This window comes from Bacillus haimaensis (genome assembly GCF_048270625.1).
Classification (GTDB): Bacteria; Bacillota; Bacilli; order Bacillales; family Bacillaceae_I; genus Sutcliffiella_A; species Sutcliffiella_A haimaensis.
In genome coordinates, this window is record NZ_CP158164.1 from 2,072,686 (window position 1) to 2,130,356 (window position 57,671).

Sequence of the window (57,671 nt, forward strand, 5' to 3'; positions counted from 1 at the left end):
GCCGATCCTGATCGGTCCTGACCCAAGCACCACAATGCTTTCCTTTTCTGTTACAATCGATTCGTTTTCCTCTTCATACGTTCCGTAATAGTATGGCGTACCTGATTCAAACTCAGCGGCGCAAGTATCGACCATTTTATAGACCGGTGCGATATCTTCCTGCAGGCGAAGCTCGTAGATGTCCCTCTCGCTTGTGGCCCACAACTTTGCAATAGTCTCATCACTGAAGCCCATTTCCTTTGCTTCAATCAGTGTGGAAAGGCATCCTTTATTACTTGTGATGAACTCTTCCATCGCCAGGATCTTATGCAATTTCTGCAGGAAAAACAGATCGATTTCGCACCATTCATGGATGGTCTGGATGGAAACCCCGCGGCGTATTGCTTCTGCGATATAGAATAATCTTTCATCCCCTGCTTTTCTGATGCGTTTTTCCACTAGGTCGTCAGAGAACCCTTCGCTTGCTTCCAGCTCAAGATAGCTGATATTGGACTCAAGAGATCGGACCGCTTTTAATATCGATTCTTCAAATGTACGTCCGATGGCCATCACTTCGCCTGTAGCCTTCATCTGGGTACCCAGCCTGCGATTGGCAGATTCAAATTTATCAAAAGGGAACCTTGGAATCTTCGTTACAATATAATCCAATGCCGGCTCGAAGCAAGCATAGGTTTTTCCTGTTACCGGGTTCATCATTTCATCAAGCGTCAGACCCACCGCAATTTTTGCAGCCAGTTTCGCAATCGGGTAACCCGTCGCCTTGGAAGCTAATGCTGATGAGCGGCTTACCCTTGGATTTACTTCAATGATGTAGTAGTTGAAGCTATGAGGGTCTAGTGCCAGCTGAACGTTGCAGCCACCTTCAATTTCCAAGGCACGGATTATTTTCAAGGACACATTGCGCAAGAGCTGATATTCTCTGTCACTTAAAGTCTGACTCGGTGCCACTACGATCGAATCGCCTGTGTGCACGCCAACCGGATCAATGTTTTCCATGTTGCAGACGACAATTGCGTTGTCATTACTGTCGCGCATCACTTCGTACTCGATTTCCTTGAATCCGGCGATGCTTTTCTCTAGAAGGCATTGTGTCACCGGGCTGTTTTTCAGGCCGCTTGTCACAATTTCATCCAATTCTTCCTTGTCGTTACAGATCCCCCGCCTGTTCCCCCGAGCGTATAAGCAGGTCTTACAATGACTGGATAACCAACCCTATCCACGAATTGGTAGGCTTCATCGAGGTTTGTGATAATGTCACTTTCCGGAACAGGCTCGCCCAGTTCATTCATCAGTGTGCGGAAAAGGTCGCGGTCTTCCGCTTTTTGGATGGCGGATAGCTTTGTTCCTAGGATCTGGACGTTACACTCCTCCAATACACCCGCTTCTGCAAGTTCCACTGCCAAGTTAAGTCCTGTTTGTCCGCCTAGCGTAGGAAGAAGGGCATCAGGACGTTCCTTGCGGATAATCCGGCTGACAAATTCCACAGTCAATGGCTCCATGTACACTTTATCCGCCATTTCCTGGTCCGTCATGATGGTGGCAGGATTGGAGTTTACGAGAATAACACGGTAGCCTTCTTCTCTTAGTGCGATACATGCTTGTGTACCTGCATAGTCAAATTCTGCTGCTTGACCGATTACGATTGGTCCAGAGCCGATTACTAGGATGGTTTGAATGTCTAAACGTTTTGGCATGCTAGTTCCCCCTTCTTCGCTTCTTTGATGAGTTCCATGAATTGATCGAACAGATAATTGGCATCCTCAGGACCAGGGCTTGCCTCCGGATGATACTGCACAGTGAATACTGGATAGTCCTTATGCTTCACACCTTCAACGGTGCCATCGTTTAATGCTCTATGTGTCACTTCGAGTCGAGTATTGGCAATCGATTCTTCAGTTACAGTGTAACCGTGGTTCTGGGAAGTGAGTGCAACCTTGCCTGTACGAAGATCCTTGACAGGATGGTTCGATCCTCTATGTCCGAACTTCATTTTTTCTGTGTCTGCACCGCTTGCCAAAGCAAACAACTGGTGGCCGAGGCATATCCCAAAAATTGGAACCCTGCCGAGCAAACCTTGAATCATGGTAATTGCTTCCGGGACATCCTTTGGATCCCCAGGACCGTTTGACAGCATGACGCCATCAGGGCTCAGCTGCATGATTTCTTCGGCTGTTATGTTGTATGGGACCACTACTACATCACAGCCCCTTTTGTTCAGTTCGCGGAGTATTCCATGCTTCATACCGAAGTCTACGAGTACAACCCTGTACCCACGTCCTGGACTTGGGTATGCTGTTTTGGTGGAAACCTGCTCCACCTGATTGGTTGCCAGAGTCGTCGCTCTGAGTTTGTTGATCACCTCGTCGCGGTCCACGTCGAGTCCGCATAGCGCCCCCTTAAGTGTTCCGTATTGGCGGATGATACGAGTCAATTTTCTTGTATCAATCCCTGCGATACCCGGTATATCCTTCGCTTTGAAAAATTCGTCCAATGTCCACTGATTACGGAAGTTGGATGGGTAATCGCTCACCTCTTTTACAATGAAGCCATGGATGGCAGGGTGGATGGATTCAAAATCATCACGATTGATTCCGTAGTTGCCCACCAATGGATAAGTTAAAGTCACAAGTTGTCCGCAATAGGATGGATCAGATAAGATTTCCTGATATCCTGTCATGCCTGTATTAAAAACCACTTCGCCAATAGAGTCCTTTTCGCTGCCAAAGGCCTTTCCTATAAAGAAAGTGCCATCTTCTAAGATTAGTTGTCGATTCATACTTGAACACTACCTTTCTGCCAAACTAGTTTTCCATCTACTATTGTCATTACTGGCCATCCTTTACACTCCCACCCGGCAAAAGGAGTGTTTTTTCCTTTTGAAAGGAAGCTGTCCGGATCAATCGCTGCTGACCTATCCAATTCGATGATGGTCAGGTCAGCAGGTGAACCTGCCTCCAATTTTCCGAATGGAAGCTGGAATACTTCTGCAGGCTTTACTGTCAACCAATCAAGAAGCTGCTTTAGTGTGAACGTTCCTTTTTCTACAAAATTTGTGTACAGCAAAGGAAAAGCTGTTTCCAGTCCGACTATGCCAAATGGTGCTTTTTCCATTCCCTCGGCCTTTTCTTCTGCAGTATGCGGTGCATGGTCTGTTGCAATGAAATCGATGGTCCCATCCAGCAGACCTTCAATCAGTGCCTCCTGATCCTGTTTTCCTCTTAATGGAGGATTCATTTTGAAGTTGGAATCAGGGCCTGGTATATCCTCTTCGGAAAGAAGCAGATGATGCGGGCTTACCTCGGCTGTCACCTTAATTCCTTCTTTTTTGGCATCACGGACTACTCGTACCGATTCTTTTGTGCTGATATGGCATACATGATAGTGGCAGCCTGCCGCTTCGGCAAGGAGAATGTCCCTTGCGATATGAACGGATTCACATACGGAAGGAATGCCGTTCAGTCCATGTTCCTTTGAGAATTTCCCTTCATGTACCGCACCCTTGTTGATCAGTGTGTTTTCTTCACAGTGCGCCACAATGGCCATGTTCAACGATGCTGCTTTTTTCATCGCTGCAAGCATTTTGGATGCATCCTGTACTCCCACTCCGTCGTCTGTAAAAGCAAATGCACCAGATCTCTTCAACTCTTCAAAGTTGGTAAGCTCTTCCCCAAGCTGTCTTGTCGTGATGCAAGCGTATGGAAGCACCCGTACATTTGCAGTTTCTGCGATTCTATTGTTCAGCCATTCCAGCTGCTCTTTCGTATCTGGTGTTGGTCTTGTATTTGGCATTGCGCAGATTGTTGTAAAACCGCCCTTAGCCGCTGCCATTGTTCCGGTTTCAATCGTTTCCTTCTTTTCGCCGCCCGGTTCTCTCAGGTGGACATGTACATCAATGAATCCTGCCGAAACCAAGTTTCCATCAAGCTCTATCACTTGTTCTGTCCCAGTTGCTTCAATATAGGAGGAGATGTTCGCTATTTTACCGTTTTGAATCAGGACATCCACCTTTTCCATTTCTCCTTTGGAATTAAGCCATTTCCCATTCTTTAGTAATGTTGTCATGTTTATTTCCTCCTTCAATTTTTGTCAGGGCTCTCTTTAAAACTGCCATTCTCATATACAGGCCATTTTCCATCTGCTTGAAGATTCTTGAACGCTCACATTCTACCAGTTCTGTGGCGATTTCCACTCCGCGGTTTATTGGAGCCGGATGCATGATGATGCTTGTCGATTTCATTCTCTTTTCTCGCTCTAATGTCAATCCGTATTGCTGGTGATACTCATCCACTACGTTTTCTTTCGCGTGGTGCCTTTCATGCTGAATTCTGAGCAGCATGACGACATCACTTGTTTCAATTGCTTCTTCCATTGTGATGTAGGCATCATCAGGAAAGTTTTTATCTTTCCATTCCGGAGGTGCGACAAACTTTACTTCCGTGCCCAGTCTTTCCAGCACCTCCGCATTGGAGCGGGCTACCCGGCTATGGCGGATATCTCCGATGATGGTTACTTTCATTCCATGGAAGGTTCCGAATTCCTGATAGATTGTCATCAGATCAAGCAAGGATTGTGTCGGATGGTGCCCACAGCCATCACCACCGTTTATGATTACGGCATCAATGGTATGTAATTGTTCAAAATACGCCTCGGATGGATGTCGGATGACAAGTGCATTCACCCCAAGGGACTGCAGGGTCTTGGCGGTATCATACAAGCTTTCCCCTTGTTGACACTTGATGTGCCCACTTCAAAAGGTAGTACTTGTAATCCAAGTTTTCTTTCAGCCACTTCAAAGCTGCATTTTGTCCTTGTACTGGATTCATAGAACAGGTTGGCCACAAATGTCTGTTTTTCAGGTGTCCATTCTTTTCCCTGTTGGAATGAGATCGCTTCTTCTATAAGCTCAAAAATCTCTTCATTTTTTAAATCACCCATGGTCCGTAAATGTCTCATCTTTTAACCTCCCATTGATAAAAAAACACCCTGTCCTGAGTCGGAAGGGTGTTTTTTGGCATGCGCAAGTCTACAAGTCATGGATGCAGTTATACATCCCCTTGTGCCTTTGCTTTAGCCATTCACCCTTCTCAGCCTCTCTGGACTTCTTTTAAAAGGTTAAGCTACTTTATTTTGCTTTTCATTTGCTTCTTTTCCTGCTTTTTGTTCAGGCAGGATCAAGTTCAATACCACACCGATGATGGCCGCTAATGCCATGCCTGCAATCTGGAAGTCTTCGATTTTCACAAACGCTCCCCCGACACCGATGACCGTGATGACGGATGAGATGATCAGGTTTCTATTGATGCTGAAATCCACTTTATTATCAATCAACATACGCAGTCCGCTTGATGCGATGATCCCGAAGAGAAGGATGGACACGCCTCCCATTACCGCGCTTGGGACCGTACTGATCAATGCCGAAATTTTACCGATAAATCCGAAGATGATGGCGATGATTGCCGCGCCTCCGATGACGAAGACACTGAACACTCTCGTGATTGCAAGTACTCCTATGTTCTCTCCGTAAGTCGTGTTTGGTGGTCCACCGATCAATGAAGCAATCATGGTGGCAACCCCGTCTCCAAGGATTGACCTGTGCAGGCCTGGTTTCTCTACAAAAGGCCTACCCACTACTTTGCTTAATACCATCTGGTGTCCGATATGTTCAGACAGGGTCACAATCGCAACCGGTACCATGATGAACAGGATGGAAAGATTGAAATTTGGTGTATAGCTGACAAAAGGTATCAAGAAGTTTGGTGCTTCAATCCAATCCGCTTCTTTCACAACACTCAGATTAACCAGTCCTGCAAAGTAAGCGGTGATATATCCCCCGATGATCCCGATCAGAATCGGGATCAGACTGAAGATCCCTCTTAGAAAAATGGTACAGCCTATTGTAATGGCCAAGGTTGTCAGTGCAACCATCAGATGCTTCACACTATAGATCAATTCCGCTTCAGGTGCCCCTGGATTTTCGTACATTGCCATGTCGACCGCCACTCCTGCCAGACCCAATCCGATCACGATGATGATGGGTCCCACCACAACCGGTGGCAACAGCTTCAATATCCATTGATGTCCGAGCTTTTTAATCATAAGGGCAACTACTCCATATGCAAGCCCAGCCATGAAACTCCCGATCATCGCTGCCCCCGGGCCATGTAATTGCGATACAAGAATGATCGGTGCGATAAAGGCGAATGATGACCCCAGATATGCCGGGATTTGCCCTTTTGTAATCAATAGATAGGCAAGGGTTCCAAGTCCGCTTGACATCAAGGCCACAGCAGGGCTCAACCCTACTAGCATCGGTACTAAAATCGTTGCACCGAACATCGCGAACAGGTGCTGCAGGCTCAGTATCAGCCACTTTGGTTTACTTGGTACTTCATGTATGTCTAAAACAGGTTTTTCTCTCATAGGGTAGGACCTCCAATTTTTTTCATAAAAAAACTCTTTGTGCTTTTTGAGGCACAAAGAGGTAGAGAGGTCCCTAAAACGCTTGCGTACAAGCGGGTCTAGAGCCAATTTACCCCTTTGCGGCCTCACGGGACTGCTTTTAAAAGGGTCTGTTATTTATCATGTATACTTACTTGATCGTTATTGTCTATTTCAGATAATTCGACGACAATCTTTTCCGAGCTAGCTGTTGGAATGTTCTTTCCAACAAAGTCCGCTCTGATCGGCAGCTCCCGATGACCTCTGTCAACAAGAACAGCAAGCTGAATTTGAGACGGTCTTCCAAAATCCATCAGGGCATCCATCCCTGCACGAACCGTCCTGCCAGTGAAAAGCACGTCATCCACCAGAATCACTTTCTTATTGGTGATGGAAACCGGAATGTCCGATCCCTTTACCAAAGGCTCATTATCCTGTGTCTTTGTGGTAAGGTCATCACGATATAATGTGATATCCAGTTCACCAACCGGAATCTCTTTATCCTCTATTTCATTGATTCTCGAAGCCAATCGTTTGGCGAGGTGAATTCCCCTTGTTTTTATTCCAACCAGGACGGAATCTTCTACACCTTTGTTACGTTCAATGATTTCGTGTGCAATGCGGGTCAAGGCTCTTCGAATGGCTTGTTCATCTAAAATTATCGCTTTTTCCGACATTCTAAGCCCTCCTCTTTTATCAGTGTTTTCGTAACGACTCATACAAAAAACCTCTCACCGTATGATGAGAGGTTTTTGTACACGAAAATAGAGGGACAGTATAGAACTCATCCAATTTTCGTATATCCGTTACCTTCTCAGCCTCACGGGACTGTCGTTTAAAGGTCTTATTCAACTGTTATGATTATCTCAAAATAACTTTAGGCTGTCAACGATTTTTTAAAACTTTGAGAATATGCTCGAAATCTGCAGGAATCGGCGCCTGAAATTCGATGTATGCTCCCGTACGGGGATGATCGAAACCTAAAACGCCAGCATGCAGGGCCTGGCCCTCAATATCCAATGTCTTTTTCGGTCCATATTTCGGATCACCTGCTAATGGATAGCCGATATATTTCATATGAACACGGATTTGATGCGTCCTGCCCGTTTCAAGCTGGCATTCTACATGGGTAAAATCCTTGAACCGTTCCAGAACTCTGAAATGAGTAACGGCATTTCTGCTGTTTTCATCCGTTACTGTCATCGCTTGACGATCTTTTTTGTCACGTCCGATAGGTGCGTCAATTGTTCCGACATCATGTGAGATCACACCATGGACAATCGCTTCGTATTTTCTGGTCACGGATTTGGCTACAAGCTGATTCACCAATTTTTCATGTGCAAAATCATTCTTTGCCACCATCAAAAGGCCACTTGTATCCTTATCGATTCGATGCACGATTCCAGGGCGCAAAACTCCGTTAATGCCGGAAAGATCCTTGCAATGAGCCATAAGCCCGTTAACAAGCGTTCCTGACGCATGGCCAACAGCCGGATGTACCACCATGCCTCTTGGCTTGTTTACGACAATTACATCGGAGTCCTCAAAATAGATATCCAGATCCATTTCTTCAGGAACAACATCCAGTGCTTCTGGTTCTGGAATAAGTACAGTAATCGTGTCTCCCACGCTGCATTTATAATTCGGTTTCGTTTTTTCGCCATTTACTAGAACATGTCCCTCTTTGATCCATTGCTGAACCTGTGACCTTGACCATTCATCGTGCTGACTGGAAATCGCCTTGTCGATCCGATCATTCTTCTGTGTTTCATCGATGTGTATCTGTACTGTTTCTTCCATTAATTTGTATTCTCCTTCTCTTTCTTACCTTCTAGTAAGGTTAACACTAAAATTATTCCAACACCAATCACCAATGCAGAATCCGCTACATTAAAGATCGGGAAATCGTACGAGAAAATAAAGGTGTTGATAAAATCGATCACTTCCTGATGAAGCAGGCGATCGATAAAGTTTCCGACAGCGCCTCCAAGCATGAGACTTAATGCAAGTTTCATCCATTTCTGATCATTCGGCAGCTTCTGCAGATAGATGATCAATCCAATCACAACCCCCATGGTGATGATGTAAAAGAAATACATCTGTCCTTGCAGGATTCCCCAAGCAGCACCCTGATTGCGATGGGAGGATAAATAAAGGAAGTTTTCGATTATTGGGATATTCTCCCCTAGTTCCATGTATTGTACAACCAGATATTTTGTTACTTGATCCACTATTATGATAAAAAGTGCAATTAAATAATATATCACCAATGGTACCCCCAGCCCTATTATATGTACCTTTGAATTATAGCAAATAAGGGATGGTAAATAAAGCTGGTTGTTGATGGGTTGGGGATGTTGGAGGAGTTGTTTCGGCGAATCTGGCTTACTGCGGGTATTTGTCACATTAATTATGGGGTATTACTGGTAAGAGGTGGTGCTGTCTTCACGTAACTGGGGTAATTCTTCGCTCCGTCCTTTTCTCACGCAACTCCATCTTATCCTCACGTAACTCGCAATAATCCTCACACAACAATAAATAAAAAAAAACCGCCAGGCAAAGCCCAGGCGGGGTCAAACAAATCAAGCAGTATAATTGTCCTTCACAACTGATGCACAACGTTTGCATAGGGACGGGTGATCGAAATCCTGCCCTACCTCTGGTGTGACAACCCAGCAACGATCACATGTTTCGCCTTCTGCTGGTGCTACAACAATGGCAACATTATCAAAGCTTTGAGCTTCTGCTGGTGCCTGTTCCTTGGAATCGGAAATTTCAAGCCCTGAAACGATGAACAATTGCTGTACATTTTCCTCGATTGATTCAAGCAAAGCTTTTGTTTCAGCGTTAGGGTATAACGTGATTTTTGCTGCCAAGGACTTCCCGATTACTTTTTCGTTACGGGCAATCTCAAGCGCCTTAAGCACATCATCACGTAATGTCATGAAGTTATCCCACTTCTCTTCGATTGCATCAGCATTGTCCACTGACAATACATCCGGCATATCAACCAGCTGTACGCTTTCCTCTTTCACGAACTCAATATGTGACCAAACCTCATCTGCAGTGTGCGGAAGAATAGGTGTAACCAGCTTGGTAAGTGCAAGCAGTGTCTCATAAAGAACTGTTTGGATCGCACGGCGGTCATGCTGGTCTTTTCCTTCTATATAAAGGATATCCTTGGCAAAGTCAAGATAGAATGAGCTTAGTTCAATCGTGCAGAAGTTATGGACTGCATGATAGATTCCGGCAAATTCATAGTCTTCATAGGACTTTTTCACTTTGGTGATCAGATTGTTTAGCTTTACGACCATGTAACGATCCACTTCACGAAGATCCTTCACATCAACTGCATCAGCCGTTGGATCAAAGTCAGCCAGGTTTCCAAGCAGGAATCGGAATGTATTGCGGATCTTGCGGTACACTTCTGCAACCTGTTTTAAAATGTTATCTGAAACGCGAACATCAGATTGATAGTCAACAGATGCGACCCAAAGACGAAGAATATCCGCTCCTAATTGGTTCATTACCTTGGAAGGCAATACAACGTTCCCAAGGGATTTACTCATTTTGCGTCCGTCTCCATCAAGAGCAAACCCGTGACTCAGAATTCCTTTGTAAGGCGCTTTTCCAGTAACTGCCACACCTGTTGTCAAGGAAGAGTTGAACCAGCCGCGGTACTGGTCAGAGCCTTCAAGATAAAGGTCTGCCGGGCGCTGCAAGTCATCTCTTTCCTCAAGAACTGATTGATGGGATGATCCAGAGTCAAACCAGACATCCATGATATCCATTTCTTTCGAGAAGGTTCCATTTGGGCTGCCTTCATGTGTGAAGCCCTCCGGTAAAAGATCTTTCGCTTCTCTTTCAAACCAGATGTTGGAGCCGTGCTCTCTGAATAGTGCAGATACATGATCAATCGTTTCATCCGTGATGATTTCCTGGCCATTCTCCGCATAAAATACCGGAATCGGAACCCCCCATGCACGCTGGCGAGAAATACACCAGTCTCCACGGTCGCGAACCATGTTATACAGGCGGGTTTCTCCCCAAGCAGGTACCCACTTCGTTTCCGCTACCGCTTGTAGAAGTTGATCTCTGATTTTATCGATCGATGCAAACCACTGAGCTGTGGCACGGAAGATGGTTGGCTTCTTCGTGCGCCAGTCATGCGGATAAGAGTGAGTGATGAAGTTCAGCTTCAGCAATGCTCCGGCTTCCTGAAGTTTTTCTGTGATCGGCTTGTTTGCCTCATCATAGAACAGACCTTCGAAACCTGGCGCTTCTTCCGTCATATTCCCTCTTGAATCAACAGGACATAGTACATCCAAGCCGTATTTTTTACCGATGACAAAATCATCTTCTCCATGTCCTGGTGCAGTATGAACACATCCTGTACCGGCATCAGTAGTAACATGATCGCCCAGCATAACAAGTGATTCGCGGTCATACAATGGGTGTTTTGCTACGATATGCTCAAGCTCGGCACCTTTCACTGTTTTGACAACATGAGCTGTTTCCCACTCCATTGTCTTGGAAACGGACTCTACAAGCTCAGATGCGATTACATATCTGCTTCCTTCCACTTCCACAACGCTATATTCCAATTCGGGATGTACGGCAATCCCTAGGTTTGCAGGAATCGTCCATGGAGTAGTGGTCCAGATGATAAACTGCTCGTTATCCTCCAACACGCCTTTTCCATCTGCAACTTTGAATGCAACATAGATGGATGGAGAACGCTTATCCTGGTATTCGATTTCGGCTTCAGCGAGTGCAGACTCACTGGAAGGAGACCAATAGACAGGCTTTAATCCTTTGTAGATCAGGCCGTTTTTCGCCATATCTCCAAAAACCTTGATCTGCTGTGCTTCATATTCAGGCTTAAGCGTGATATAAGGGTTGAACCAGTCACCACGTACACCAAGTCGCATAAACTGTTCACGTTGACGGTCAACCTGTTCATACGCATATTCTTCACAAAGCTTACGGAAGTCTGCCACAGACATTTCCTTGCGTTTCACTTTTTTGTTTTTTGTCAAAGCCGTTTCAATAGGAAGACCATGAGTATCCCAGCCTGGTACATAAGGTGCATGATAGCCGCTCATTGACTTGTAGCGGACGATTATATCCTTTAATACTTTATTCAGGGCATGACCCATGTGGATATCGCCATTCGCATATGGAGGTCCATCATGAAGGACATACATCGGGCGGCCCTTTGTGCGCTCCTGCACTTTTTCATAGATCTTCATTTCATCCCAGTTCTGCTGAATCTGTGGTTCGCGGTTAGGTAAATTCCCTCTCATCGGGAAATCGGTTTTTGGCATCAATAACGTATCTTTATACTCCATTGTCTTTCCTCCAACAATCCATTTTATAAAAAAATAAAAAAGTCCCCTCATCCCTAAAAGGGACGAGAGAACTCCCGTGGTACCACCCTAAATTGACTTAGCAAAAAATAAGTCCGCTTTAGTATCCTTAACGTGGATAAACCGATCGAACTTACAGGCAGGCTGCGTTCAGTCCGATACTCCAGGGTGATCTTCGCTCCTTCGCTTTTCACGGGCTTCCACCATCCCCGAGTCGCTTGTAAAAGTGTATGAAGAAACTACTATCCCTTTCAACGTTTTGTTTTATAAGTATGATAAGTTCACATATATAAATAGCTTATGGTAAAAACATTAATTTGTTTCGTTATTATACTGAATATAGCCTTAATTAGTCAAGGTTATACTCTATTTTCTTCTAATTCTTTCTCTTTTTCCTCATATTCCATCAGATGATCCCAATCGTCGTTATCAATCAGTTCCAACTGTGCTTCAACCAGCATTTTGAAACGATTGCGGAAAATTTTGGATTGCTTCTTCAATTCGTCAATTTCAACTTGAAGCTTTCTGGATTTTAATAGGGATTCATTAATGATGCGATCCGCGTTTTTTTCTGCTTCTTTAATGATAAGCTTTGCTTCCTTTTGAGCATTTCGTCTGACATCTTCTGCAGATTCCTGCGCGATAAGGATGGATTTATTCAGAGTTTCCTCAATTGTGTTGAAGTGGGTCAAGCGACTGTTGAGTTCTTTGACCTTCTCTTCGAAATCCTTCTTTTCACGGATGACCAATTCATAATCTTTGATTACCTGATCCAGAAACTCGTTTACTTCATCTTCATCATAGCCTCTGAAAGCCTTGTTAAACTCTTTATTATGAATATCAAGCGGTGTTAAGGGCATAGCTGCCACCTCCATTAAAATCTCTATTATTTATAAACATAATTCGACAGCAGTACTGAAATTCCTTCTGGAAGTTGAATTATTTTTGTTTTCCTACAATAATTCTCCATTTTTCCTTTTTCGTCTTTCCATCAATTGTCAGCAATTTACTTCGTCCGAAGCCTCTCACAGAAAGGATGTCACCTTCCCTGCATTCGAAGGACGACTGCTCCACCACTTTCCAATTGACCTTGACTTTTTTTGCTCCAATCAGCAACTGGGCCTTTTGCCTGGAAAGGTTATAGATGGATGCTAGCATGACATCCAAGCGCAGCGAAGCGGCTGTAGTTGAGGCTTCTTCCCAGGCGGTTTGAGGGCTTACAACATCGGAGAGGGGAATGTTCTGCAAGGACACTTTCACCCTGCCCACTTCCTGAAGCTGCATTTCCACATACGAGCTGACCTCTTCGCCAATTATCAGCTGCACTTTTTTGTCGTGGAAATAGATATCCCCAAACTTGCTTCGCTTCAATCCGATTCCCATCAATGAACCAAGAATCTGTCGATGCTCGATTTGGACAAACTTTTCCGGATAAGAAATGTCGTATGCTTTAAGCTGGAAATCCTCCATTCCTGGAGAATAGTAAGAAGGATACAGAAATGCTCTTTTCCGTTCAGCACCCTCTGCACCACCAAAAAGCCTAATCTTGACTTCATCGTTTGCTCCAATAATGCTCTGGATGATCTCTTGCTCACGAGGATCAAGGAAATCTGTCAGTTTTGGAGCATATTGCTCATTAACCGTTTCCTTCCATTCAAGAACCTGATCAATAAATTCATGTTCTTCCGGTCGGAAATGCATATAAATACTCAATCTGATCACCATCACATAGGGTTCTATAAGCTCAACTTCACAAAATATAAGTAGGGAACCATGATGGATTCCCTACTTGACCATTAAACCAATCCTAACATTTGGAAAAGTTGCCCCAGACCTGCCGTTGCGAAACGCAACACTAAAATCGCGACAATCGGGGAAATATCAATCATTCCCAGCGGCGGAATAAATCTGCGGAACATTTCCAAATACGGCTCACAGATTCTAGCCAATATCCTTCCAATGGAAGATTCCCTAGCACCTGGGAACCAGGACATGAAAATGTAGATGACTAAAGCTATCATATAAAAGCCGACCAGCTGTTGAATTAAATTTAATACTAATCCCATAAACTCCTACCACCTTTTATCGCTAAAGTCGTCCTGCTCCTGGTGCATGATTTCCGAAATGGATCCGGAGACATCCACGTTATCAGGCGTACAAAGGAATATGTTTTGGCCTACACGCTGAATGTCGCCGCCCAAAGCATATACGGTTCCACTAAGAAAATCAACGATTCGCTTTGCCTGGTCGTGGTCAATCCGTTGGAGATTCACAATGATGGCGCGGCGCCCCTTCAGATGGTCTGCAATATCCTGGGCTTCCGAATAGGACCTAGGCTCAAAAAGAACCACTTTGGAAGAGGAGGATTTCTGGACACTTTGCAAGCTTACCACATTTTGTTTAGGCTGATGCGTTGCGGACCTGGTTTTCCTTGTTTCTTCCACCATTTCCTCTTCATATTCTTCTTGTTCTTTGTATTCATATTCATCATCTAGCGCAAAAAAGCTTTTGAATTTTGATTTAATTGTCATTCCTTACACCTCCAAATTATTGTTCGCTCCCGACAAGAGCACTGCCAATTCTAATGAAAGTAGCCCCTTCTTCAATGGCAATCATGTAATCATTGGACATTCCCATGCTAAGCTCCGTGCACGGTGCATAAGATAGATTCATGGCTTTGATTTTTTCCTGCAGGTCCTTCAGGTCACGAAAGCATGTTCTTAAAAGCTTTTCATCCTCGGTGTAAGGTGCCATCGTCATTAAGCCTACTAATTCAATATTTGTAAAAGGGGATAAATCCTTCACAAATTCCGCTACTTCTTCCGGCTCAAGTCCATGCTTGGATTCTTCACCGGATACATTTACTTGAATAAAACATTTTACAGGTTGGGTTGCTCGTTTATGTATTTCCTCAGCCAAAGAGATTCGGTCCAATGAGTGAATATAGGAGACCTTATCAATTATTTTCTTCACTTTCTTTGTTTGCAGTGAACCGATGAAATGCCAGACAGCCTTATCGGACATATGCTCCCACTTTTCCAATAGCCCTTCGTCCCGGTTCTCCCCAAAATGAACGATTCCACTTGAAAGGGCCTCTTCCGTTCTTTCGACGGATACGTATTTCGTTACTGCCACTACCTTGATTTCATCAGGATTTCTATTGGACTGAAGGCATGCCAGATGAATATTTTCCTTGATAGTAGTCAGATTCCGCTGAACAGAAATGCGCTCATCCATTGTTCTGTACCCCTTTCATCCCAATAAAACTCATCATTCTCCCAGTCTTTCCATTATCTCTCCTATGGGAGAAGAACAGCTTATCATGAGTGCTTGTACAATAGGAGCTACAGCTGATGTTCTCTCTCGGTACTCCCGCAAGCAAAAGCAATTCCAGATTAACCAGTTTAAGATCTAAGCTATATTGCCCTTGGGAAGTCTCTTTATAAACAGTCGGAAAGATTTCTTTTGGCAATATGCCTTTTACTTGGCCAAGAACGTAGTCATCCACAATATAAGCATTTGAGGAGATGGAGGGTCCAATTGCAGCTTGTATCTCATTTGGAGAAACTCCCTCCTCCATCCAACGTTGTACCATTTTGCCGCCAATGTCCTGAACGGTCCCCTTCCAGCCTGCATGTGCCAAGCCTATGAGAGAATGCTTGGGTGAATGGAAATACAACGGTACGCAATCTGCAAAGCACAAGGTTAGTAAAATATCTTCCTTATCTGTATAAATCCCATCTGTCTTAGGTACCGCTGTATCATAGCTTGTTACCCCTCTACCGATGGATGATTCATTTATCTTTTCAATCTGGGCATCATGCACCTGATCACATCCTACCCAGTTAGAAAGAGGGAAATGAATGGACCGGGCAAGAATTTCTTTGTTCTCTCGTACTGCCTCATCCTGATCGAACACATGCAATCCCATGTTGAAGGAAGTAAAAGGACCTTTGCTTACTCCACCTGTTTTCGTCGTAAAACCTGTCACAAGTTTGGAGTTGGCCACTTCCCAACCTGGTATCGACAAATATTGTTCTGATTGTTGAATAAAAGGCTCTCGCATGCTAGACACCTTCTTTGCTTGTTTACACATATATTACTTCACATTGTACCACATTTTTCTTCAAAAAAAGAATGAATAAGTCACTTTCGACACGAATTTTCGCCTTTTCCTATTCCTCATACTTCGTTTCCACAGAAGTCTGATACCTGACAAGGATGACATCTGCTCCAATTTTCACGATGTTCCTCCAAGGAATGACAAACTCTTCATCCTTCCCGAAGAAACCTAACATTCTTCCCCCGCCACTGATAATGATTGCCTCTATTTTCCCATTGGATAGATTAATATCAATATCCCCGATATTCCCAAGCTTCTTTCCGTCCGACACACTCACAACATCTTTCATCTGGAATTCAGAAATTTTCACCATATCCATACCTCCATTAAATTGCTTCATAGTTAAATATATGATTCTGCTACCCTTATTCATGAGGGTATTTCAAATTAATCAGCGAAATTTCCTGAGTCCACATAAAAAGCACCGGTCCTATCCTTGAAAGGAAGGATCCGGTGCTTGTTTTATTACGGCATTGTATCACTACATGCATTCAGCTCTGAATATTTTTATTCATCTGTTTGATCGCAGCCTTTTCAAGTCTTGACACTTGTGCTTGCGATATCCCGATTTCATCAGCAACTTCCATTTGCGTTTTCCCTTGAAAAAACCTTTTTCTTAAAATGAGCTTTTCCCTGTCATTGAGTCGTCTCATTCCTTCTTTTAGTGCTATTTCTTCTATCCATTGGATATCTTTGTTCTTTTCGTCACTGATCTGATCCAATACATATATCGGGTCTCCACCATCATTATAGATAGGCTCAAATAAGGACACGGGATCCTGAATAGCATCTAAAGCAAAAACAATCTCCTCATGCGGGACTTCAAGTACTTTTGAAATTTCTTCTGCGGTAGGCTCCCTCGATGTTTCACTCATCAGCCTTTCCCTGACCTGCAAGGCCTTGTAGGCAATATCACGCAATGAGCGAGAAACCCTGATCGGATTATTATCTCGCAGATAACGTCTTATCTCCCCGATTATCATTGGTACTGCATATGTAGAAAACTTAACATTCTGACCTAAGTCAAAATTATCAATCGACTTCATTAAACCGATGCAGCCTACTTGAAATAAGTCATCTACAAACTCACCACGGTTGTTAAACCGTTGAATAACACTTAGAACGAGCCTTAGGTTCCCATTCACAAGCTTTTCTCTTGCAGAAAGCTCTCCGCCTTGCATTTCACGAAATAACTTCCGCATTTCTTCATTCTTCAAAACAGGAAGCTTGGAGGTATCTACTCCGCAGATTTCTACTTTATTACGTGTCATTCTTTCCCCTCCTAACAGGAGTTGCTGTTTCAGAGTTAAGTATCTCCTCTGGAGGGAAAAATATGCACAAGCTATAATCTATCTATTCTGACAAATATATCCAACCCTTATGAAATCTGGAAAAAATCTCAATAATTTTTTTTACACCATTTTGTTAAATTCTTTTCGCAGCCTTTTAATGATTCTTTTTTCTAACCGGGAAATGTAGGACTGTGAAATACCAAGCATATCCGCTACATCCTTTTGTGTTTTTTCCTCTCCGCCAATTAGACCGAACCGAAGTTCCATAATCTGTTTTTCCCGGTCATTCAATTGCTCCAATGCTTTTAAAAGTAGCTTCCGGTCCACATTTGCCTCTAGATCTTTTGTAATGATATCCTCATCGGTTCCGAGAACATCTGAAAGCAGAAGTTCATTTCCATCCCAATCAATATTAAGCGGTTCGTCAAAGGATACCTCAGAACGAACTTTATTGTTTCGTCTAAGGTACATCAAAATCTCATTTTCAATGCATCTGGAGGCGTAGGTAGCAAGCTTGATTTTCTTATCGGGATTAAAAGTATTAACAGCTTTTATTAGGCCAATTGTTCCAATGCTGATCAGATCTTCAATGTTGATTCCGGTATTCTCGAATTTTCGGGCAATGTATACGACGAGTCTCAAGTTTCTTTCGATAAGGATGGAACGTGCTGCTTGATCTCCTACTGGAAGCTTAACTAATAAAAGAGCCTCCTCTTCTTTCGATAACGGCGGTGGCAACGCCTCGCTTCCACCTATGTAGTATATTTCATCCGTTTTTATCCCCAGCTTAATGAGTAGCTTATACCATAAATAGGTGATTTTTATTTTTAGCTTTCCCAACTGAATTCCTCCTTCTATTTATGAAGAAAATGCGTATTTATATATAGAAAAACTCACAGATAAGTAGACTCATTGTGTAAACAGCCTATGCTCAGGAGACTTGCTCTTCGTCAGTTTCGCCCTGCAGCATTTTCGGATGAAGGATACATGCGTAATCCCCTTCTGAGGAAAGTTCCGTTCGTGTCAGCCCTATGAGGAATTTGGTTGTTTCATATTGTTTATTGTCATGTAGAATAATTGCCTTATCCGGTTTAATTGCCAGCATCAAGGTGGTCTCTTTGCCTACTGCCCGATAAGGGATGATCCTAATTCTCTCCACCCATTTCGTCTCATCGGAAAATGTAGGCCAGCCTTGTGTATTTTCGATGGAACTCATGGCATGTACTATTTCTTCCGGTATGATTTCTTGAAGACGGGCCACTTCCACAATCATCACAGGGGTCTTAGTGATGGGGTCTTGGAGCTGATTTCCACTATCAACCAAACCTGATAATACAATCACATCCTTTTCAAGATTAATGGTAATAGTGGCCAATTGATCATAGCGGTATTTTCTGGTTTCAACGGTGCTGAACTGTTTCTTCGTGAGGTATAAGAGGATCGGAAATCCAACAAGCACAAACATCCAGGATACAGGGTCACCAAGACCTGTTGTCAAAGTAGAAATCGTATCATTTGCAAATTGATGATCGACCCTCAAAAAATAATGAGTGGCAAACATTCCCCCGCCAACCGCAAAAGTAGTGATGTAGAAGACCATCAGATTTTCTACAAAAGTACGGGCTCGATGGAAACCAAAGGTGACAAGAATCATACATACAGAAAAAATGAGTTTTACTGTCACATGGGTCACAATATATTGCAGTGGCGTAAACATTAATACAACAATCACAGATCCAATGAGTGCACCTATCACCATTCTCCAAGTAGCAACATGACGTTTTAAAATGAAGGCGGTCATTCTTAAAAGAAGAAAATCAAAACCAAAGTTTAGGAGCCAGATGGCATCTAAATAAACGGTCAAATTAGTCCCTCATTTATACCTTTTTGTATTTGAAACTAGTATATATTACTGCCTCCTGGAAAGTCTGTCAGTTTATGCCGATAGTAGAATACAATTTTTGAAGGATTTTTTGCTAATTTGTCGGTGGTGATAACAGGTTAGGTACAAAAAAAGCGCAAAACCCGTATTAGTACGGATTTTGCGCTTTTAAATTGGCTCCTAAAAAAAGCTCGGTTTCATTCATTATTATCTGCGACGGTTTCTGTTACGAAGGAACGTCGGGATGTCCAATGTTTCCTCTTGCTGTTGAGGCTGTGAAGGCTGTTGCTGACGAACAGGCTCCTGGTGTTGTTGCACTTGTTCCTCACGCTTCACTTCACGCTTTTGAACAGGTGATTTTTGTGCACCAAATACAGGGCGGGCACCTTGTTTCGTATGGTTGATTTCCGCTTCACTGAATCCGGTAGCGATAACTGTAACAACAATCTCATCTTTCAGATTCTCATTGATAACAGAACCGAAAATCATATTTACCTCTTGGTCAGAAGCAGAAGCAACAATATCAGCCGCCTCTTGGACTTCATAAAGACTAAGGTTTGTTCCACCTGTAATGTTCATCAGAACCCCTTGCGCTCCATCGATGGAAGTTTCAAGTAGTGGAGAGGATACTGCTTTTTTCGCAGCTTCAGCTGCACGGTTTTCACCTGTTGCTACACCAATACCCATTAATGCGGAACCTTTATTGGACATGATTGTTTTCACATCGGCAAAGTCAAGGTTAATCAGACCAGGAGTGGCAATAAGGTCAGAGATACCTTGAACACCCTGACGCAGTACATTATCCGCTTCACGGAATGCTTCAAGCATCGGAGTGTTTTTATCTACGATTTCAAGTAGACGATCATTAGGGATTACAATCAGCGTATCGACTGCTTCTTTCATGGAAGCAATACCGCCAGCTGCTTGAGTAGCACGCTTACGGCCTTCGAATGTGAATGGTCTTGTAACAACACCCACTGTCAATGCTCCTAGGTCACGTGCGATCTGAGCGATGACAGGTGCTGCACCTGTACCGGTACCTCCGCCCATTCCAGCTGTTACGAATACCATATCAGCACCTTTTAATACTTCTTCCAACTGCTCTTTGCTTTCTTCTGCAGCTTTTTTTCCAACTTCAGGATTGGCTCCTGCACCAAGTCCCCGGGTCAATTTACCGCCGATTTGCATTTTCACTTCTGCCTTGGATAGGTTTAGTGCTTGAGCGTCCGTGTTTACAGCAATGAATTCCACACCTTGTACACCATGCTCTATCATACGGTTTACCGCGTTATTACCGCCTCCACCGACTCCGATTACTTTAATGGTAGCTAATTGATCGATATTAGTATCAAAATCTAACATAACTGTTCCTCCTAATTCTAAGAAAGTACTAACAAACTCATCAAATGTTTATTCAAAGAAAAGACCGAAGAATTTCTTCACCTTTGTACCAACCTTTTCTTCTTCATTCACTTGCTTCATCTGTTTTCCTTTTTGTTGTGTTGGTTTACCACTGCGCTTTTCTACATGTTCTACAGATGCAGATGTAGACTCGATTTTTCTTCCTTGAAGCTTTGCATTTTTATATGCGAATTGTATCAGTCCCACTCCAGTTGTATACTGCGGCTCTCTTACACCGATATAATCCGGAACAGCTTTGCGTACATTGTTATTCAAGATCAACTGTGCCAGTTCCAACACACCAGGCATTGTTACAACACCACCTGTCAGCACGAAGCCACCAGGTACATCTCTTACACCCAATCTCTTAATCTCATGTTGAACCAGTTCGAAAATTTCTTCCATTCTAGCTTCAATAATATCAGAGATTTCAAGTTGGCTGAATTGTTGGTGCTGATCACTGCCGATAATCGGAACACTGAAAACCTCTTCATCAGAAGCATGATCATAGAAGGCATGTCCATGCTTGATTTTAATTTTCTCTGCATCTTCCGTAGATGTGCGTAATCCGATGGAAATATCCTTAGTGATATATTCTCCACCTACAGGAACCACGCTTGTAGCTTTTAAAAACCCATCTTGGTAGACTGCGATGGTCGTAGAACCCCCACCTATGTCCACCAACGCTACACCAAGGTTTCGTTCATCCTTGGAAAGGGCAATGGAGCCGGTTGCAAGAGGCTGTAAGCAGATATCGGTTATTTCCAATCCTGCTTTCTCCACACAACGCAATAAATTATGTAGAACTGTTTTGGAACCTGTGATAATGGTACCTTCCATTTCCAGGCGTACTCCAAGCATTCCACGAGGATCATTAATTTCATCCAATCCATCCACAATAAACTGTTTTGGAATGCAATCGATTATTTCTCGCTCAGGAGGAATGGAGAAAACTTGAGCTGCGTCAATCACTCGTGCGATATCCTCATCCGCAATCTCCCTGTTTTCGCTTGATACTGCTACTACACCATGGCAATCCTGCAATTGCACATGATTTCCGGTTACTCCTACCACCACTCGGTTAATCGGCAGGCCTACCATTCTTTCTGCCTGCTCCACTGCCTTTTTGATGGAATGAACCGTTTCATCTATGTCTACAATTGATCCTTTTCGTAAACCAGTTGATTTTACATTACCGACTCCAATTATATTTAAAGTATCATTTACCATTTCTCCAATGATTACTTTAACACTGGATGTACCGATGTCCAAACTTACGTAAATTTCATTGCTGTTCATTCTATGGCACCTCCTTCTACTACTAAAAAACAACCAATTATATAGAACAACAAGCGGAAAAACATATTATACTAGAAAGTATTCCACATTCATGATGTTTTCCCTTTTTAAAAATCATTTTTTTTCGTTTTTTTCTTTAGAAAGTGACCATTTTGATAATAAAATCCTTCTTATCACTGCAATATTCTGGAACAACCTGACTCCAAATGCGAAAACTGCAGCTAAATACAAGTCTACACCAAGATGGACACCGAGAAAAGCTAAACTTGCTGCCAATAGGATATTAAAGAAAAATCCGGAAACAAATACTTTATCATCATAATTGTTTTGCAGGTGAGCCCTTATTCCACCGAATAAAGTATCAAGTGCAGCCAGAACTGCGATGGACAAGTAATTCGAATACTCATCCGGTACTCTGATTTCAGAATACAGTCCCAACACAATTCCTACTATCAGACCAAGGAGCGGAAGCCACATATTAATTCCCCTCCTTCTCTGCCTTCACCGGCTCCATGTATTTTACTCTGATTGCTTCGTCATATGCCGGTACTGTAACATGATTAATGGGAGTGGAAACTTCCAGCAATAGATTTTCGATCGCAAACTCGTCCATTGCACGTGATACCTGCAGCCGGTTATATAACTTGGTTGGGTCGTCTGTAATAACAACAATTTCAAAATTCGCGTTAGGAATCCATGCATTATTCACTTTTGTTCTTCCATTGATTTCACGGATCACCGTGTTATTGACGATACGCTGACCTGCAATGGAGATTTCATCACTTTCATAGGAATTCAACTCATTGACAAATCGACGCAATAGTTCTGCTGAAATATTTTCCTGCACTTCACCAAGGATATCCTCCCCGAAAAGTGGTTTGACAGTCATTCTGATACCCGGTCCGCTCACTTCAGTCAAGCCTGCATCCTTTTTTAATTCCTCAAGCGTATCTCTTAAAGCAGCTTCTTTGGATTTTTTTTGCTCTTTTGTATATTCCTGAATGGTAGCTTCATATTTCCGAATCTCTTGGATGATTTGCGACTGTATTTCCTGCTCTTTTTTCAAATCGCTTCTCAGTTCCCAAGTATCACGTGTATCGCGAACATTCGGTTGTTGTACTGTTTGAAATTGAACGGCAACCATCAGGCCAACAATAATTGTAATAATGGTAAAACTTAATTTCCGATTGACCACCTAGAACACCTAACCTTACCAAGCATGCTGCCCAATTAATCTATTGAATGACAGGGTCTATTACAATACTGTCTTTTTCCATCATTTTTATCGTAATGTTATCTGCAACTAATTGGTCCTTCACACCACCAAGGATATTAAGTGCAGGAATTAGCACATTTGGGTCTCCAATTGCACTTATTTTAAAAGGTGCAGGGTACTGGTTTCCATCAATTGTGATGACGGGACCGTTGCAAACGATATAAGAGTTCTTCGTAATTCGTTGACCATTGATGGAAACTGCAGCTGCACCCGAGATGAATAACTCGTTCATCAATTTAAAAACATGTCCCTCATGAACGATATAATTATTTACATTTTCCTCGGAAGGTACATAAGAGGCATCGGAAAGCGTTATCTCCACACCTTTACCCTGTACTTTTACGTTTCCATTGTACATTCGAAGATTCTCAGCATCTTCCACCAGATTAAAAAGAAGCTGTTCTCCTGTTGCAAGACTTTCCTCTATTTTTCTGAGTTCTTCCTGCTTGTCCAATAATTCTTTTTGCAATTGCAAGTTTCGCTCTTCCGTCTTTATCAAAGAATCACGAATTGCAAAGTCACGTTCCCATTGTCTGTCTGTTCCTTTGTTGTCTTCCTCTTGTGTTAATTGATACGAATAGGAAATGATGAATCCAAGCACTAAACAAACAAAGGATAGGACGACATGTTTACCGTTCACCTTCATCCTGATCTTCATCTCCAACTGTTTCATAAGGTTTGAAAAATGTCCCTACCTCTATATTAATCACACCTTTTTGATTCGGATCAAGTTGTGCGACAATGGAGGGATAAGCTGACATCTTATTTGAAAAGTCTCTTACTGTTGCACTAACTTCGAATCCATCATTCATAAATAGTGTAATATGATAAGGATCTACTTCAGATGGCGTATGATGAATTTCTGAAATGGCATAGATGATGGATTCGGGCAGCTTCATCAGTTCCCCGATAAATTCTTCCACGGAATCTCCCTGATTCCAGTTCATCATAAGAGGAGCATCATCTGGCAGCGAGTCCAATTCAATTGCAGCTAAAATTTTCCCGTTTTCGATAACAGGAAAGTAATTCCCTTCGTCATATATATAAGCGATACGATTATATTCCTTAACGTCTATTTCCACAGTATTAGGGAGTTTCCTGAACACCTGAGCTTCCTTTATCTCTTTATGCTGAAGGATTTTATTGGATGCTTCTTCCTCATTAACTCTCCAGATGCTTGTCTTAAGGGAAATTCCGCTTAAGTCTACAATCTCCTCTTCCGTCAAATGGCGATCACCGCTTACTTTAATAGCCGAGACCTTGCTTAAGGAAGATTGTGAGTAAATAATGAGAGACAACAGGATAAAAAATAAGGATAAATAGAGAATCAGTCTCCGATTAGCCTTGTGTTTTCGCTGCTCTTTTAATTTAGGAACCCGATCTTCCAAAGTAACTACTTTCCCTTTTTCCATGTAGTACGTTTTCACCCCACCGCACGGCATATTCCAAGAATATATTATGCATTGATTTTCTAGCATAATTATATCACATGTGGGGTGAAAAAAAGGATAAAGAATACTATTTTCTTCCTATTATTTCAACTTCCGTCTCTAATTGCACGTTAAATGATTCGAGTACTGTTTTTTTGATATGAGCGATAAGGTCCAGTACATCCTGAGCTTTCGCCCCGTTATCATTTACAATGAAATTTGCATGCATTTCAGAAACTTTTGCACCACCGATAGTGTATCCTTTCAGACCAGCTTTTTCGATCAATGCACCTGCATATTCCGGGAGCGGATTTCTGAAAATGCTTCCTGCACAAGGATAATTGAACGGTTGGGTATTACGTCTGTAATCTTTGTTTTTTTGAAGTGTAGCAACTACATCTTCCCTGTTGCCCTCTTCCACATTCAGAACGGCTTCTAGACAGATCCCAGGACGTTCTTTCTGAAGCAGTGATGTGCGATAGGAGAAATTCATTTCCTCCGCTGTCAACCAGGCCATCTCGCCATCTTCAAATAATACATGTGCCACTTTCAGTACTTTGGACATATCCGCCCCATGTGCTCCAGCATTCATATACACGGCACCTCCGACTGTCCCTGGGATGCCTGCAGCAAATTCAAGACCTGTCAATCCCTGTTTACTGATGATGGTTACAAGCTTGATCAGGGAGTAGCCACCGCCAACTTTCACTTCATTTCCGCTCACTTCAAGATGATCCATGCCGTTTCCAAGCTTTATGACTACACCTTCTATACCAAGATCAGACACCAACAGATTGGAGCCGCGTCCTATCGCAGTCCATTTTGCGTCATGCTTATGAATAATTTTCATCGTCTCCTGCAGCATGTCAAGATTACTCGGTTCTACCAATACATCAGCAGGGCCGCCAATCTTCATTGTTGTATGATTTGCCAATGGTTCATCTGGCAGGACCTTTCCTACATTTGCTTCTTGCAACTCCTTAACCAACTGTAACTGTTCCATAAATTCCTCCTACATACACGTTCCGTCAATCATTTAAGTTAATTTTATAATGAAAGAGTGTAAATCGTTTTTATTGCCGTGTACTTAATCTTTTTTGTTATTCTATGCAGTATAAAAAAAGAAGGTACATCAGCCTAATGCATCGTAAAGGGATGGGATGAGTCTAAATATGTATAATAATAAATAAAACGAACGATAGTTATATACCCATCGTACTATAATGATAAACCCTTTAAATCCATCCTAGCATATTTTCCGCTTATCTAAACGTCAAATAATAAAAAAGACTCATCGCTTTGTGCGCATAATATCTATATACTATATCCCTTGTTGGAGTTGTGCAATCAAAATCAGATTTTGTAACCAAAATTTTATGTTTTGTCATACTACCGAAATTCATATGACTCTAGTCTCAGGTCCAACTACTCACTTTCACATTCCTGATTCTTTAATGGTTCAACAAATAAAAAGGCTCTGTTAAACACCGCTGTTGATCTCCGCAATAGGCTTCGCTTTCCGCGGGGCGTTAGTGGAGCCTCCTCGGCTTCGCCTGTGGGGTCTCCACTAAACGCCATCTCCCGCAGGAGTCTTCGCCTATTGCTCCAATCAACAGCTAGATTCTAAAATAATCAAAATCAGAACTAACAGACAAGACCTCATGTAAAAGATTTACGCCATGAAAAATGAATATAGTGAAGATGTTATGCGTCACCTGCCGCCCCTGTTGATTGGAGTGCAAGGTGTGAGACTCCTGCGGGAGATAGCGGTAGACTTGAGACCCCGCAGGCAAGCCGAGGAGGCTCAAGCACCGCCCCGCGGAAAGCGAACACCTGGAACGGAAGTCAACAGGGAGTCAAATGGAATAAACATATATTTCAGAGAAACCAACAAAATAAGCCAGAAAGTCAGTTTTCACTGATTTTCTGGCTTATTCTTTTAATATTTTGCATATCGGCTTATATTGAGCAGGATTCCCACTGCCATAAGCATCAAGGTCAACGAGGATCCTCCATAGCTTAAGAACGGCAAGGTGATTCCGGTTACCGGCATCAATCCTGTCACAACCCCGACATTGATGATAACTTGGATGGCTACCATAGCGATAATGCCTACTGCCAAGAAGCTTCCATACAGGTCAGGTGCCCCGAGTGCAATACGTATGCCCCTCCATAGCAGTAGCGCAAAAAGCAAGACGACAAAGGATCCCCCGATAAAGCCCAGCTCTTCTGCCAAAATGGCAAAAATGAAATCCGTTTGTGGTTCTGGCAGGTAAAAGAATTTTTGCCTGCTTTGACCCAATCCCAATCCAAGTAGACCACCGGGACCGATTGCATACAAGGACTGGATAATCTGAAACCCACTGTTCAAAGGGTCTTCCCACGGATCAAGGAAAGAGGTAATTCGCTTTATTCGATAAGGGGCAGACAGTACCAATGCAACAAACCCAGCCACGCCTATTAACCCTAATCCAACAAAGTGACTGATTCTTGCACCTGCAACATAAATCATGACGATACAGGTTCCGACCATTACGGTCCCTGTTCCAAGATCCGGCTGAAGCATGATCATTCCAAATGCAAGGAAAACCAACCCAAGGCTAGGTACTAACCCCTTTTTAAAGGAAGTAATTTTCTTTTGGTTTTCGCTTAAGTACTTTGCCAAGAATGCAATCATGGCAATTTTCATGAATTCTGAAGGTTGTACCGAAAATGCTCCAACTCCTATCCAGCTCCTAGATCCATTCCGTTCCATCCCGATGCCTGGAATCAATACGGCTACCAGAAGAATAAAACACACAATGATAATCAGCTTTGCCCATGTCCGCCATGTCCAGTAATCGACATTCATGATAAAGAACATCGCCACAACCCCAAGGCCTGCAAACAGCAGCTGCCGCTTTGCGAAGAAGAAGGTGTCCTGGAACTTATAATCCGCCCAGACCGCACTTGCACTGTAGACCATGATTAGACCGATAGCAAGTAAAGTCAGTGTTGTTATAATTAGAATTAAATCGGGAGTAGATCGCTTTGTCGCCAACAGAAAACACCTCTCGAGCATTTTTTAGAGCAAATAGATAAGGATCCAGCCTGCTTTTCTCCTTCTATTTAGCCAAAAAAAGGCTTTGTCCGTATGTTGCACTTCCCTTATATCCCGGAAGTGGGCAACTATCAGAACAAAGCCTCATTTCTATGGCCAAGCCCTTACTTAAGCTTATGCACGGCCTCTATAAAAATGTCTCCTCGTTGTTCAAATGTTTTGTATTGATCCCAACTTGCACACGCTGGAGATAAAAGGATAATATCACCGACATGGGACATTTCATAGGCAACCGGAACGGCTTTTTCCACATTATCGACACGTTTTATCTCTTTTATTCCTGCCTCTTTCGCAGTTTTCATAAGTTTCTCCGCGGTTTCGCCAAAAGTGATCAATGCTTTTACATTGTTCAGGTACGGAAGAAGATCATCGAATTCGTTTCCTCTATCCAGACCACCAGCCAGCAGAATTACTTTTTCTTCAAAGGCGGAAATAGCTTTTTGCGTGGCTAATATATTGGTAGCTTTTGAATCATTGTAGAATCTTCTATTCTCGATTGTATCCACATACTGTAGGCGGTGCTTGACCCCGGTAAAAGAGGTAAGCACTTGGTGAATCGCTTCATTGGTGGTACCTACCAGCTTTACAGCCGCTACTGCGGCAAGTATGTTTTCCAGATTATGCTTTCCTGGCAATACAATATCCTTTACTTCCATCACTTTTTCTTCCTTAAAATAGATGGCATCATCCTGCAGGTATGCACCATCCACTTTCTTTGTTACAGAAAAAGGAATAATGGTTGCACTTGAAAGTTGAACCATGTCCATAATGACAGCATCATCTGCATTAACGACTGCAAAATCCTCATTTGTCTGATTCTTCATGATTGCAGCTTTGGCTTTTGCATAACCTGCTAGAGTCCCATGGTAATCCAAATGCGCCTCAAAAATATTCAGCAGCACAGAAATTTTCGGGCGGAAGGATTCAATACCCATTAATTGAAAAGAAGAAAGCTCAGTCACCATGATGTTTGATGAAGTAGCTTTTTGGGCCACCTCTACAGAGACTTGACCGATGTTTCCAGCAATAAGCGGTGACTTCCCGCCCGCTTCAAGTATTTCATCAATTAACGTGGTGGTAGTGGTTTTGCCATTTGATCCGGTAATGCCGATAAAATCCGCTTCACTGATCTGATAGGCAAGCTCCACTTCCGTCAGTACAGGAATACCTTTTTGAATGGCCAACTCCACCATTGGATTCGTATAAGGTATCCCCGGATTTTTGAACACCATATCAATCTCCTGATCAAAGATGCTTAATGGATGCCCTCCGCAGATTACTTCCATACCTTTGGCTTGCAGTGCCATCGCCTGCTCATTACCTTCTATAGGAGTACGATCGTTTACAATGACATTTGCACCGAGTGTATGTAATAGATTTGCCGTAGCTGTGCCGCTTTTTGCCAGCCCTAAGACAAGTACGTTCTTTTCCTTATAAAGGTCAATATGCTTCATATCAGATCCACACCTCTAAATAGATTCCTAGGACTGCACATAATAGGCCAACTGTCCAAAAGGATACTACAACGCGCCATTCAGACCATCCCACCAGCTCATAATGGTGGTGGAGAGGACTCATCTTGAAGATTCTGCGTCCAGTTGTTTTGAATGAAATTACTTGGATAATAACCGAAAGTGTTTCAAGGACGAATACGCCCCCTATAATGATCAGGATGATTTCGAGCTTCAAAAGGACTGCTACAGTTGCAATTGCTCCACCAAGAGCCAATGACCCTGTATCTCCCATAAACACTTTTGCCGGATGGGCATTGAATACAAGAAACCCGAGTAACGCACCGACGACTGCAACAGAAAAAATGGAAACTTCGAACTGTGATTGATTCCAAGCCAAAACAGCAAATGCTCCAAACGCAATGGCTGCTGTACCTGAAACAAGGCCGTCAAGTCCATCTGTCAGATTGACTGCATTGGAAAAACCTACTAGCCAGAAAATCAGGAAAACCACATAGAAAATACCCAATTCAAATGACACATCCGTTCCTGGTATGGAAACAGCTGTAGAGAACTCGAATTGTGTGAATACAAAATAAAAGACCACAGCGATAACGATCTGCCCAACCAGCTTTTGAAGGGAGGTCAACCCGAGGTTTCTTTTTAATACGACTTTGATGAAGTCATCCAAAAATCCCAGCAGGCCGTATCCAACTGTAACAAAAAGCAGCAGATAAGTTTCAACAGATGCCTCAGCAAATCTACCTGTAATGATCAGCGTAGTAACGACTACAGAAAGCAAAATCATCAGACCGCCCATTGTAGGGGTTCCTGTCTTCTTCATGTGTGACTGCGGCCCTTCTTCCCGGATGCTTTGACCAAACTTCAATCTTCGTAAGAAGGGAATAAAAATTGGTGATAATAGAACGGTAATTAAAAAAGATATAACGATGGCAAATAATACAACCTGTTGTTGCATCGTTATTCCCTCCTCTCTAGTAATATGAGTAGAGGTGTTTATCACCATAAGCATTCTTCAACATTATGATTCATTAGGTTCTGCGACTCTATCTATGATTCGTTTTAAACCTTCTTCGACAAAAATGCGGGACATACCTATGGTTTCAAACACCATGAACAAGCTTCTGTATTGCGCGTAACTTGCTTTTTGGCAAACCATTCAAAAAAGAGATTAGATGTACCAAAACTAAATTTTATCTGTTTTTCCCTCTTCTGCAAATACTTTTTTTCATGTTTTTACTTTTTCTTTAGGAATTGAACCTTTTTCTTTAATTTCTGGTCATTTTATGGGATTACCAGTGACTTTTAGCATGGATATTTTGAAAGGCTGATTAGTGTATTTTTCCATACCCTACATAGTCTATGATAGACCTCGGTCATGTATGGCTTCCCGAGCCACTTTTCTATCATCAAATTCCAGCACTTTGTCACCAATCAGCTGATAAGTTTCATGCCCCTTTCCAGCAATCAAAATGACATCTCCTGAACTTGCCTCGTTCACTGCTTTTGATATGGCCATTCTCCGATCCTCAATAATTTCATATGACTGACCTTCTAACCCTGCCTCCATATCCTTAAAGATCTGTGCAGGATTTTCAGTACGTGGATTATCAAGTGTGAATATCACTTTTTGCGCATGGCTTATTGCCGCTTTCGCCATTAAGGGCCTTTTTGAACGGTCACGGTCACCGCCACATCCCACCACACAGATTATGTTTTTATCGGATAATTGCTTTGCTGTCTTTAATACATTTTCCAGGCTGTCAGGGGTATGTGCATAATCCACTATCACAGTATAGTCCTGTCCTTCCTCGATTACCTCGAACCTGCCAGGGACTCCCTTCATCTCCTCTACAACCTTAATAATCGTCTCCATTGGAATATCTGAAACATAAGAAGCGGCAATTGCAGCCAATACGTTGTAGACACTGAACTGTCCCACCAATTGCAAGTGAATAGGAACCACCCTGTTGTCGTATACTAAGTCAAACTTGGTACCTTTCCCTGATATTTTAATATTGGAAGCCATAATATCACTGTTCTTTTTAATTCCATACGTAATTACCTGGGCGGCTGTTGATCGGGCGAAACACTCACTTGCCTCGTCATCAGCATTCAATACGGCGAATTTGGGTTTTTGTAGATTATAGGCATTCCCTAGGGAGGAAAATAGCAGAGATTTGGCAAACTGGTATTCTTCCATCGTTTTGTGATAATCAAGATGGTCTTGAGTCAGATTCGTAAATACCGCTACATCAAAATCACATCCATAGACCCTGCCCATATGCAGGGCATGGGAAGAAACCTCCATCACAACGGTCTGAACTTCATTATTCACCATTTGATGAAAAGATTCCTGAAGTGTCAGCGCATCTGGTGTCGTATTTTTCACAGGAAAGGACCTATTACCGATTTTCATATTGATGGTGCCAATCATCCCTGTTTTCTGCCGATGTTTTTGGAATATGGATTCGATGATATGAGTAGTCGTAGTTTTCCCATTGGTTCCCGTAATTCCGATGAGATGCAATTTGTGTGTAGGCTGACCATAAAAAACATCAGCTAAAATTGCCATTGCCCTTTTGGAATCCGGAACTACTATTACAGGTACAGGCACATCCAGCACTTTTTCGGAAATAATGGCGACCGCACCATTTCTGATCGCTTCTTCTGCATAGATATGACCATCTACCGTATACCCCTTAATGCAAAAAAATAAACTCCCCTTCCTTGCCAACCGGGAATCCATCACAATCGAATCTATTGCTGGATTTAAAGCAGAAGATACCTGATATCGGTGTAAATATTGAATTAAGTCTTGAAGCATCATAGGAATCATTCCCCTCTACTTGGAATTGCTCAAGGACGCTTGAAAGTGTAGGTTAGATTGTTAATTGACAGGTAGAATTTTCATCCTATCTCCATTCTATCCTATTTAGGGAAATTAAACCAAGAGCCCGCTTCAGGGCCCTTGGTTTTTTAGTCTTGGCCTGTTTAACACCGCTGCAGATTTCCGCACTAGGCGCAGCGACCCAAGGGGCTAGCGTGAGCCTCCTCGGCTTTGCCTGTGGGGTCTCCACCGAACGCCGCTTCCCGCAGGACAAGGAAGGCTGCGGCAGCGATACATCGCACGAAGAAAATGCTCGCATTTTCGAGGAGTCTTCGCCTATTGCTCCAATCAGCAGCTAGGCAAAAGAATTCAACCTATTTATTCTCGGAGCCTTAGTCTTTATCAGTTTTATTGGAACCGGACATGTATACTCGAATTGTGGATCCTTCTTTGACTTTTGTTCCTGGTTTTGGTGCCTGTTCCACTACTACGTCTCCGTCCCCACTGATATCAAGCTTCAGCGTGATCAGCTGCTGAACTAATTCTTTTTTGGACATGCCTTTCAGATCCGGCACTTCTACCAGAGGGACATCCGGCCATTGCAGTTCCTTTTCTATTTGTCCTTTTCTCTTCTCCACACCAAGCGCGCTTAGGCTTTCCTCCATTATATTCCCGACGACTGGTGCTGCTACTACTCCACCGAACTGAACAGTGCCTTTTGGATTATCAATTGCAAGATAGACAACAATCTGCGGGTCGTCTGCAGGAGCGAATCCAATAAAGGAGACGATATGATTGTTTTCCATATAACGGCCGTTCAGTACTTTTTGTGCGGTTCCTGTTTTTCCTCCCACCCGGTACCCTTCCACAAATGCATTCCTTCCTGTGCCTTGTGCAACAACACTTTCCAATGCATATCGAACTTGGTTGGAGGTTTCTTCCGAAATGACCCTTCTCTTTTCTACAGGTGTGTTCCTTGAAACAACGTCACCTGATACCGGGTCGATAAACTCCTTCGCAATGTAAGGGGTATAGAGTATGCCACCATTTATTGCTGCAGACACTGCCGCTACCTGCTGGATCGGTGTCACGGAAACACCCTGGCCAAATGCGGTGGTCGCAAGTTCTACTGGTCCTATACGTTCTGGCTTAAAGAGAATCCCTTTCCCCTCACCTTGAAGGTCAATTCCGGTTTTCTCCCCAAATCCGAATGATTTAATGTAATCAAATAATGTATCTGTACCAAGGCGTTGTCCCAATTCTACAAATCCTGGGTTACAGGAATTTTGGACAACTTCCAAAAAAGTCTGATGGCCATGTCCGCCCTTTTTCCAACAGCGAAGTCTCGCACCTGCAACCTCGGCAGCCCCGTCATCATGGAAGGTGTCTTTTGTCAAGTTTACTTTATTTTCTTCCAAAGCTGCAGCCAGTGTAATTATTTTGAATGTTGATCCTGGCTCATACGTACTCCAAACAGGCAGATTTCGATTGTAGATCTCTGGCGGGACCTTTTGGAACTCGGCAGGATCAAAATCGGGCCTGCTCGACATAGCCAGTATTTCGCCAGTGTTTGGGTCCATCGCTATGGCAATGATTCCATCAGGATTATATTGTTCATAGGCAAGATTCAGTTGATTCTCCATAATGGTCTGCACTTTGGAATCTATCGTTAGCCTGAGGTCAAGGCCGTCCACAGGAGCTACATAATCATCTGGAATATCAGGCATTCTCCGGCCTTTAGCATCCGAATAGAACTGAACATGCCCTTTATTCCCTTTGAGTTGTTCATCATAATACAACTCCAATCCCATCAATCCCTGATTGTCGATCCCGGCAAACCCAAGGACATGAGAGAGGTAACTGCCAAAAGGATAATGTCTTTTGGAATCTTCGGCAATATACACACCTTTAAGATCCAATGCACGAACTTCCTTTGCCTTTTCGTGAGAAATTTTCCTTCCTTCGGGATTGATTCTTTCCATGGAAGAGTTTTTAGTTATCTGCTTGTACAACTTCTCTTTGGACATATTTAAGACAGCTGCCAATTTTTCAGCTGTTTGATTTGGATCCTGAATTTGTCTTGGTACCACCAACACAGAAGGTGCACTCATATTTGTGGCTAAAGGTACTCCGTTTCGATCCAGAATATCGCCCCGCTCCGGTTCAAAAGGGATGTTACGGCTCCAAGAGTCCTTGGCACGGTCCGTCAACATATTTCCTAGAGCAAATTGTACATAGCCTAAGCGCAGATCGATGATTGTAAATAGAAGGATGCCTACCAGTAATACCACAGTCAATCTTCTCCGTACCGTAACATGAGATACTCGCATAACACATGAACCTCCTTTAATATTCGTTGTAATATATGCTTGTACCATGGGGGATAGAACATGATGGGCTACGAAGAATACAGAACGCGCTATCAATTAATAGTTGATACACAGAAAAAAGGCTATAGAGCGGAGAGGTTCCTCCCTGCCCTATAGCCTTTTTTCCAACTCAGCTCACTGCGTCCCTTTCTTCCTCTTCCTCCTCATTTTCACTTTCAGGAAGAGGCCTGTTGGATTTCAATTCAATGATGAGATGATCACCACTTTTCAGAACTGTTCCAGGAGCAATATTCTGCTTGTGAACATAGCCGTTGCCGACGATATTCGGTTTAATTCCCAACAGATTCGTCAGTTTCCTGACATCTCTCAGGCTCCACCCTGTCATATCCGGCATAGGTGGTTCTTTTTCCGTAAGAAGAAGAACTCGTTCAGCTTTAATTACCGATTGGCCTGCTTCCGGAATCTGCTTGAGTACCTTAGATCCATTCCCAAGCACGACATATTCCGGCGATTCGGCATCCTGACTTCCGTTGACGGCATTTTTAACACTTCCACCAACCAGATCTGGCACCTTGAGGCCTGTCTGCTTTTTCTTAGGAGCACTTTGCACCTTCTCGTCAGGCTGTATACTCAAATACTGCAAGCTTCTTCTCATCACGTTATTGAATATTCCGGACACCGGACCAGCTCCATTTTCATGCTTCTCAATTTTCGGCTTTTGCACCGCAACATACATGAGAATCTCGGGATTATCCGCTGGTGCCATACCTGTTATGCTATAGATGTATTCCCCATGTCCATACAGATACTTTCCGTCAGGACCAGGCATCTGGGCTGTTCCAGTCTTGGCTGCGACACTGTAACCGTCAATCGCATAGGGACGGCCAGTTCCATTTTCAGCACTTACAACCGATTCAAGGACAGAGAGTACTTTATTGGCAGTTTCTTTTGAGATTGGCTCGCCTTTTTGCTTTGGCTTATTTTGCAGAACCACTTCATTCGTATTTGGGTCGACGATTTTGTCAATCACGTATGGCTGCATCATTTTCCCATCATTCGCTATCGCTGTTGCAGCTTGAATCTGCTGAATTGGTGTAAAAGCTGATGCTTGTCCGAAAGCGGTGGAAATACGGTCACGGTTATAATGATAGTTTATGTTACTTGTGGTTTCATCCGGTAGGTCAATCCCTGTCGGTTTGTCCATACCGAACGCTTTAATATATTCCAAGAGTGTATCTGTTCCCATTTTATCCGCCAGCAAAGCAAAGGCAACGTTGGAGGAGCGTTGGACACCCTCATCAAAGGTAATCGTACCCCAGCCTACTCCACCATTATGATCTCTTACCGGAATCGGATCTTTTGGCAGCATGTACGTACCCGATTCATAAAGCTCTGAACCGTTATAGACGCCTTCTTCGATTGCGGCAGCCAAGGAGAAGATCTTCATCGTGGAACCAGGTTCATAACGGTAGGAAATGGCATCGTTATTCCAATTGTCCGTAAGTCCTGCGCGAGTGTTTAAATCAAAGGTCGGCCTAGAGCCCATCGCCAATATCTGCCCGGTTTTAGGGTCGGCAACTATGGCCATTATTTTCTCCGGCTCATATTTTTCTTCCACTTCATTCATCGCTTCCTCAAGAAACGTCTGAATCGTCTTGTCCAGAGTCAGGTGTACATTCTTTCCGTTTATTGCCGGCACAAAGGAAACATTGGCATCTTTCGGTAAAATGGTGCCTTTATTATCTGTTTTGATTGTGTAGTTGCCGTCTTGTTCTTTCAATTCTTCTTCCAGCATTTTCTCCAATCCAATTGCACCTTTTACCTGGCCATTTTCATCCGGCCTTGCAAAACCTACAACATGGCTTGCAAACACACCGTTCCAGTAGTAACGTTTCTTTCCTTCTATAAATGCTATTCCGGGAAGCTCCAGCTCTTCTATTTTATTCTTGACTGAAGGTGAGATGTCGCGCCCGATTGCCCCGAACTCAACCTGTTTCCTATCCTGCTCCAATTTCTCAAGAATCTCGCTTTCATCCGCTTCAAGCAGTGGTGCAAGCTTGCTTGCCGTTTCTTTTGGATCTACGACATGACGTTTAATCTTTTCGGTTGAAAGAGATTCATCCAATACTGCAACGAGGTTGAAGGATGGTGTATCTTCTGCGATCGGATTTCCACTTCTATCAAAGATAGTCCCTCTGTCAGCCTGGATGTTCTTATCTACATTATAGTATTTTGCCGCCTCGGCAGACATGTTATGGCCCTTTACTTCACCTGTAGCCTGCAGGTATAGAAAGCGTCCGATTAATAGAAAAAAGAGCAACGCAAATATTACAAGTAAAAATGCGGCTCCTAAATGAATTCTCTTTTTATGAACAATATTTTGCATAGCATTTAGTCCCGAACATTCTTCACGTTATTTTCGTTTAATGAAAGCCCAAGATTCTTTGCTTTTTCCAGAATGCGCTCATAGCTGCTTTCCTCTGCCACCTGCAGCTCCAATTCACGGTTTTTATTGATTTGGGTGGCTACTGTACCTTCAAGTGTTTGAATCTCGCTGTTAACCTGATAGATCGTATTGTTGTTTGAAATGATATGAATAGATCCAAAAGCCAGCAGTCCAATGAACATATAGCCCAAAACTTTTTCCCCTAGGGTGATCTTGGCACGTTTTTTGACTACTAGATTCTTTTTCGGAGCTTGCTGCTGTCGCTCTTCGTGTTGTCTCTGAATTTTATGAGCTAAGTTACTCATTTCCCTTCCCCCAAATCATTAGTTTTTTATCTGTATCTCATTAGTCTTTAACTTTTTCGGCAACTCTTAGTTTTGCAGATCTGGCACGATTGTTAGCCTCAAGTTCATCTTCACCAGGTAAAATGGGCTTTCTAGTAACCAGCTTTAGTACAGGTTCAAATTCTTCCGGAATGATCGGCAGTCCAGGAGGTAATTGCGGCAGTTGACTTTTTTCCTTGAAAGCCACTTTGCACATTCTGTCCTCAAGTGAATGGAAGGTGATGACACTGACTCTTCCACCGGGCTTCAGCACATCTATAGCTTGGTGGATTGCATCCTCAAAAACTCCCAGTTCATCATTTACAGCGATGCGGATCGCCTGGAATACTCGCTTTGCAGGGTGTCCTCCAGTTCTCCTTGCAGGTGCAGGAATGCCATCTTTAATGATTTCAACAAGCTCCAATGTAGTTTCTACCGGTTTATGCTTGCGGTACTCTTCGATTTTCCTCGCAATCTGCTTGGAAAATTTCTCTTCTCCATATTGAAAGAAAATACGGACTAGTTTTTCATATGGCCATTCATTCACTACATCATAGGCGCTCAGGGGACTATCCTTATCCATCCTCATGTCAAGCGGGGCCTCATGGTGGTAGCTGAAGCCTCTTTCAGGTGTATCCAGCTGTGGAGAGGAAACACCTAAATCGAATAATACGCCATCTACTTTGGTGATTCCCTGCTCATACAATTTTTCTTTCAGGAATTTAAAATTGCTTTTGATGAAGATGACACGATCCAGGTAGTTATGTAAAACGTGCTTCGCGTGCTCAAGGGCACTATCATCCTGATCAAATGCAACCAGCCTTCCTTTTTCTGAAAGCCTTTTAACAATTTCAGAGCTATGTCCTGCCCCACCAAGCGTGCAATCGACATAAATACCATCTTCTTTAATGTTAAGACCTTCCACTGCTTCATTCAAAAGTACTGTTACATGGTGAAACATCTTCCACCGCCTTTCTAGCTCATAGCTGTTTCCATCTGGTTAGTGTGCTTCATTCCCTAATATTTTTCCACGGTTTAGGGCTTTTATCCAAGCTGCTCTTTCTGATGCTTTGTAATATATCCCTTTTATAAGTCAAAGTCTACGAGGTTTTCTGCAATTTCTGCGAAGGAATCTTCCGAGTCTTCCACAAATGAATTCCAGTTCTCTTTGCTCCAAATTTCTATTCTGTTGGATACACCGATTACGACACATTCTTTTTCCAATTGGGCATATTGCACAAGTGGAGATGCGATGTTCACTCTTCCTTGCTTATCGAGTTCACATTCTGTTGCTCCGGAAAAGAAAAATCGTGTAAAGGCACGTGCATCCTTTTTTGTAAGTGGCAACTGTTTCAATTTATCCTCGACAGTTTTCCATTCGGAGAGCGGGTATCCAAAAAGACATTTATCAAGTCCTCTTGTAAGAACAAAGGCTTCGCCTAAGTGATCACGGAATTTAGCCGGAACAATCATACGCCCTTTTATATCAATAGTATGATGATATTCCCCCATGAACATTCGGCTTCCCCACCTTCCCTCTACTTTACACCACAATCCCCCACTTATCTCCACTTACTTTATTGTACTATTCTCTTCCCTAAAAGAAAATCCTTTAAGCCTAAAATTTTTTCGTTTTTCATCTTTTTACAACATTTTTTGACAAAAGGATGAATGAAGGATGAACTTGACTGAATTTGACTTCGCAAAAACATGATATGCTATCATTCTTCATCAATTTTATGTTTACGACCCATTTTCCCTTAGTGAATTGTCAGAAAATAAAAACAAAAAAAGCAACCGGAATTGGTTGCTTTTTTCTTAGCTTTTATCAGATATAAATCAGTTTATGTTTTCCATTATGCTCCAGCGGTAATTCACAGATCCGTTGTACGAGGTCGGTACCGTATTGATTCAAATAGTAGTATATATTCCATACCCTCTCTTGTGGCAGTGAATTCGGAACGAGGGAAAGCTCAGCACGATGGTACTTTTTCATGACATTTGCATGTTTCTCATAGGAAGACCTTTCCATCAGCCGTTTCATATAGGAGAATTGCCTGTCAATCAAGTTCCAATTTTTTTCAAACATGGACTCCAGATGTGGCAGAACATCCTTGCCAACTTCCCTGAATTTATAGTGAACCTGCTCATATTCCTTCTGGTAGGAGTCTAGGCGACTCTCAAGTGCCGCCAGCTCCTGATTTCTTAACCAAGCCTGCCTTTTCTCCTCCAAGCCATAGGTCAAAATGTCTTCCATGCTTTCACCCAGTTCGTTGACTGTGGATTCAATATGTCGCTCCACAATTGTCAATCCGATACGCGGTACAACAGGCGGCATTTCAAGATCTAGCGCTTCGAAAGCCCCTTTCAATTCTGCCCAATAGCTGATTTCTCCAGGACCACCGATGAAGGCAAGAGTCGGAAAAAGCAGTTCCTGCATCATTGGACGTGTTACCACATTGTTTGAAAAGTGGTGGGGATTGGATTGGATTTTTTTATTGAGCTGTACCCATGTCAGCGCTGTTTTCCCATCTTTTGTACAGGCTGTCTGTGATTCCTCATCCCAATACAGCAATTCCCGTTCCCCTTGTATATGAAAGAAGATATTCATGGAGTTTTCCTGAACCTCAAGCATCTGATTGTACCCGATTCTTTCTAGATCAGCTTGAGCTGATATTACTTCTGAAGTAATACTTTTATGGTTGTTGATGATACGCTGAAAGAATGGAACCTCTATTTTTCTGAGATCAGGGTTTGATGCATTAACAAGTATCAAACCAGTTCCCTTGAAAAGAGTGGCAATTAGCTCAGCGAAGAAATCGACAATATTATCTGCAGATTGCAAGGACCTTTCCAAAAGCGCTTTTATATCATTCGTAAAAGCCGTTTCCCCAAAGGAATTGACAATTTTGAGCATCCATTCCCTAAGTTTTGTCTTATCAAGCTCAAGCTCAGAAACCATTTTCTTTCCAGCTGACTTCATTGGTAGGGAAATCTTTTCAACAGAATTGTCTGCCGGGATATTCACATGATTGATTTCATTGTAGTCATGATCCTCCCCAGCAATCCAAAAGACCGGCAACACAGGTACTCCTAGCTTCTTTTCCTGCTCTTGGGCAAGTTTAATGATGCTGATAATCTTGGAGATTGTATACACGGGGCCTGTCAATAATCCGGCCTGCTGCCCAGCGATTACGACCATTGATTCTTCAGACCGCAGTCTTTCAATATTATGTAAGGTTTTTTCATCGGCATGGTAGTTAGTATTATAGCTTAATAAATGATCAGCAATTTCCTCTCTTAGGTAGGTACGATCTTTGAGAGCATTTTTTCTGTCTTCAAATGAATTTGCTGAAAACGGATTATATGTAAAAAAACGATGTAAGCTTTCCTCTTCTGATAAATAAGCTGATGCGAACTTATTGATAGTAGGAAGCGCCAGTTCTACTATATTCATAAAGTACGTCCTTTCTAATCGATCAATATCCATATCTCCATGAGTATAGCATTGATTTGTTTCGAATCAAAAAAAATTGCTTCAAAAAATTCATGCGAAAGTTTCATATATTCTTTTTATTACACCAAACAAGGCCAGACAGAAATAGGCAAAGAAAAACAAGAGAAAATTGAAGCGCCAAAATCCTTTGAACACTTTCTTGAATTGTATTTCCTGCTTGATTTTATAATGCGTAATAACCATGATCATGGCAATCGATACTAGAACCATCATGATAATCCATAAATAGGACCGCTCCCATATGATGACAACCAGGAAATGGACGGCAAGAATAAAAAATAAGGTGGAGGAATCTACGGCAGCATGAAAGGACCTTTTATTATTCTTCGTGAAATACCTTGCAAATACATAAAAAAGAAACAAGGCAATTATAGGGGCCGTAACGATTGTTGCAAAAAAGACAGTAATGATATTGGACATCGCTCTCTACCTCACTTCCTCGAACCATATTGTTTACAGAATGGCTTTTAGACCATCATTGTTTTTCATCCAGATTATCCTCTTCCAATCCTTTGATGCTCCTATAAATAAATTCTGTAAGAGGCACTTTTTTTCCTTGTTCTTCAGCTAAAAAGATGAGATATCCTAATATCGCATCCACCTCGGTCCGTCTCCCAAGTTCGATATCCCGCTGCATGGAAGACCGATTTTCCGCTGTATTGCTGCATATGTTCAAAACATGATCCCACATCTTTTCTCTTCCCTCTATTTCTATTAAAAACGATATTTCCCTGTACAGGGCAAACATGGTTTCTTTGTAGAAGCGATTATGTACAAGTTGACCATTTTTTACGCGATATAGAGTTGTCAGCGGATTGATTATGGCATTTACCACCAATTTCTCCACGAGTATGTTTTGATAGCTATCACTTATTTGTAGTCGAAAGCTCTCGGATAAATCTTTTCCCCACATATTCAGAAAGCGGAAGTGAGAGGAATCACTTCGAAATGGTGCAACTTTTGTCAACCCTTTACCTGTCCAATTGACCGTTACGTCATCCTGCTTTTTTACACCATGCTCCACTACGCCGATTAAAAGGTGAGTATTTTCTATTTTTTCCGCCTGCTTCACATGAGCCATCCCATTCTGAAGGAAAAGCACACATTGATCTTTATTCAATTTCAGTAAATACGGCATAATATCTTGTAGTGCATATTGCTTAACGGCCACAATGATTATTTCCTCTTCAAGCTTTGATTCCTCAGAAAGTTTCTTTACCGTTACCCTTCTATTACCGACAGGGAGATTTTTCTCCATCAGGGTTATTCCCTTGTCTTTCAGCTCCTTACACTGTTCCGGACGTCTTGTGTAGAGCGTGACAGGAAATAGAGCTGAAAATTGATACGCATATAACAGACCTATCGCACCAGCTCCAATAATTCCAATGTTCATCATGCCCCTCCATCTTTTTACCTATTTCTTCTTATTGTACCAATATATGAAGGATAATCTACAGGAAATTAACGATAAATCTTTAAAAATGTCGTAAAAAAAGAGAGGGCTTACTCACGTTCAAATGAGTAGGCCCTCTCTGAAAATTATACAGGATATACCGGATGTTTGCGGTGACTAAAATTCATTTGCTTACTTGAATAATAATGGAAGCGGCTTATTAATACATTTCGAAGGTCTTTGGCCGGAACTATTGTATCGACAATCAGTTCAGATGCCAGCTTATAGATATCAATGTGCTCTTTATATTCCTGGTGTTTTTCCTGCACATATGCCATTCGCTCTTTTGGATCTTCAATCTCATTTATTTTATTGGAATAGACAGCATTAACCGCCGCTTCCGGTCCCATAACGGCAATTTGGGCAGTAGGAAGCGCAATGCAGCAATCCGGTTCAAAGGCCGGACCAGCCATCGCATACAGACCTGCTCCATATGCTTTTCTAACCACAACCGAGATTTTCGGAACAGTTGCGGAGCTCATTGCTGCTATTAATTTTGCGCCGTGGCGGATAATACCCGCCCGTTCCACTTTCGTACCGATCATAAATCCTGGAACATCAGCGAGGAAAAGTAATGGAATATGATAAGCATCACAAAGCTGGATAAACTTTGCTCCCTTATCTGCAGAATCTACAAAAAGGACTCCACCTTTCACTTTTGGCTGGTTGGCGATGATTCCTACCACCTTGCCATCTATTCTCGCTAAGCCGGTGATAAGTTCTGGGGCAAAAAGTTTCTTTATTTCAAAAAAACTGCCTTCATCAATCAACTGATCAATTGCCTCATACATATCAAAAGGAGCATTCTGGTTGACAGGAATGATGTCAGCCAGGTTTCTCCCCTCTTTCGGAGTTACCGGATCAACCTCGGCAGTTTTGGTTTGGTAACTGCTCGGAAAATAGGTCATATATTGACGTGCAAGGCTGATTGCTTCCTCTTCAGTAGAGGCAAGCACATCGCCGCATCCACTCACAGAACAATGCATTCTTGCTCCGCCCATTTCCTCAAGGGTGACCTTCTCCCCTATAACCTTTTCGGCCATTCTTGGTGATCCCAAGTACATGGATGCATTACCGTCCACCATTACCACAATGTCACAAAAAGCCGGAATATAGGCTCCACCTGCTGCGGATGGCCCAAACAATAGACATACTTGCGGTACCATCCCGGAGAGCTTAACTTGATTGTAAAAGATTTTTCCTGCACCACGTCTATTTGGAAACATATCCAGCTGATCGGTTATTCTCGCTCCCGCAGAGTCAACAAGATAAAGGATTGGAACCATCAGTTTTTCCGCTGTTTCCTGGATTCTGATAATCTTTTCCACTGTCCTTGCTCCCCAGGAACCCGCTTTTACGGTTGAGTCGTTTGCCATGACACAGACAGTCTGACCATGAATTTTCCCAATTGCCGTTACGACACCATCTGCAGGAAGTCCCTCTGCTTGATTGTTTGCAAAGATCCCATCTTCTTCATATTGACCATTATCAAATAACAGCCCCAAACGGTCCCTTACGAACAGTTTGTTCTGCTCTTTCAGCTTTTCATGGTATTTTTCACTTCCACCACGTTTAATCTTATCTACGTTTTCCTGAAACTGTTGATCCAGATCACTTGTTTTAATCATTCTGACCCCTCCATTCTGCCTCTTAGTTGACCTTATCGGCTATTCCAGTTCGAGAAGTACATCTCCGTCATTTACAAAGTCACCCTCTGCAGCATTGATGGATGATACCTTTCCATCAACAGCTGCTTCGAGAGGAATTTCCATTTTCATGCTTTCCAAGATGATAACCGTCTGTCCTGCCGTGACTTCGTCTCCTGCTTCAACTAATATTTTCCAAATAGTTCCTGCCATTGATGCTTCAATTTTTTTCATTATGATTTCCTCCTATGATTCATGGTGTATGTGCAAACATCAGTTTGTTATCGGCTTCATGGACTGAATAAAGCCGGTATGGTAATCCCCTTTAATGAATTCATCTATTTGTAGCGCATGCCTTAAAAACGGCAGATTGGTCTTTATCCCTTCCACTTCCACTTGATCCAGATACTCTCTGGCACGATCGATTGTTTCTTTGCGAGTTTGTGCACTTATGATAATTTTGGCTATCATAGGATCATAGAATGGTGTAACTTTCAGGTCCGGACCATATCCACTATCGATTCTAATTCCTTCTTGCAGCGGCATGTGCCATTTTGTAATCAGTCCGGGCGACGGAAAGAATGTAACCGGGTCTTCGGCATATACCCTGAATTCGATGGCATGTCCTTGACTTGTGATCTCATCCTGCATTAATGGGAGGGGATTTCCTGCAGCAACAAGAAGCTGCCACTCAACAAGGTCAAGTCCGGTAATGGATTCAGTGATCGGATGTTCCACCTGTAGTCTTGTATTCATTTCAAGGAAATAGAAATTCTCCTTGTCATCCATAATGAATTCCACTGTACCTGCATTGCAGTAGTTGACTTGCTTAGCAGCAAGGACAGCCGCTTCACAAATCTTCATCCTTGCGTTCTCACTGATTGCAGGACTTTGCGCCTCTTCGATCACTTTTTGATTTCGGCGCTGAACAGAGCAATTTCTTTCATACATATGTACAATATTTCCGTGACTGTCACCGAATACTTGCACTTCAATGTGTCTCGCGTTTCCAACGTATTTTTCAATAAACATATCTTCATTCTTGAAATATGCTTTAGCTCTTTTCTTTGTCTGTTCAAATGTGCTCTCTATATCCTGTTGATTTTCACATCGGTGCATCCCGATGCCTCCACCGCCTCCACTCGCTTTCAGCATAACGGGGTAACCAATCTCAGCAGCAAGCTTACAAGCTGCTTCGAGGCTTTCCACCGGATGTTCTGATCCAGGGACAACAGGAACGCCAGCTTCGATCATGGTCCTTCTTGACGAAAGCTTATCCCCCATCAGTTTGATAACATCGACAGACGGACCGATAAATATCAGCCCTGACTCTTGAAGCCTCTCACTGAATTCTCCGTTTTCCGATAAAAATCCATATCCCGGATGTACGGCATCCACGTTTTCTTCTTTTGCAATTTCAATCAAAAGGTCCACATTCAAATAGGATTTCTGAGGTGGGGCTTCTCCTATATGTCTTGCAATAGTTGCTGAATGGACGTAAGGCAAGTCTTTATCAGCCTCTGAATAAACTGCAACAGTTTCAATACCCAACCGATTGCATGTGCGGATGATCCGTTCCGCTATTTCTCCCCGATTGGCAATAAGTATCTTTTGCATAGAGCTGTCTCCCTTCACTAGAAATTACCTAAGTACTAAGCAAAAAATCCTCTAACATACTACTAATTCTACATAATCCCTTCATTTCCTTCTAAAATTGCAAACGCTTTCTAAAATTATTGCAGAATTTTTTGTTATTTTGTTATATAATTAATATTAAATATATGCTTTCCGATTAATAAGATAAAAGGAAAGCGCTTTATCAGTTGGCTGACCAGAGAGACTTGAGGGGGAAAAACGCATGACTGTAAAAAAACTATCGATCAACTATAAAACACTAGAAGAATTCAAGCAGTTCAGGGAATATGGAATTCAGGAGCTTTCCATGCTAGAAGACCTTCAGGCAAATATGATTGAAAATGACAGCGAATCCCCTTTCTACGGAATTTATTTTGGGGAAAAATTAGTAGCCCGAATGAGCCTATACAGAGTTTCCAAGGAATTGGATAAATACTTTGAACCAGCTCAGGACTATCTGGAGCTATGGAAACTGGAAGTATTGTCTGCCTATCAGAGAAAAGGCTTCGGCAAAGAACTCGTTGAATTTGCTAAGGGCTTCGGTTTACCGATCAAAACAAATCCACGTGTAAAATCAGCGGACTTCTGGAATCGAATGGGCTTCACTTCCGTTAACTATGACGTGGAGCGCGATTTGGGTGAAAATCCACTAGTATGGTATCCAAAAGGGGTATCCGCCCAGGAAAGGACCCAATCCGGAACGCTTGATACTGCAGAATAAAACAAAGGGAAATTGCATCGCTGCAATTTCCCTTTATTATTTTAGTCGTTTACGAGCCCTTGGTTTACTAGGAATTCTTTTTTCTATAGAAAACGTTTTTTCATCTCGGGGCTTGGCAGCATGCACGCTTCCTTCTTACCGAACCATTTGTAGCGATTCTTAGCCACAAAGCTATATATGGAATCTCTAAGGGGCTTAGGCACTAAAATAAGAGGATAAAGAAGCTTCCATGGCCCATCCAATCCTTTAAGTACATTTAACCCAGCCGATGATTTCGTGTAGTATCTTTCACCTTGGATGAAATAGAAAGTATCGAATTCATTTGTAGAAAGGGAAAAGCTTTTTAATAGCTGTTGACCTTGCTCGGATTGCAGGGATGCAAATTTGAATCTTCCCTTTTTATCATTCCTGATTACAAAAATAACCAAGGAATTGCACATATTGCAAACTCCATCAAATAATAGAACGGGTTGAATATACTTTTCCTTTTTGCTAGGCATAAGAAAACCTCGCTTTTCTTTGTATGCTTCTATTATACCTCTATTGTCTGTTGTCTGGAAGAAGGTGGTTTCAAGCCAAATAAAAAAACCACCGGGTTATTGGTGGTCACAAAAATAGAATCCTACTTTTCCACTCTTTCCAAATTGCCGTTGCGATCCATTTGAAACTTTACCTTTTTATTCTTCTCATCATCCTGCAGCACGACCATCTTTCGTGCGCGCTCCATTATTTCAATGAGGGCACGATAGTCTTCCTCGACAAGATTCATCGATGTTTCAAGCTCCAATTTCGCTTGCCCCAATAGCTGGACTTCCCCTTCAAGCTTATCAACCTTCCTTTTGAGCTGAAGGTTTTCATCTTTTAGCTTCGTGTACTCGTTCTCCAATTGCTCCAAATGGTTCAGATAGCTTATGACAGCAGAAATGGTAAGGTTATCTGATGCATATAATTTTTCATTGATACTGTTAAATTCCGTCACTTCAGGATCGGGAATTTTTGCTGCTTGTTCCCTTTTGATTTCTTTCCGTTGCTTTTTTGCAAGTTCGATTCCCGATTTATATTGCTTTCTGACATATGAATTCCACCTGAAGCCACATGCGGCAGATGTTCGAGAGAGTTTTTTTCCGACTTCCTCAAAGGCCGTAAGTTGTGTGCCACCATCTCTTATATATCGTAACACCACTTCCGCCAACAATAGATCTTCATCTTGAGTCCATGCATCTTGACGAACAGTAGACATAGGCGCTATCCCCCTAACACACTTTTTTATTCCTATACATATGCGTGTAGTAGAAAAGATAGACTAAATGAAGCACCAAAATGAAGTGGCACCTTATTTTTTCTTATTTTGAAGAAACCTCGCCACAGCGTTGTGATGTTCATCCTGTTCCCATAAATATGCACATTGCTCTATTTCTGCTAGCATTCTCTCTTTCAGGTTTGTCTGCTCCCATTTTTTGACCAGTGCCTGTTTATAGCTTCTTAGCACTCCCGAAGATTGTACAAGGCCTTCATGCAGGGTGTGCGTTTCATTAGAAGGTACTATTTTCTGAACATAACCGAGTTTTTCTGCCACCTCTGCTGGATAAATAGTGGCGGAATTCAACATTTGCAAAGCTTGAGGTGAAGGGATTTTCTCAAATAGCATACTCGCCCCTCCCCATCCCGTTGTAATTCCAAGCTTTCCTTGTACAAACCCCAATTTGGCATGAGGCAATGCCCACCTCTGATCACAGGCAGAAGCAATTTCACAGCCTCCTCCAATGGCTATGCCATTTATTAGTGCATAAGTGGGGACAGGAAGTGTCATGAGGCTATATAGTATTTCCCCCATTTTAGAAAGCATGGAGTAAGCCTCTTCTTTTGTGTGCAGGGCATGAAAAACGGAGAGGTCGCCTCCGGAACAGAACGAATGCTCCCCTGCGCCTGTAATAATGAAAGCTCTAATGGCCGGATTCCCTTCTACTTCTTTTAACGCCTGCTCCAGCTCATTCATCACATCATAATCGACCGCATTTCTTTTGTCGGGGCGGTTTATTTGGAACCAGAATAACTGATGTTCATCTATGTATGTTACAGTTTTTGATTTTTGCATAGCTGAGCTGCTCCTTTTTTGGATTTTAATTTCATATTAACTGATTTCCGATTGGTTGTATTGCTTTATATAAGAAATTCACTTATAAACGAAAGCAAATAAAAAAAGCACAAGGGACGGACCCTGTGCTTTTTTCATTATTTATTTACTACTTCTTTTCCTTTGTAAGTACCACATGCTGGGCATACACGGTGTGATAATTTCTGTTCACCGCAGCTTGGGCATTCTACCATACCAGGAACTTGTAGTTTAAAGTGTGTACGACGCTTTCTTTTTACAGTTTTAGACGTTCTTCTGAAAGGTACAGCCATTCTTCCCACCTCCTTAAAAACGAGTTTCCATTACAAACGTAATCTCTACTCTTGGTCTTTCTCAAAAAACTTAGCCAGTCCTGCAAGCCTTGGATCAACCTTTTTCTCTTGATCCTCGTCTGTAATGACGCCCCAGTCTTTACCGGATTGGGGAGCCGCCTCTTCCTGATCGGGAGAGTCTGAGAAAATCTGCATGGGCACTTCGAGAATGATTGCCTCCTTAATGATTGGCATTAAGTCGACCACATCACCTTCAACCGTGTGCAGCTCTTCTTCATCACTTTCATACTCAGCAGGCTGAAAAAGATAAGTTTCAGTTGTTTTTATCGTAAAAGGATAGTCCACATCAACCAATGTACGTGAACATGGTAAAACCATTCTACCTTCCACAGTTAAATGAAACGTAGCTTTTTTCGAACTTAAATCAGCTCTACCAGTTACGTGAACGGCTTCAATAGATCGAATATCACTATGAGTCGTAATTTCACTTACATCAACTGTTTCATCGATTTCTAAACCTTTATGTTGTAACTGATTTAACTGGAATAATGTCCATTTCAACAAGATATTCACCTCAAGGCAACAAAAGTAATTATAGCTTTCACCGATATATTTGTCAATATTTTTTCTTTACACTATAATTATAGACATAATCCTATGATTTGAACAAGTACTTAACAAAAATAGCTAAAAAAACAATCAGTTAAATCATATTACCATCAGACAATGTGAATATGTTCATATTTGTCTGCTATAAGGGGTCTGAAAATGAAATCTTTAGGCGTAATTGTTGAATACAACCCTTTTCACAACGGACATAAGTTTCATCTGGAGCAATCCAAGAAAGCAACCGGGGCTGATGTTGTCATCGCCGTCATGAGCGGCCAGTTTCTGCAGCGCGGGGAACCGGCTCTCGTTTCAAAATGGACCAGAACGAAAATGGCTCTTATCAACGGTATCGATATCGTCGTGGAATTGCCTTATGCTTTTGCCACCCAAAAAGCGGAGGTCTTTGCAAGCGGTTCCATATCCATATTATCTGGCATGCATTGTGAGACTGTCTGTTTTGGAAGCGAGCAAGGAAATATCGGAGATTTCGAGCGAACCTTGACCATTATGGAAACCAAAAAGCAGGAGTATGATCTGCTTGTGCAGACATACAGTCAGGAGGGCTACAGTTTCCCGAAAGCGTCTTCCATGGCATTTACTGAGATTACAAAAAATGAGATGGTCCTTGATTTGACTCAGCCAAACAATATTCTGGGCTATCACTATGTAAAGGCCATTCGCGACCAGAATAGCCCACTGCAGGCATTCACCATTGAACGAAAGAATGCCGGCTATCATGACCCGGATTTCAACACTTCCACCATAGCGAGTGCCACAAGTATCCGCAAGGCCCTGTTTAATCATGGCGGTCAGATTGAGAATGTACAACAATATGTTCCTGAAGGTACCTACCATTTCCTTGCCCATTATCAACGGCAGGCTGGTGGATTCCATCGCTGGGAGGATTATTTTCACCTTCTGAAGTATCGGATTCTTTGCAGTACCCCTTCTGAGCTTGCTGCAATCTATGAGGTGGAGGAGGGACTTGAGCACAGGCTACAACAGACCATGAAAGAAAGCCATTCCTTTGAAGAGTTCATGACAAAGCTTAAAACGAAGAGATATACATGGACGAGGTTACAAAGGATGTGTACCCATCTTTTGACAAACACCAAAAAAGATGCGATGCAGCGAATTACTTCCACCAAAAAGAGTGAGTACATACGATTGCTCGGGATGTCAAAGAAAGGGCAAAGCTATTTGAAGCATATCAAAAAAGACACAACCCTTCCTTTACTATCCAAGGTTTCTTCTTTGGAAAATGTGATGCTTGATATGGATATCAGGGCGACTAATACTTATGCCATGAAGTTCCCGGAACCAGCCCGTGGGGAGTGGATGCAATTGGAGTACTCCAAGCCGCCAATAAGATATAACGAAGAGAAAAATATATTCTTGAATTAAAAAACCAGCGCCCACCATTATTAGTGGGCGCTGGTTTTTTATTCATTTCATTTCTCATTAAGCTCTTTAAGATATGCGATTGCATCATCAAAGGTATTTACTGGAACAATTTTCATTTTTGTCTTGATGTCTTTCGCAGCTACCAGCGCTTCCTGGTAATTGGAATTTTCAGCGCCATTTTCGTTGGGAGCAAAGAAAATATCTACACCTGCGTTATCGGCAGCGACAATTTTTTGTGAAATACCCCCGATACGTAATACTTCACCTTTTTCGTTGATGGCCCCAGTTCCAGCAATATTATAGCCTTTTGATATGTCTTCTTCCATTAGTTGATTGTAAACTTCGAGTGTAAACATCAGACCAGCAGATGGACCACCGATTTGGGCTGTATCGATAGTGATTTCTGGATCGGTTGTAATCTCATAATCAGTTAGTAAACTGATTCCTATCCCTGGACTTCCTTCTTTTTCCTGATGTTCACCTAATTTGATACTAGTAGTTTCCTCATTCTTCTTACGTTCGTATGTAACTTCAATTGTTTCGCCAATCTCTTTTCCACTTACCTTTTCCATGAAAATTTCTGAAGTAGGAGTTTCCTCCCCATTGATATGTGTGATTCTATCCCCTATCCTCAAATTGCCTTCTGCAGGCATTCCTTCAAGCACCGAGAACACATAGACACCTCTTGAAATCAGTTCTACTTCCTTCCCTGCCTTCTCATACGCAACTTTGATGGCCGTTTCTTTGGAGTTTTCCATCATGTGAAGCTGACGATAGGAGTACTCCTCATCTGATTCATCTTCCCTGCGAATCTGATTGATCGGGTAGATATTTTGGTAATCGCTGAATTTTGCAAAGGCATAGGTAAAGACATTCGCTTTCCCCATTTTTACCGTAGTCAGCATAAAGCGACCCGCATCATCCTTATCTCCACCTTCCACAGAAACCAGTGGTGCCAGCTCTTCTGCTGATCCTGGCCTGGTTACATAATAGGGCAATGTGACAAAATTCAATACCACAGCAATAATGACCCCGATTATCAAGGAATTTCTATACATTTTACTCTTCATCCTGATGATTCCCCTTCCACTCCTCAATCCTTTTCCGAATGAGAGGAATATGTCTTTTTGTCTCTTCTTCCCCTATCCGGATAATCTCTTCTATATTGGTGAATGCACGTGAACTGTAGTGTGCGACAGGTGGGCGTATCATAATATCAGACTCCAGCTCACTGCGCTTCACCAGTTCATTTTGCATGATATCAATGGTCTGCAGAATAACATCGAAGATCGAATCCACCGGTTCGTTTGTTTTCACATGAGAGACATCGATGGCTATTACCAGGTCCGCTCCCATCTCTTTTGCCACACTGACAGGTACACGGTCAACCACTCCTCCATCCACCAGGAGGCGCCCATTCAGCTTTTCAGGCACAAAGATACCTGGAATGGAAATGCTTGCTCTAACAGCATCTGCAATGGATCCGGATGTCAAAACAACCTTCTCGGCTTTCTCCAGATCTGTCGTAACGATGCTAAGCGGTATAGCCAGGTCCTCAATATTTTTATTTTGGGTAAACATCCTGAACAGATCCTTCACTCGATTGCCACTGATAAAGCCCATCTTCGGAACCGTAAAATCCAGATAATACTTCCGTTTGAATGCAGTAGCAATTTTGTATAGGCGATCCATATCATGCCCCATCGCAAAGAAGCTGCCGACTAATGCCCCCATGCTGCTCCCGGCAATCAGGTCAATAGGAATATTTTCATCCTGCAACACTTTCAGCACACCAAGATGGGCAAAACCCCTTGCACCACCAGACCCCAGTGCGACTCCAATTTTAGGTTCCAACATTCATCACCCCAAGCTTTAACAGCCACCTAAAAGCCCATTAAACCTGCTATTTTCTTCATATTCATTGTACGCTTCTTTTATTTATATGGTGAGCAAACAGTAGAGACTTGGGTCAATTTTTGTTCTAAATCCCTACCCTTCCCTCGTATATTGAAAGGTAAGATGGACAAACCATCCCACCATTCATAGGTAATTATTAATATTCTAACAAAAACCCAATCATTCTTGTACTAAAAAGAAAAGCGGAGCCGGCTTGGGAGCCCCGACAAGCATAAGACAGGTTTCCGGAGGAGGTTGGGTTTCACCTCCGCAGGAAACATGGCTTATGACTCGAGGGGCTAGCCGGCGGAGCTAGACAAAGAAAAGCGGAGCCGGCTTGGGCAGCCCCGACAAGCATAAGACAGGTTTCCGGAGGAGGTTGGGTTTCACCTCTGCAGGAAACATGGCTTATGACTCGAGGGGCTAGCCGGCGGAGCTAGTCAAAGAAAAGCGGAGCCGGGCAAAAGGTAGGAGGCTATACAAGTGAACTTTTCAAAAATAAAAACATTATTCTTTGCTTTTATTATTTCCCTACTAGCACTATCACTTATACTTAATCCTCAGGCTTCCTTTGAAGCAAGCTTAAGGGGCCTGAAAATGTGGTGGGAGATTGTCTTTCCTTCCCTGCTGCCTTTTTTGATAATCAGCGAACTGTTAATAGGGTTCGGGGTGGTCGCCTTTATTGGGGTATTGCTGGAGCCGTTGATGAGACCATTGTTTCGGGTGCCTGGCGTGGGAGGATTCGTTTGGGCAATGGGTATGGCCTCCGGGTACCCTTCCGGCGCAAAGCTCACGGTAAGACTCAGGAAGGATAACGAGATTACTGCATATGAAGCGGAAAGGCTGGTCTCTTTTACGAATTCATCCAATCCGCTCTTCATTTTCGGCGCTATAGCAGTAGGGTTTTTCCATAATGCAAAGGTGGGGATCATCCTTGCTTTAGCTCATTATCTTGGCAACATATGTGTTGGGCTGGTGATGCGTTTTCATGGACCTTACTATAAAGGTAAAAAAACGGAACGCCATTCTGCCGTGAAGAAAATATCCTTGAGAAGAGCATTCAGTGAGCTTCATCAAACGCGCATTAAAAATCAAAAACCTCTTGGAAAACTCCTGGGAGATGCAGTACTGACATCTGTCCAAACCTTGTTGATGGTTGGTGGATTCCTCATTCTATTTTCCGTTCTGAACAGCATGCTTGCCCTTATTGGGATTACTGCATTGTTGGCAGGTATGCTCGGGCTATTGCTGCCTCTATTCCAAATCTCAACAGAACTGAGCATACCCCTGATATCCGGTATTTTTGAAATCACTTTAGGAGGTAAATTAACCAGTGAAGTGATGCATGTTTCCCTGATGGATCAGATTATGATCACAAGCTTTTTCCTCGCCTTCAGTGGCCTGTCCGTCCAGGCCCAGGTTGCAAGCATCCTTGCTGAATCCGATATCCGATTCAAGCCTTTCTTTTTGGCCAGAATCATGCATGGTTGCTTTGCCGCACTTATTACTTTCCTTCTTTGGAACCCGATTGATAAAAAATTGAACGGACTGGAAAATGCGAGCGTGGATATTCCTGTTTTTGCTCCTTATCTGCCCGCAGGTTTCTGGGAAAAACTGCTTTCAAGCTTGGAGATATATGGCCCGATATTTACTTTGGCAGTTCTATGGGGGTATTTGATAATCTTACTGATCCGAAGAAGCCAGGACATAAAATCATAGAATATGATGGACTGAATCCCTGCGTTTTTTCCTTCATAACCCAAATAAAAGAACCAGCACCCTGTTTACCAAGTGCTGGTTCTATCTATGTAGGACTTAATTACTTTTGAATTTCTTTTTCAGTGCTTCTTCTACAACCGGCGGTACCAGTTCTGAAACGGAACCACTGTATTTTGCGACTTCCTTTACAATACTTGAACTCAAGAAGGAATATTGATTATTGGTCATCATAAACAAGGTTTCAATACTTTCGTCCAGCACCCTGTTCATCGATGTGATCTGCATCTCATATTCAAAGTCGGAAACCGCTCTTAAGCCCCTTACAATGGAGCTTGCATTTTTGCTGCGTGCGTAATCGATCAATAAGCCATGGAACTCTTCCACTTCCACATTTCCAAATTCGTTTGTGACCTCCTGTAGAAGCGCAACCCTTTCTTCCACAGTAAACAATGGCTTTTTGGAAGTGTTATTCAAGACACAAACATATACCTTATCAAACACCTTGGATGCTCTTTTGATTATATCCATATGACCAAAGGTAACCGGATCAAAGCTACCTGGACAAACTGCAATACTTGCCAACTTAATTTCCTCCTTCTTCACCCGATGCAAATTTATATACTGAAATCACGGTCAGCCCGTAATGCTCCTGCCTTGTCCGTTTAAAGCTTCCAAGAATGATAGGCAATTCAACCTCGTTGCTATGCTCTGCCATGATAAGGCCCGTTTCGGACAGTAAATTAAAATCATTTATTTTATGTATAAGATCTTCCAGGTGATGCCTCTTATATGGAGGATCCAATAAAATCAAATCAAATGAAATCTCCCTTTTATTCAACGCATTCAATGCTCTCATTGCATCGTTGCGATAGATTTCCACCTGCGACTCCAATTCAAAGGTTTCAACATTTTGTTTAATTGTCTGAATCGCTTTCCCATCTTTATCAACGAAAATCACTCTATCGATTCCCCGGCTGAGTGCTTCGATTCCAAGTGAGCCGCTGCCTCCAAAAAGATCTAATGCCGAACCTCCGTCAAAATATGGTCCGATGATATTAAAAATTGATTCTTTTACTTTATCGGTCGTGGGACGTGTATTCATCCCTGGTACCGCTTTCAACTGTCTACCTTTAAATTTGCCTGACACTACTCTCATCTTCTCACCACTACTTTTAATTCTATAAACTCAATTACCAATATCCTATCATATTCGACATAAAATTCAAAAGTATTTATCAGGAGGGAAGATAGTTGTAACTTGCGTGTATAGCTTTCCTTTATTTGGTTCATACTTACCTATAACAACATCTATTCGTGTGATGTTGTTGCCAACCGCGGAGAAGACTTACGTTTCCCCATAAGTTCTTCCTCCGGTTTCTCCTCTCCCTTTGCCTTCTTAACCTTGAAATTTTTCAAGGAATGGAAGGACCCTGCATGGGTATCCTTGCAGGGTTTTTTTTATTATAATACCGGCATATCCAAGTCAAAGTCACTTAAAGTGCAGGAGTCAAACTCCGTGAGGCATACATTTGCCCATTCCTGTTCAGTTAAAATATTATTGCTTAGAATATACCCTTCCAGTTCATCCAAGGTCTTCGATTCAAGCAGATCCTTCTGATCATCGTCTATCAGTCCTCTTGACAGCAGATAGAATACTATTCCCGTGGCGAGAATGCCCTTTAAGGGTATATGGTGGTTCTCTTGGGAAGATTTCGAGATGGTGAAGTGATCTTTTCCATAAACAATAAGTAAAATACCCAATAAACATAAGAAAACCAATAACATAAGCTTTCCTCCCTTTCAATGGTCTTTTGGGCTGTACTTCTATTTTTATGCGGAAAGTGTTAAAGTAAAACCGGGATAATGATAGTTGTTTAAATGAACATGTTCTTGGAGAGGAGTTTTAAAAAAATGATTCAACGATTTATAGAATTAGGGGAAGGTTATTCCGATATTTATGAGCTGTTGGAATTGGGAAGGTGCAACAAGGAACGGCTGCAGCATCTTATGATGTTCCACACTGAAAAGAATGGAAAAAAGGTCACTTCTTTGGCGGTCGTCATGAAACCGACAAACCCTGGAGACTTTCAGGCCATTTACATATGTTTAGAAGGGATACCCAATCCAAACCATCTGCAAAATAAACGCGCGGCATTATTTGAGGCATTGGCTGCAAGCCTGGACAAGGTAATCATACAGATGGATATCAAGCCTTCCACCACCTTTGCAGAAAAGGCACTATTCTATCAATACATTATAGGAATATTGCGATTAAACCATTATATTCCGCCTTTAAGATAAATGATCACCCTGATTCAAAAGTGTTTAATCAAGGTAGAATAAGGCAATTAAAGACAAAAAGCAGTACAAACACAACTTGATGTCGAAAGTTTGTACTGCTTTTTCTTATAGTCCCATCTTATAATCATATTCCTTAGCCTTATCCGGTCTGGAATTCTCGTAATGGGTTTTGATGGAAGGCTTGTGGGATACTTCCACTTTCTTCACATAGGATTGCTTGTTCAGCTTTTCGACCAGAGTGTCGGTATCTTCACTATTACAGTAGAAAAGCACATACTTCAATTTTTTTGATATATAAATGACATTGCCATAACGTCGCAGCAGCTTTGCTTGCTTTAACGAATGTAGCCATACTACAATGCCTTGTCTTTGTGTCAGCATATGTTTTTGCCCCTTTTATCATTCTAGCTTGCCGATATCTATATACTATTCCTATATTATCATATTCTTTCGACCTTTTTATTATTTTAGCACGGATGAATGGAAGATGACATACAAAAACGCCCTAATATATGTGAAAATTCGTTACTTTCCTTTATGAAATAGGAGAGGAGGACACCATCCATGGAACTTGAGCAAATCTGGTCCACTTTTTTGAATGAATTGAAAGAAGATGAGCTGGTGGAGGGGTGCTTCCGAAAAAACATCACCGGAATACCTTTTCTCTATGTACATGTTTCCTCAGAAAAAGTGTCAGAGTGGGAAGCCAAAGGGTCTGTTATCATAGCTGCCTGTGCCAAAAAAGCGATGTTCCGCAAAAAGGTCACAGTGGAAACGCATTTTGTCCGGGAAGCTCAAAACCTATTTGTTTATCGACACCGTTTTTTCGTTCCACAGGAGAAAATGTTCTGTTGTGGAAATCTATGTGATGATTGCATCCGTTTAAGAAAAAAAACATAAAAAAGAGACTAACGGATTAGTCTCTTTTTCTGGTCAAACTGGAAATCAACTTGCTTTACAGCCGCATCCTCCACCAGATCCACAGCCTCCGCCGCAGCTTGATAGGGAATCGAAAAATGGATTTCCTGTTGGGACCTTCACATTGACAGAGACGGAGTGGCCAATCATGACACTTATTTCATCAAGTGTTTTTTGAATGGCATCCTCTGCCTGCTTGAACGCATGAACGGTCTCATGCAGATCTACTTTTCTCTTAAGCTCCCTTGTTTCGAGGGTGACTTTCCGGTAATCGGGATGGTACTTCCCAAAACGCTGTACTTCCTCGTAACGGTCTTTCATATGTTGAAAAGCACGAATCAATTCCTGTGCCTCTTTATCCTGATGTACATTATATAGACAGCGGTGATAGTCTTCGGCAAGTTCTGACTGCCAAATCATCTTCGCCAATTCTTC

Annotated in this window: 56 protein-coding genes, 2 pseudogenes and 1 other annotated feature (2 of these 59 only partly in view); of the genes and pseudogenes, 5 read left to right on the plus strand and 53 right to left on the minus strand. The window is 42.4% G+C overall.

Annotated features, from left to right (window positions below; translation table 11 throughout):
• The 41 genes and pseudogenes from carB to ABN702_RS10715 all read right to left on the minus strand — a co-directional run.
• Positions 1-1,694: pseudogene (carB, locus tag ABN702_RS10515) on the minus strand (carbamoyl-phosphate synthase large subunit) (it extends 1,521 nt beyond the left edge of the window).
• Positions 1,679-2,776, minus strand: a complete 1,098-nt coding sequence (locus ABN702_RS10520) for a carbamoyl phosphate synthase small subunit (protein WP_417900608.1) — start codon at positions 2,774-2,776, stop codon at positions 1,679-1,681. Before ABN702_RS10520 ends, carB begins: the two are co-directional and overlap by 16 nt.
• Complete coding sequence (locus ABN702_RS10525; protein WP_417900609.1) at positions 2,773-4,062, minus strand: dihydroorotase; 1,290 nt, start codon at positions 4,060-4,062, stop codon at positions 2,773-2,775. The genes ABN702_RS10520 and ABN702_RS10525 overlap by 4 nt, the downstream gene beginning before the upstream one ends.
• Positions 4,028-4,953 (minus strand): annotated as a pseudogene (locus ABN702_RS10530) (aspartate carbamoyltransferase catalytic subunit). The gene ABN702_RS10525 and the pseudogene ABN702_RS10530 overlap by 35 nt, the downstream one beginning before the upstream one ends.
• A gap of 159 nt (positions 4,954-5,112) precedes the next feature.
• Positions 5,113-6,420 carry a solute carrier family 23 protein gene (locus ABN702_RS10535; protein ID WP_417900610.1) on the minus strand — a complete coding sequence of 436 codons (1,308 nt, stop codon included), beginning with the start codon at positions 6,418-6,420 and terminating at the stop codon, positions 5,113-5,115.
• Positions 6,421-6,572: 152 nt separating this feature from the next.
• Positions 6,573-7,115, minus strand: coding sequence for a bifunctional pyr operon transcriptional regulator/uracil phosphoribosyltransferase PyrR (gene pyrR, locus ABN702_RS10540; RefSeq protein WP_417900611.1), 543 nt, complete (start codon positions 7,113-7,115; stop codon positions 6,573-6,575).
• A gap of 208 nt (positions 7,116-7,323) precedes the next feature.
• On the minus strand, positions 7,324-8,238 hold the full coding sequence (locus ABN702_RS10545) for an RluA family pseudouridine synthase (RefSeq protein ID WP_417900612.1): 915 nt from the start codon (positions 8,236-8,238) through the stop codon (positions 7,324-7,326).
• Positions 8,238-8,705, minus strand: coding sequence for a signal peptidase II (gene lspA, locus ABN702_RS10550; RefSeq protein WP_417900613.1), 468 nt, complete (start codon positions 8,703-8,705; stop codon positions 8,238-8,240). Before lspA ends, ABN702_RS10545 begins: the two co-directional genes overlap by 1 nt.
• 315 nt (positions 8,706-9,020) lie before the next feature.
• On the minus strand, positions 9,021-11,789 hold the full coding sequence (gene ileS / locus ABN702_RS10555; protein ID WP_417900614.1) for an isoleucine--tRNA ligase: 2,769 nt from the start codon (positions 11,787-11,789) through the stop codon (positions 9,021-9,023).
• Positions 11,790-11,844: 55 nt separating this feature from the next.
• Positions 11,845-12,071: a binding site (T-box leader), on the minus strand.
• A gap of 95 nt (positions 12,072-12,166) precedes the next feature.
• Positions 12,167-12,667, minus strand: a complete 501-nt coding sequence (locus ABN702_RS10560) for a DivIVA domain-containing protein (RefSeq protein ID WP_204413513.1) — start codon at positions 12,665-12,667, stop codon at positions 12,167-12,169.
• Positions 12,668-12,746: 79 nt separating this feature from the next.
• Positions 12,747-13,520, minus strand: coding sequence for an RNA-binding protein (locus tag ABN702_RS10565; RefSeq protein ID WP_417900615.1), 774 nt, complete (start codon positions 13,518-13,520; stop codon positions 12,747-12,749).
• 83 nt (positions 13,521-13,603) lie between these two features.
• Positions 13,604-13,873 (minus strand): YggT family protein, encoded by a 270-nt coding sequence (locus ABN702_RS10570; protein WP_417900616.1) that lies wholly within the window; start codon positions 13,871-13,873, stop codon positions 13,604-13,606.
• 6 nt (positions 13,874-13,879) lie between these two features.
• A complete protein-coding gene (locus ABN702_RS10575; protein ID WP_417900617.1) occupies positions 13,880-14,338 on the minus strand; it encodes a cell division protein SepF in 459 nt (152 codons plus the stop codon).
• 16 nt (positions 14,339-14,354) lie between these two features.
• Positions 14,355-15,044 (minus strand): YggS family pyridoxal phosphate-dependent enzyme, encoded by a 690-nt coding sequence (locus tag ABN702_RS10580; RefSeq protein ID WP_417900618.1) that lies wholly within the window; start codon positions 15,042-15,044, stop codon positions 14,355-14,357.
• Positions 15,037-15,873 (minus strand): peptidoglycan editing factor PgeF, encoded by an 837-nt coding sequence (gene pgeF / locus ABN702_RS10585; RefSeq protein ID WP_417900619.1) that lies wholly within the window; start codon positions 15,871-15,873, stop codon positions 15,037-15,039. Before pgeF ends, ABN702_RS10580 begins: the two co-directional genes overlap by 8 nt.
• Before the next feature lie 109 nt (positions 15,874-15,982).
• Positions 15,983-16,243 carry a YlmC/YmxH family sporulation protein gene (locus ABN702_RS10590; RefSeq protein ID WP_417900620.1) on the minus strand — a complete coding sequence of 87 codons (261 nt, stop codon included), beginning with the start codon at positions 16,241-16,243 and terminating at the stop codon, positions 15,983-15,985.
• A gap of 178 nt (positions 16,244-16,421) precedes the next feature.
• Positions 16,422-17,201 carry an RNA polymerase sporulation sigma factor SigG gene (gene sigG / locus ABN702_RS10595; RefSeq protein ID WP_204413496.1) on the minus strand — a complete coding sequence of 260 codons (780 nt, stop codon included), beginning with the start codon at positions 17,199-17,201 and terminating at the stop codon, positions 16,422-16,424.
• Between the two features lie 141 nt (positions 17,202-17,342).
• Complete coding sequence (sigE, locus tag ABN702_RS10600; RefSeq protein WP_417900621.1) at positions 17,343-18,062, minus strand: RNA polymerase sporulation sigma factor SigE; 720 nt, start codon at positions 18,060-18,062, stop codon at positions 17,343-17,345.
• Between the two features lie 91 nt (positions 18,063-18,153).
• Positions 18,154-19,086 carry a sigma-E processing peptidase SpoIIGA gene (gene spoIIGA, locus ABN702_RS10605; protein WP_417900622.1) on the minus strand — a complete coding sequence of 311 codons (933 nt, stop codon included), beginning with the start codon at positions 19,084-19,086 and terminating at the stop codon, positions 18,154-18,156.
• A 225-nt stretch (positions 19,087-19,311) separates the two neighbouring features.
• A complete protein-coding gene (gene ftsZ / locus ABN702_RS10610) occupies positions 19,312-20,466 on the minus strand; it encodes a cell division protein FtsZ (RefSeq protein WP_386644097.1) in 1,155 nt (384 codons plus the stop codon).
• Between the two features lie 48 nt (positions 20,467-20,514).
• Complete coding sequence (ftsA, locus tag ABN702_RS10615; protein ID WP_417900623.1) at positions 20,515-21,804, minus strand: cell division protein FtsA; 1,290 nt, start codon at positions 21,802-21,804, stop codon at positions 20,515-20,517.
• A 114-nt stretch (positions 21,805-21,918) separates the two neighbouring features.
• A complete protein-coding gene (locus tag ABN702_RS10620) occupies positions 21,919-22,281 on the minus strand; it encodes a small basic family protein (RefSeq protein WP_010193065.1) in 363 nt (120 codons plus the stop codon).
• 1 nt (position 22,282) lies between these two features.
• Positions 22,283-22,999, minus strand: coding sequence for a DUF881 domain-containing protein (locus ABN702_RS10625; RefSeq protein ID WP_417900624.1), 717 nt, complete (start codon positions 22,997-22,999; stop codon positions 22,283-22,285).
• A 40-nt stretch (positions 23,000-23,039) separates the two neighbouring features.
• Entirely contained in the window at positions 23,040-23,726 is a 687-nt protein-coding gene (locus ABN702_RS10630) for a DUF881 domain-containing protein (protein WP_417900625.1), read from the minus strand.
• Positions 23,710-24,492: a cell division protein FtsQ/DivIB gene (locus tag ABN702_RS10635; protein WP_417900626.1), complete on the minus strand. Its 783-nt coding sequence runs from the start codon at positions 24,490-24,492 to the stop codon at positions 23,710-23,712. The genes ABN702_RS10630 and ABN702_RS10635 overlap by 17 nt, the downstream gene beginning before the upstream one ends.
• 106 nt (positions 24,493-24,598) lie before the next feature.
• A complete protein-coding gene (gene murB / locus ABN702_RS10640; RefSeq protein ID WP_417900627.1) occupies positions 24,599-25,513 on the minus strand; it encodes a UDP-N-acetylmuramate dehydrogenase in 915 nt (304 codons plus the stop codon).
• Positions 25,514-26,449: 936 nt separating this feature from the next.
• Positions 26,450-27,550 carry a stage V sporulation protein E gene (gene spoVE, locus ABN702_RS10645; protein WP_386644115.1) on the minus strand — a complete coding sequence of 367 codons (1,101 nt, stop codon included), beginning with the start codon at positions 27,548-27,550 and terminating at the stop codon, positions 26,450-26,452.
• A 164-nt stretch (positions 27,551-27,714) separates the two neighbouring features.
• Positions 27,715-29,064: a UDP-N-acetylmuramoyl-L-alanine--D-glutamate ligase gene (gene murD / locus ABN702_RS10650; RefSeq protein WP_417900628.1), complete on the minus strand. Its 1,350-nt coding sequence runs from the start codon at positions 29,062-29,064 to the stop codon at positions 27,715-27,717.
• A 1-nt stretch (position 29,065) separates the two neighbouring features.
• Positions 29,066-30,040, minus strand: coding sequence for a phospho-N-acetylmuramoyl-pentapeptide-transferase (mraY, locus tag ABN702_RS10655; RefSeq protein ID WP_417900629.1), 975 nt, complete (start codon positions 30,038-30,040; stop codon positions 29,066-29,068).
• A 402-nt stretch (positions 30,041-30,442) separates the two neighbouring features.
• Positions 30,443-31,912: a UDP-N-acetylmuramoyl-L-alanyl-D-glutamate--2,6-diaminopimelate ligase gene (locus ABN702_RS10660; RefSeq protein ID WP_417900630.1), complete on the minus strand. Its 1,470-nt coding sequence runs from the start codon at positions 31,910-31,912 to the stop codon at positions 30,443-30,445.
• Between the two features lie 392 nt (positions 31,913-32,304).
• On the minus strand, positions 32,305-34,242 hold the full coding sequence (locus ABN702_RS10665) for a stage V sporulation protein D (RefSeq protein ID WP_417900631.1): 1,938 nt from the start codon (positions 34,240-34,242) through the stop codon (positions 32,305-32,307).
• A 169-nt stretch (positions 34,243-34,411) separates the two neighbouring features.
• Entirely contained in the window at positions 34,412-36,628 is a 2,217-nt protein-coding gene (locus ABN702_RS10670; protein ID WP_417900632.1) for a penicillin-binding protein, read from the minus strand.
• A gap of 5 nt (positions 36,629-36,633) precedes the next feature.
• A complete protein-coding gene (ftsL, locus tag ABN702_RS10675) occupies positions 36,634-36,993 on the minus strand; it encodes a cell division protein FtsL (protein WP_417900633.1) in 360 nt (119 codons plus the stop codon).
• Positions 36,994-37,033: 40 nt separating this feature from the next.
• Positions 37,034-37,972 carry a 16S rRNA (cytosine(1402)-N(4))-methyltransferase RsmH gene (gene rsmH, locus ABN702_RS10680; RefSeq protein WP_417900634.1) on the minus strand — a complete coding sequence of 313 codons (939 nt, stop codon included), beginning with the start codon at positions 37,970-37,972 and terminating at the stop codon, positions 37,034-37,036.
• Between the two features lie 125 nt (positions 37,973-38,097).
• Positions 38,098-38,529: a division/cell wall cluster transcriptional repressor MraZ gene (mraZ, locus tag ABN702_RS10685; protein WP_204413469.1), complete on the minus strand. Its 432-nt coding sequence runs from the start codon at positions 38,527-38,529 to the stop codon at positions 38,098-38,100.
• A gap of 310 nt (positions 38,530-38,839) precedes the next feature.
• Complete coding sequence (gene bshC, locus ABN702_RS10690) at positions 38,840-40,468, minus strand: bacillithiol biosynthesis cysteine-adding enzyme BshC (RefSeq protein ID WP_417900635.1); 1,629 nt, start codon at positions 40,466-40,468, stop codon at positions 38,840-38,842.
• A 90-nt stretch (positions 40,469-40,558) separates the two neighbouring features.
• A complete protein-coding gene (locus ABN702_RS10695) occupies positions 40,559-40,948 on the minus strand; it encodes a DUF3397 domain-containing protein (RefSeq protein WP_417900636.1) in 390 nt (129 codons plus the stop codon).
• A gap of 55 nt (positions 40,949-41,003) precedes the next feature.
• Positions 41,004-41,924, minus strand: coding sequence for a 2-dehydropantoate 2-reductase (locus tag ABN702_RS10700; RefSeq protein ID WP_417900637.1), 921 nt, complete (start codon positions 41,922-41,924; stop codon positions 41,004-41,006).
• A gap of 143 nt (positions 41,925-42,067) precedes the next feature.
• The gene (locus tag ABN702_RS10705) at positions 42,068-43,609 is read right to left on the minus strand and encodes an acyl-CoA carboxylase subunit beta (protein ID WP_417900638.1); all 1,542 of its coding nucleotides are present in this window, start codon (positions 43,607-43,609) and stop codon (positions 42,068-42,070) included.
• Between the two features lie 39 nt (positions 43,610-43,648).
• Positions 43,649-43,861, minus strand: a complete 213-nt coding sequence (locus tag ABN702_RS10710; RefSeq protein WP_417900639.1) for an acetyl-CoA carboxylase biotin carboxyl carrier protein subunit — start codon at positions 43,859-43,861, stop codon at positions 43,649-43,651.
• A gap of 39 nt (positions 43,862-43,900) precedes the next feature.
• Positions 43,901-45,244: an acetyl-CoA carboxylase biotin carboxylase subunit gene (locus tag ABN702_RS10715; protein ID WP_417900640.1), complete on the minus strand. Its 1,344-nt coding sequence runs from the start codon at positions 45,242-45,244 to the stop codon at positions 43,901-43,903.
• Between the two features lie 241 nt (positions 45,245-45,485).
• Here ABN702_RS10715 and ABN702_RS10720 point away from each other — a divergent pair, with 241 nt between their 5' ends.
• Positions 45,486-45,983, plus strand: a complete 498-nt coding sequence (locus tag ABN702_RS10720) for an N-acetyltransferase (RefSeq protein WP_417900641.1) — start codon at positions 45,486-45,488, stop codon at positions 45,981-45,983.
• 83 nt (positions 45,984-46,066) lie between these two features.
• Here the strand turns inward: ABN702_RS10720 and ABN702_RS10725 are convergent, their stop codons facing one another.
• The 5 genes from ABN702_RS10725 to ABN702_RS10745 form a co-directional block, all read right to left on the minus strand.
• A complete protein-coding gene (locus ABN702_RS10725) occupies positions 46,067-46,483 on the minus strand; it encodes a thiol-disulfide oxidoreductase DCC family protein (RefSeq protein WP_417900642.1) in 417 nt (138 codons plus the stop codon).
• Between the two features lie 122 nt (positions 46,484-46,605).
• Positions 46,606-47,223: an RsfA family transcriptional regulator gene (locus tag ABN702_RS10730; RefSeq protein ID WP_417900643.1), complete on the minus strand. Its 618-nt coding sequence runs from the start codon at positions 47,221-47,223 to the stop codon at positions 46,606-46,608.
• A 93-nt stretch (positions 47,224-47,316) separates the two neighbouring features.
• Positions 47,317-48,078, minus strand: a complete 762-nt coding sequence (locus ABN702_RS10735) for an enoyl-CoA hydratase/isomerase family protein (RefSeq protein ID WP_417900644.1) — start codon at positions 48,076-48,078, stop codon at positions 47,317-47,319.
• 137 nt (positions 48,079-48,215) lie between these two features.
• Entirely contained in the window at positions 48,216-48,389 is a 174-nt protein-coding gene (rpmF, locus tag ABN702_RS10740) for a 50S ribosomal protein L32 (protein WP_010193033.1), read from the minus strand.
• A 45-nt stretch (positions 48,390-48,434) separates the two neighbouring features.
• On the minus strand, positions 48,435-48,950 hold the full coding sequence (locus tag ABN702_RS10745) for a YceD family protein (RefSeq protein ID WP_417900645.1): 516 nt from the start codon (positions 48,948-48,950) through the stop codon (positions 48,435-48,437).
• Positions 48,951-49,157: 207 nt separating this feature from the next.
• Here ABN702_RS10745 and ABN702_RS10750 point away from each other — a divergent pair, with 207 nt between their 5' ends.
• Positions 49,158-50,402 (plus strand): nucleotidyltransferase, encoded by a 1,245-nt coding sequence (locus ABN702_RS10750; protein ID WP_417900646.1) that lies wholly within the window; start codon positions 49,158-49,160, stop codon positions 50,400-50,402.
• Between the two features lie 47 nt (positions 50,403-50,449).
• On the opposite strand, the gene ABN702_RS10755 is transcribed toward ABN702_RS10750, so the two are convergent.
• Both ABN702_RS10755 and ABN702_RS10760 read right to left on the minus strand, forming a co-directional pair.
• Complete coding sequence (locus tag ABN702_RS10755; RefSeq protein WP_417900647.1) at positions 50,450-51,472, minus strand: SepM family pheromone-processing serine protease; 1,023 nt, start codon at positions 51,470-51,472, stop codon at positions 50,450-50,452.
• A complete protein-coding gene (locus ABN702_RS10760; RefSeq protein ID WP_417900648.1) occupies positions 51,462-52,259 on the minus strand; it encodes a patatin-like phospholipase family protein in 798 nt (265 codons plus the stop codon). Before ABN702_RS10760 ends, ABN702_RS10755 begins: the two co-directional genes overlap by 11 nt.
• Positions 52,260-52,781: 522 nt before the next feature.
• On the opposite strand from ABN702_RS10760, the gene ylbJ reads away from it, so the two are divergent.
• Positions 52,782-54,017: a sporulation integral membrane protein YlbJ gene (gene ylbJ / locus ABN702_RS10765; protein WP_417900649.1), complete on the plus strand. Its 1,236-nt coding sequence runs from the start codon at positions 52,782-52,784 to the stop codon at positions 54,015-54,017.
• A 96-nt stretch (positions 54,018-54,113) separates the two neighbouring features.
• On the opposite strand, the gene coaD is transcribed toward ylbJ, so the two are convergent.
• From coaD to ABN702_RS10780, 3 genes are all read right to left on the minus strand, one after another.
• Positions 54,114-54,599, minus strand: coding sequence for a pantetheine-phosphate adenylyltransferase (coaD, locus tag ABN702_RS10770; protein WP_204418483.1), 486 nt, complete (start codon positions 54,597-54,599; stop codon positions 54,114-54,116).
• Position 54,600: 1 nt separating this feature from the next.
• Entirely contained in the window at positions 54,601-55,173 is a 573-nt protein-coding gene (gene rsmD, locus ABN702_RS10775; RefSeq protein ID WP_417900650.1) for a 16S rRNA (guanine(966)-N(2))-methyltransferase RsmD, read from the minus strand.
• A 305-nt stretch (positions 55,174-55,478) separates the two neighbouring features.
• A complete protein-coding gene (locus ABN702_RS10780; RefSeq protein WP_417900651.1) occupies positions 55,479-55,802 on the minus strand; it encodes a hypothetical protein in 324 nt (107 codons plus the stop codon).
• A 126-nt stretch (positions 55,803-55,928) separates the two neighbouring features.
• Between ABN702_RS10780 and ABN702_RS10785 the strand changes: the two genes are divergently transcribed.
• Positions 55,929-56,318, plus strand: a complete 390-nt coding sequence (locus ABN702_RS10785; protein WP_417900652.1) for a methylthioribose kinase — start codon at positions 55,929-55,931, stop codon at positions 56,316-56,318.
• A 105-nt stretch (positions 56,319-56,423) separates the two neighbouring features.
• On the opposite strand, the gene ABN702_RS10790 is transcribed toward ABN702_RS10785, so the two are convergent.
• A complete protein-coding gene (locus ABN702_RS10790; protein ID WP_386644195.1) occupies positions 56,424-56,699 on the minus strand; it encodes a YlbG family protein in 276 nt (91 codons plus the stop codon).
• 183 nt (positions 56,700-56,882) lie between these two features.
• Here ABN702_RS10790 and ABN702_RS10795 point away from each other — a divergent pair, with 183 nt between their 5' ends.
• Entirely contained in the window at positions 56,883-57,218 is a 336-nt protein-coding gene (locus ABN702_RS10795; RefSeq protein WP_417900653.1) for a hypothetical protein, read from the plus strand.
• A 45-nt stretch (positions 57,219-57,263) separates the two neighbouring features.
• Here ABN702_RS10795 and ABN702_RS10800 read toward each other — a convergent pair whose 3' ends face one another.
• A protein-coding gene (locus ABN702_RS10800) for a YlbF family regulator (RefSeq protein WP_417900654.1) crosses the window boundary here: on the minus strand, positions 57,264-57,671 show its 3' portion. Its footprint extends 42 nt past the window's final position; only the last 408 of its 450 coding nucleotides appear in the window; the start codon falls outside the window, past its right edge; it ends in the stop codon at positions 57,264-57,266.

Excerpts from the sequence above, each read along its gene's own strand:
- ABN702_RS10520 (WP_417900608.1), bottom strand. The coding sequence starts at position 2,776 with ATGAATCGACAACTAATCTTAGAAGATGGCACTTTCTTTATAGGAAAG.
- ABN702_RS10525 (WP_417900609.1), bottom strand. The coding sequence starts at position 4,062 with ATGACAACATTACTAAAGAATGGGAAATGGCTTAATTCCAAAGGAGAA.
- ABN702_RS10535 (WP_417900610.1), bottom strand. The coding sequence starts at position 6,420 with ATGAGAGAAAAACCTGTTTTAGACATACATGAAGTACCAAGTAAACCA.
- pyrR (WP_417900611.1), bottom strand. The coding sequence starts at position 7,115 with ATGTCGGAAAAAGCGATAATTTTAGATGAACAAGCCATTCGAAGAGCC.
- ABN702_RS10545 (WP_417900612.1), bottom strand. The coding sequence starts at position 8,238 with ATGGAAGAAACAGTACAGATACACATCGATGAAACACAGAAGAATGAT.
- ileS (WP_417900614.1), bottom strand. The coding sequence starts at position 11,789 with ATGGAGTATAAAGATACGTTATTGATGCCAAAAACCGATTTCCCGATG.
- ABN702_RS10560 (WP_204413513.1), bottom strand. The coding sequence starts at position 12,667 with ATGCCCTTAACACCGCTTGATATTCATAATAAAGAGTTTAACAAGGCT.
- ABN702_RS10570 (WP_417900616.1), bottom strand. The coding sequence starts at position 13,873 with ATGGGATTAGTATTAAATTTAATTCAACAGCTGGTCGGCTTTTATATG.
- ABN702_RS10575 (WP_417900617.1), bottom strand. The coding sequence starts at position 14,338 with ATGACAATTAAATCAAAATTCAAAAGCTTTTTTGCGCTAGATGATGAA.
- ABN702_RS10580 (WP_417900618.1), bottom strand. The coding sequence starts at position 15,044 with ATGGATGAGCGCATTTCTGTTCAGCGGAATCTGACTACTATCAAGGAA.
- pgeF (WP_417900619.1), bottom strand. The coding sequence starts at position 15,873 with ATGCGAGAGCCTTTTATTCAACAATCAGAACAATATTTGTCGATACCA.
- ABN702_RS10590 (WP_417900620.1), bottom strand. The coding sequence starts at position 16,243 with ATGGTGAAAATTTCTGAATTCCAGATGAAAGATGTTGTGAGTGTGTCG.
- sigG (WP_204413496.1), bottom strand. The coding sequence starts at position 17,201 with ATGACACGTAATAAAGTAGAAATCTGCGGAGTAGATACCTCCAAGCTT.
- ftsZ (WP_386644097.1), bottom strand. The coding sequence starts at position 20,466 with ATGTTAGATTTTGATACTAATATCGATCAATTAGCTACCATTAAAGTA.
- ftsA (WP_417900623.1), bottom strand. The coding sequence starts at position 21,804 with ATGAACAGCAATGAAATTTACGTAAGTTTGGACATCGGTACATCCAGT.
- ABN702_RS10620 (WP_010193065.1), bottom strand. The coding sequence starts at position 22,281 with ATGTGGCTTCCGCTCCTTGGTCTGATAGTAGGAATTGTGTTGGGACTG.
- ABN702_RS10630 (WP_417900625.1), bottom strand. The coding sequence starts at position 23,726 with ATGAAGGTGAACGGTAAACATGTCGTCCTATCCTTTGTTTGTTTAGTG.
- ABN702_RS10635 (WP_417900626.1), bottom strand. The coding sequence starts at position 24,492 with ATGGAAAAAGGGAAAGTAGTTACTTTGGAAGATCGGGTTCCTAAATTA.
- murB (WP_417900627.1), bottom strand. The coding sequence starts at position 25,513 with ATGGAACAGTTACAGTTGGTTAAGGAGTTGCAAGAAGCAAATGTAGGA.
- murD (WP_417900628.1), bottom strand. The coding sequence starts at position 29,064 with ATGAAGCATATTGACCTTTATAAGGAAAAGAACGTACTTGTCTTAGGG.
- mraY (WP_417900629.1), bottom strand. The coding sequence starts at position 30,040 with ATGCAACAACAGGTTGTATTATTTGCCATCGTTATATCTTTTTTAATT.
- ABN702_RS10660 (WP_417900630.1), bottom strand. The coding sequence starts at position 31,912 with ATGATGCTTCAAGACTTAATTCAATATTTACACCGATATCAGGTATCT.
- ABN702_RS10665 (WP_417900631.1), bottom strand. The coding sequence starts at position 34,242 with ATGCGAGTATCTCATGTTACGGTACGGAGAAGATTGACTGTGGTATTA.
- ABN702_RS10670 (WP_417900632.1), bottom strand. The coding sequence starts at position 36,628 with ATGCAAAATATTGTTCATAAAAAGAGAATTCATTTAGGAGCCGCATTT.
- ftsL (WP_417900633.1), bottom strand. The coding sequence starts at position 36,993 with ATGAGTAACTTAGCTCATAAAATTCAGAGACAACACGAAGAGCGACAG.
- rsmH (WP_417900634.1), bottom strand. The coding sequence starts at position 37,972 with ATGTTTCACCATGTAACAGTACTTTTGAATGAAGCAGTGGAAGGTCTT.
- mraZ (WP_204413469.1), bottom strand. The coding sequence starts at position 38,529 with ATGTTCATGGGGGAATATCATCATACTATTGATATAAAAGGGCGTATG.
- bshC (WP_417900635.1), bottom strand. The coding sequence starts at position 40,468 with ATGAATATAGTAGAACTGGCGCTTCCTACTATCAATAAGTTCGCATCA.
- ABN702_RS10695 (WP_417900636.1), bottom strand. The coding sequence starts at position 40,948 with ATGTCCAATATCATTACTGTCTTTTTTGCAACAATCGTTACGGCCCCT.
- ABN702_RS10700 (WP_417900637.1), bottom strand. The coding sequence starts at position 41,924 with ATGATGAACATTGGAATTATTGGAGCTGGTGCGATAGGTCTGTTATAT.
- ABN702_RS10705 (WP_417900638.1), bottom strand. The coding sequence starts at position 43,609 with ATGATTAAAACAAGTGATCTGGATCAACAGTTTCAGGAAAACGTAGAT.
- ABN702_RS10710 (WP_417900639.1), bottom strand. The coding sequence starts at position 43,861 with ATGAAAAAAATTGAAGCATCAATGGCAGGAACTATTTGGAAAATATTA.
- ABN702_RS10715 (WP_417900640.1), bottom strand. The coding sequence starts at position 45,244 with ATGCAAAAGATACTTATTGCCAATCGGGGAGAAATAGCGGAACGGATC.
- ABN702_RS10720 (WP_417900641.1), top strand. The coding sequence starts at position 45,486 with ATGACTGTAAAAAAACTATCGATCAACTATAAAACACTAGAAGAATTC.
- ABN702_RS10725 (WP_417900642.1), bottom strand. The coding sequence starts at position 46,483 with ATGCCTAGCAAAAAGGAAAAGTATATTCAACCCGTTCTATTATTTGAT.
- ABN702_RS10730 (WP_417900643.1), bottom strand. The coding sequence starts at position 47,223 with ATGTCTACTGTTCGTCAAGATGCATGGACTCAAGATGAAGATCTATTG.
- ABN702_RS10735 (WP_417900644.1), bottom strand. The coding sequence starts at position 48,078 with ATGCAAAAATCAAAAACTGTAACATACATAGATGAACATCAGTTATTC.
- rpmF (WP_010193033.1), bottom strand. The coding sequence starts at position 48,389 with ATGGCTGTACCTTTCAGAAGAACGTCTAAAACTGTAAAAAGAAAGCGT.
- ABN702_RS10750 (WP_417900646.1), top strand. The coding sequence starts at position 49,158 with ATGAAATCTTTAGGCGTAATTGTTGAATACAACCCTTTTCACAACGGA.
- ABN702_RS10755 (WP_417900647.1), bottom strand. The coding sequence starts at position 51,472 with ATGAAGAGTAAAATGTATAGAAATTCCTTGATAATCGGGGTCATTATT.
- ABN702_RS10760 (WP_417900648.1), bottom strand. The coding sequence starts at position 52,259 with ATGTTGGAACCTAAAATTGGAGTCGCACTGGGGTCTGGTGGTGCAAGG.
- rsmD (WP_417900650.1), bottom strand. The coding sequence starts at position 55,173 with ATGAGAGTAGTGTCAGGCAAATTTAAAGGTAGACAGTTGAAAGCGGTA.
- ABN702_RS10780 (WP_417900651.1), bottom strand. The coding sequence starts at position 55,802 with ATGTTATTGGTTTTCTTATGTTTATTGGGTATTTTACTTATTGTTTAT.
- ABN702_RS10785 (WP_417900652.1), top strand. The coding sequence starts at position 55,929 with ATGATTCAACGATTTATAGAATTAGGGGAAGGTTATTCCGATATTTAT.
- ABN702_RS10790 (WP_386644195.1), bottom strand. The coding sequence starts at position 56,699 with ATGCTGACACAAAGACAAGGCATTGTAGTATGGCTACATTCGTTAAAG.
- ABN702_RS10795 (WP_417900653.1), top strand. The coding sequence starts at position 56,883 with ATGGAACTTGAGCAAATCTGGTCCACTTTTTTGAATGAATTGAAAGAA.